The sequence below is a fragment of the Labilibaculum filiforme genome (assembly GCF_002843315.1).
GTDB lineage: Bacteria > Bacteroidota > Bacteroidia > Bacteroidales > Marinifilaceae > Labilibaculum > Labilibaculum filiforme.
Genome location: NZ_MVDD01000019.1, coordinates 1 through 57671 on the forward strand (window position 1 = coordinate 1; position 57671 = coordinate 57671).

43 protein-coding genes are annotated in these 57671 nt (G+C 35.2%); 33 read left to right on the plus strand and 10 right to left on the minus strand.

The window, feature by feature from the left end:
* Positions 1-1275 precede the first annotated feature (1275 nt).
* From BZG02_RS17385 to BZG02_RS17415, 7 genes are all read left to right on the plus strand, one after another.
* Entirely contained in the window at positions 1276-4344 is a 3069-nt protein-coding gene (locus tag BZG02_RS17385) for an ATP-binding cassette domain-containing protein (protein ID WP_101263027.1), read from the plus strand.
* 115 nt (positions 4345-4459) lie between these two features.
* Positions 4460-5410, plus strand: coding sequence for a glycyl-radical enzyme activating protein (locus BZG02_RS17390; protein ID WP_101263028.1), 951 nt, complete (start codon positions 4460-4462; stop codon positions 5408-5410).
* A gap of 12 nt (positions 5411-5422) precedes the next feature.
* Positions 5423-7579 carry a pyruvate formate lyase family protein gene (locus tag BZG02_RS17395; protein ID WP_101263029.1) on the plus strand — a complete coding sequence of 719 codons (2157 nt, stop codon included), beginning with the start codon at positions 5423-5425 and terminating at the stop codon, positions 7577-7579.
* Position 7580: 1 nt separating this feature from the next.
* Positions 7581-8033: a cupin domain-containing protein gene (locus BZG02_RS17400; protein ID WP_101263030.1), complete on the plus strand. Its 453-nt coding sequence runs from the start codon at positions 7581-7583 to the stop codon at positions 8031-8033.
* Between the two features lie 20 nt (positions 8034-8053).
* Positions 8054-9463, plus strand: a complete 1410-nt coding sequence (locus BZG02_RS17405) for a sugar porter family MFS transporter (protein WP_101263031.1) — start codon at positions 8054-8056, stop codon at positions 9461-9463.
* A gap of 120 nt (positions 9464-9583) precedes the next feature.
* The gene (locus BZG02_RS17410; protein WP_180335770.1) at positions 9584-11014 is read left to right on the plus strand and encodes a glycoside hydrolase family 47 protein; all 1431 of its coding nucleotides are present in this window, start codon (positions 9584-9586) and stop codon (positions 11012-11014) included.
* A 100-nt stretch (positions 11015-11114) separates the two neighbouring features.
* Positions 11115-11948, plus strand: a complete 834-nt coding sequence (locus BZG02_RS17415; protein ID WP_101263033.1) for a helix-turn-helix domain-containing protein — start codon at positions 11115-11117, stop codon at positions 11946-11948.
* 81 nt (positions 11949-12029) lie between these two features.
* Here BZG02_RS17415 and BZG02_RS17420 read toward each other — a convergent pair whose 3' ends face one another.
* Entirely contained in the window at positions 12030-12611 is a 582-nt protein-coding gene (locus BZG02_RS17420) for a peroxiredoxin-like family protein (RefSeq protein WP_101263034.1), read from the minus strand.
* Positions 12612-12774: 163 nt separating this feature from the next.
* Positions 12775-13188, minus strand: coding sequence for an OsmC family protein (locus BZG02_RS17425; protein ID WP_101263035.1), 414 nt, complete (start codon positions 13186-13188; stop codon positions 12775-12777).
* Positions 13189-13453: 265 nt separating this feature from the next.
* On the opposite strand from BZG02_RS17425, the gene clpB reads away from it, so the two are divergent.
* Both clpB and BZG02_RS17440 read left to right on the plus strand, forming a co-directional pair.
* Positions 13454-16045 (plus strand): ATP-dependent chaperone ClpB, encoded by a 2592-nt coding sequence (gene clpB, locus BZG02_RS17430; RefSeq protein ID WP_101263036.1) that lies wholly within the window; start codon positions 13454-13456, stop codon positions 16043-16045.
* A gap of 238 nt (positions 16046-16283) precedes the next feature.
* A complete protein-coding gene (locus BZG02_RS17440) occupies positions 16284-17717 on the plus strand; it encodes an ADP-dependent glucokinase/phosphofructokinase (RefSeq protein WP_101263038.1) in 1434 nt (477 codons plus the stop codon).
* A 203-nt stretch (positions 17718-17920) separates the two neighbouring features.
* Here the strand turns inward: BZG02_RS17440 and BZG02_RS17445 are convergent, their stop codons facing one another.
* Positions 17921-20197 (minus strand): GH92 family glycosyl hydrolase, encoded by a 2277-nt coding sequence (locus tag BZG02_RS17445; RefSeq protein ID WP_101263039.1) that lies wholly within the window; start codon positions 20195-20197, stop codon positions 17921-17923.
* 870 nt (positions 20198-21067) lie between these two features.
* On the opposite strand from BZG02_RS17445, the gene citD reads away from it, so the two are divergent.
* The 5 genes from citD to BZG02_RS17470 all read left to right on the plus strand — a co-directional run bounded on the left by citD (position 21068) and on the right by BZG02_RS17470 (position 26575).
* Positions 21068-21355 carry a citrate lyase acyl carrier protein gene (gene citD / locus BZG02_RS17450; protein WP_101263040.1) on the plus strand — a complete coding sequence of 96 codons (288 nt, stop codon included), beginning with the start codon at positions 21068-21070 and terminating at the stop codon, positions 21353-21355.
* Positions 21356-21378: 23 nt separating this feature from the next.
* A complete protein-coding gene (locus BZG02_RS17455) occupies positions 21379-22251 on the plus strand; it encodes an HpcH/HpaI aldolase/citrate lyase family protein (protein ID WP_218972291.1) in 873 nt (290 codons plus the stop codon).
* 30 nt (positions 22252-22281) lie between these two features.
* A complete protein-coding gene (gene citF, locus BZG02_RS17460) occupies positions 22282-23841 on the plus strand; it encodes a citrate lyase subunit alpha (protein ID WP_101263042.1) in 1560 nt (519 codons plus the stop codon).
* Between the two features lie 87 nt (positions 23842-23928).
* Positions 23929-25320, plus strand: a complete 1392-nt coding sequence (locus BZG02_RS17465) for a triphosphoribosyl-dephospho-CoA synthase (protein WP_101263043.1) — start codon at positions 23929-23931, stop codon at positions 25318-25320.
* 181 nt (positions 25321-25501) lie between these two features.
* The gene (locus BZG02_RS17470; protein ID WP_101263044.1) at positions 25502-26575 is read left to right on the plus strand and encodes a [citrate (pro-3S)-lyase] ligase; all 1074 of its coding nucleotides are present in this window, start codon (positions 25502-25504) and stop codon (positions 26573-26575) included.
* Positions 26576-26625: 50 nt separating this feature from the next.
* On the opposite strand, the gene BZG02_RS21375 is transcribed toward BZG02_RS17470, so the two are convergent.
* From BZG02_RS21375 to BZG02_RS17490, 4 genes are read right to left on the minus strand one after another with little or no spacing between them, the layout of a single operon-like run.
* Positions 26626-26943 (minus strand): PQ-loop repeat-containing protein, encoded by a 318-nt coding sequence (locus tag BZG02_RS21375; protein ID WP_101263045.1) that lies wholly within the window; start codon positions 26941-26943, stop codon positions 26626-26628.
* 56 nt (positions 26944-26999) lie between these two features.
* Positions 27000-28562 (minus strand): fused response regulator/phosphatase, encoded by a 1563-nt coding sequence (locus BZG02_RS17480; RefSeq protein WP_101263046.1) that lies wholly within the window; start codon positions 28560-28562, stop codon positions 27000-27002.
* A gap of 9 nt (positions 28563-28571) precedes the next feature.
* Positions 28572-28922 (minus strand): STAS domain-containing protein, encoded by a 351-nt coding sequence (locus BZG02_RS17485; RefSeq protein ID WP_180335771.1) that lies wholly within the window; start codon positions 28920-28922, stop codon positions 28572-28574.
* Between the two features lie 23 nt (positions 28923-28945).
* A complete protein-coding gene (locus BZG02_RS17490; protein ID WP_101263048.1) occupies positions 28946-29401 on the minus strand; it encodes an Hpt domain-containing protein in 456 nt (151 codons plus the stop codon).
* Between the two features lie 333 nt (positions 29402-29734).
* On the opposite strand from BZG02_RS17490, the gene BZG02_RS17495 reads away from it, so the two are divergent.
* From BZG02_RS17495 to BZG02_RS17585, 18 genes are all read left to right on the plus strand, one after another.
* Positions 29735-31492, plus strand: coding sequence for a PD40 domain-containing protein (locus tag BZG02_RS17495; protein WP_180335772.1), 1758 nt, complete (start codon positions 29735-29737; stop codon positions 31490-31492).
* A 152-nt stretch (positions 31493-31644) separates the two neighbouring features.
* The gene (gene gcvT / locus BZG02_RS17500) at positions 31645-32748 is read left to right on the plus strand and encodes a glycine cleavage system aminomethyltransferase GcvT (RefSeq protein WP_101263050.1); all 1104 of its coding nucleotides are present in this window, start codon (positions 31645-31647) and stop codon (positions 32746-32748) included.
* Between the two features lie 437 nt (positions 32749-33185).
* Positions 33186-34262, plus strand: coding sequence for a 3-phosphoserine/phosphohydroxythreonine transaminase (gene serC, locus BZG02_RS17505; RefSeq protein WP_101263051.1), 1077 nt, complete (start codon positions 33186-33188; stop codon positions 34260-34262).
* 148 nt (positions 34263-34410) lie between these two features.
* Positions 34411-35334 (plus strand): 3-phosphoglycerate dehydrogenase, encoded by a 924-nt coding sequence (locus BZG02_RS17510; RefSeq protein ID WP_101263052.1) that lies wholly within the window; start codon positions 34411-34413, stop codon positions 35332-35334.
* 492 nt (positions 35335-35826) lie between these two features.
* Positions 35827-37077 carry a DUF1015 domain-containing protein gene (locus tag BZG02_RS17520; protein WP_101263053.1) on the plus strand — a complete coding sequence of 417 codons (1251 nt, stop codon included), beginning with the start codon at positions 35827-35829 and terminating at the stop codon, positions 37075-37077.
* 204 nt (positions 37078-37281) lie between these two features.
* Positions 37282-37890, plus strand: a complete 609-nt coding sequence (locus BZG02_RS17525; RefSeq protein WP_101263054.1) for a TetR/AcrR family transcriptional regulator — start codon at positions 37282-37284, stop codon at positions 37888-37890.
* A gap of 9 nt (positions 37891-37899) precedes the next feature.
* Positions 37900-39189, plus strand: coding sequence for a TolC family protein (locus BZG02_RS17530; protein WP_101263055.1), 1290 nt, complete (start codon positions 37900-37902; stop codon positions 39187-39189).
* 12 nt (positions 39190-39201) lie between these two features.
* The gene (locus BZG02_RS17535; RefSeq protein WP_101263056.1) at positions 39202-40083 is read left to right on the plus strand and encodes an HlyD family secretion protein; all 882 of its coding nucleotides are present in this window, start codon (positions 39202-39204) and stop codon (positions 40081-40083) included.
* Between the two features lie 73 nt (positions 40084-40156).
* Entirely contained in the window at positions 40157-41098 is a 942-nt protein-coding gene (locus BZG02_RS17540; RefSeq protein WP_245868127.1) for an ABC transporter ATP-binding protein, read from the plus strand.
* Positions 41091-41837, plus strand: a complete 747-nt coding sequence (locus BZG02_RS17545) for an ABC transporter ATP-binding protein (protein ID WP_101263058.1) — start codon at positions 41091-41093, stop codon at positions 41835-41837. The genes BZG02_RS17540 and BZG02_RS17545 overlap by 8 nt, the downstream gene beginning before the upstream one ends.
* A 26-nt stretch (positions 41838-41863) precedes the next feature.
* Entirely contained in the window at positions 41864-42970 is a 1107-nt protein-coding gene (locus BZG02_RS17550; RefSeq protein WP_101263059.1) for an ABC transporter permease, read from the plus strand.
* Positions 42971-42987: 17 nt separating this feature from the next.
* Positions 42988-44106, plus strand: coding sequence for an ABC transporter permease (locus BZG02_RS17555; protein ID WP_101263060.1), 1119 nt, complete (start codon positions 42988-42990; stop codon positions 44104-44106).
* A gap of 135 nt (positions 44107-44241) precedes the next feature.
* The gene (locus BZG02_RS17560; RefSeq protein ID WP_101263061.1) at positions 44242-45528 is read left to right on the plus strand and encodes an adenylate/guanylate cyclase domain-containing protein; all 1287 of its coding nucleotides are present in this window, start codon (positions 44242-44244) and stop codon (positions 45526-45528) included.
* Positions 45529-45901: 373 nt separating this feature from the next.
* The gene (locus BZG02_RS17565) at positions 45902-47242 is read left to right on the plus strand and encodes a serine hydrolase domain-containing protein (RefSeq protein ID WP_101263062.1); all 1341 of its coding nucleotides are present in this window, start codon (positions 45902-45904) and stop codon (positions 47240-47242) included.
* 331 nt (positions 47243-47573) lie between these two features.
* The gene (gene buk, locus BZG02_RS17570; RefSeq protein WP_101263063.1) at positions 47574-48650 is read left to right on the plus strand and encodes a butyrate kinase; all 1077 of its coding nucleotides are present in this window, start codon (positions 47574-47576) and stop codon (positions 48648-48650) included.
* A 335-nt stretch (positions 48651-48985) separates the two neighbouring features.
* The gene (locus BZG02_RS17575; RefSeq protein WP_101263064.1) at positions 48986-49453 is read left to right on the plus strand and encodes an NADH-quinone oxidoreductase subunit NuoE family protein; all 468 of its coding nucleotides are present in this window, start codon (positions 48986-48988) and stop codon (positions 49451-49453) included.
* A gap of 47 nt (positions 49454-49500) precedes the next feature.
* On the plus strand, positions 49501-50694 hold the full coding sequence (locus tag BZG02_RS17580; RefSeq protein WP_101263065.1) for a complex I 51 kDa subunit family protein: 1194 nt from the start codon (positions 49501-49503) through the stop codon (positions 50692-50694).
* A gap of 48 nt (positions 50695-50742) precedes the next feature.
* Positions 50743-52533 carry an NADH-dependent [FeFe] hydrogenase, group A6 gene (locus BZG02_RS17585; RefSeq protein ID WP_101263066.1) on the plus strand — a complete coding sequence of 597 codons (1791 nt, stop codon included), beginning with the start codon at positions 50743-50745 and terminating at the stop codon, positions 52531-52533.
* A gap of 80 nt (positions 52534-52613) precedes the next feature.
* Here the strand turns inward: BZG02_RS17585 and kdsA are convergent, their stop codons facing one another.
* The 3 genes from kdsA to BZG02_RS17600 are packed head-to-tail and all read right to left on the minus strand — an operon-like array spanning position 52614 to position 56762.
* Positions 52614-53432 (minus strand): 3-deoxy-8-phosphooctulonate synthase, encoded by an 819-nt coding sequence (gene kdsA, locus BZG02_RS17590; protein WP_180335773.1) that lies wholly within the window; start codon positions 53430-53432, stop codon positions 52614-52616.
* 54 nt (positions 53433-53486) lie between these two features.
* A complete protein-coding gene (locus BZG02_RS17595) occupies positions 53487-54761 on the minus strand; it encodes a replication-associated recombination protein A (RefSeq protein ID WP_101263068.1) in 1275 nt (424 codons plus the stop codon).
* A 24-nt stretch (positions 54762-54785) separates the two neighbouring features.
* Positions 54786-56762 carry a tetratricopeptide repeat protein gene (locus BZG02_RS17600; protein WP_101263069.1) on the minus strand — a complete coding sequence of 659 codons (1977 nt, stop codon included), beginning with the start codon at positions 56760-56762 and terminating at the stop codon, positions 54786-54788.
* A gap of 152 nt (positions 56763-56914) precedes the next feature.
* Between BZG02_RS17600 and BZG02_RS17605 the strand changes: the two genes are divergently transcribed.
* Complete coding sequence (locus BZG02_RS17605; RefSeq protein WP_101263070.1) at positions 56915-57640, plus strand: cytidylate kinase-like family protein; 726 nt, start codon at positions 56915-56917, stop codon at positions 57638-57640.
* Positions 57641-57671 lie beyond the last annotated feature (31 nt).

Sequence of the window (57671 nt, forward strand, 5' to 3'; positions counted from 1 at the left end):
TTGATAGATATCATAACAGAGATCATCAAGGCATCGATAGGAAGAAGCCGTTTATAATCTATAATATGGCAGCTTAAATTCAACTTAGAAAACAGAAATCTTGGTCCAACAAAACGAGGGTACTATATACAGTACAAACATACTGCATTGTTTAGTTAAGTGCTTTTAATAGAAGTTAAAGAATGCTAAAAGGTACAGTTTTTAAATCATGAAAGATTTATAAACAGAAAAAGCTTGGATCCCCACCCAAGCTTTTCTACTAACCACTATTTACTAACCTAATCTCTATGAAAAAACGGTAACCAGCCGTCTACAGTACAAACATACTGCATTGTTTGGTTAAGTGCTTTTAACAGAAGTTAAAGAATGCTAAAAGGCACAGTTTTTAAATCTTGGAAGATTTATAAACAGAAAAAGCTTGGATCCCCACCCAAGCTTTTCTACTAACCACTATTTACTAACCTAATCTCTATGAAAAAACGGTTACCAGCCGTTTACTTTACAAACATACTGCATTGTTTAGTTAAGTGCTTTTAATAGAAGTTAAAGAATGCTAAAAGGCACAGTTTTTAAATCATGAAAGATTTATAAACAGAAAAAGCTTGGATCCCCACCCAAGCTTTTCTACTAACCACTATTTACTAACCTAATCTCTATGAAAAAACGGTTACCAGCCGTTTACTTTACAAACATACTGCAATGTTTAGTTAAGTGCTTGTAATAGAAGTTAAAGAATGCTAAAAGGCACAGTTTTTAAATCATGGAAGATTTATATACAGAAAAAAGCTTGGATCCCCACCCAAGCTTTTCTACTAACCACTATTTACTAATCTAATCTATTATCTATGAAAAATTTTTTATTCTTTGTTTGCTTTACGAATATACCGCATTGTTTGGTTAAGTACTTTTAACAGATGTTAAACGATTATAAATTGAAATGAATAAGTTTTTTTGTGGAAAAAAACCTAGGCTCTCACCCAGGTTTTTAATCTAATCAATAACCCTAATCTTAATCTATGAAAAACTTTCTTAACTGTCATGTTTTATAAATATACGAAAATCTTTGATAAACGTACATAAATAGATGTTAAAAATCCTTAATGTGATGTAATTTTTTTTTAACACAATTAGGAATTAGAATTTTTGATTGATTTATATTCAAATTAATTCATCTTTTAAGCAGAATTTGTCCATCATAAATAATAAGTTTTCCATAGCTCGGGGAATTTATCTAAATTAGGCCTTTAGCAAAAATCAAACTTCTATTATAACCCAATGAATGAGTCGGTATTAAATGCTTTAATGCAACTATTTGCGATTGTTGTTGATGAACAACAACATGGTTTTGAGGTGGCCGCCAGAGAGGTTGTCTCAAAATATTTAGAGAAGCGCTTTAGTAAGGAATGGCATGAAAGGTATTTATCCAATTTCGATCGCTATCTAAAAGAGTCCTATTACGATAAAGGTCAAAAGGATACAATTCAAGATAAACACAAGCAGGTTGCTCAGGTTTGTGCAAAATTAGTCGAGGAAGTAGAACAGGAACAGAAAGTCTGGATCATGTTGCAGCTTCTTGAATTTATTGATGATTCGGAGTTTACAGGGCCCGAGGAGTTGAGTTTTGTGAAAACTGTTTCGAAGGCATTCAAAATTCCTAAAGATGAATTTGAACACAGTCTTCAGTTTATTTTAGGAACCGAATATTCAATTCCTTATAATCCGTATTTATTAATTGTTGATGCTAATGAAACCTTTGAGCATGAGGTGGTAAAGCATATTTGCAGTCCCCGACTGCGAGGACGGCTATTTATTCTCCACTTAGAGAGTACCAATACTTTTTTGTTGAAATACTTTGGAGAGTATAACCTTTTTCTAAATGGGCATAACGTTAAACTAGATCGTACTTATCTGTTGTCTTATGGATCAGTGATTAGAAGTCATAGAATTGATCCGATTTATTATTCTCAGGTTGTATCGGTATTTATTGAGAGAAAAAATCATTCCGATATTCGTTTTGTTGCTAAAAACATCGAATTTAAGTTTCCAGGTTCTAATAATGGTGTTTTCCCGGTTAATTTTCATGTTGAATCGGGCCAACTGATTGGAATAATGGGAGGAAGTGGAACGGGGAAATCTACTCTTTTAAATGTATTAAATGGGAATTTGCCACTAAATCAGGGGGATATCTATATCAATGGTTATAACCTTCATAAAGATAGGGAAGAGCTTGAAGGGGTTATTGGTTACGTTCCTCAGGATGATTTGCTGGTGGAAGAACTAACGGTTTACCAGAATTTGTTTTTTAATGCTAAGCTTTGTTTCGACAATTTAGACGAGGAAACAATCGAAAATATTATTGATGATACCATCGAAAGTTTTGACTTGGTGGAAGCCAGAGATTTAAAGGTTGGGGATCCGATTAATAAGGTATTAAGTGGTGGACAAAGAAAGCGTTTAAATATTGCATTAGAATTGATGCGAGAACCTTCGGTTTTGTTTGTTGATGAGCCTACTTCGGGTTTGTCGAGCATGGATTCGGAAAAGGTGATGTTGCTACTGAAAAGACAGGTTTTAAAAGGAAAATTGGTGATGTGTAATATTCATCAACCATCATCAGATATTTTTAAATTGTTGGATAAGTTAATCATTATGGATCAAGGAGGTAAAGTGATCTATTTTGGAAATCCGATTGATGCAGTTGTTTATTTTAAAACGCAAAGTCAGTATGTTAAGGCGGATGAAAGTGAATGTTTGACTTGTGGTAATGTGAATTCGGAGCAAATCTTAAGAATTGTGGAAACCCGAATGATGAACGAGTATGGCAAGCAAATTAGAAAAAGAAAAAGAAGTTCCGACGAGTGGTACGAACTTTATAAAGAGAATATTGAGGCAAAGCATCCGGTAAAGGTTCCGAAGCGGAAAAGGTTAATTCCAATAAATTATTTTAGTATTCCTAAACGAACCGAGCAATTAAAGATTTATTTGGAACGTGATGTAAAAGCGAAAATCAGTAATAAGCAATATATTTTAATTACTCTTTTGGAGGCTCCTATTCTAGCGGTTATCTTGGGGTACTTTACGAAATATATTAGTGGTTCGGCCGACGATTCTACGGCTTATATATTTTCGAATAATGAAAATATTCCTTCCTTTATTTTTATGGCAGTGGTAGTTTCTCTTTTTCTAGGATTAATTATATCTGCAGAGGAAATTCTTCACGATCGAAGAATCATGAAAAGGGAATCTTTTTTGAATTTAAGTCGCTTTAGCTATCTGAATTCTAAAGTGATAATTATGCTTGTAATTTCGGCTATTCAAACCTTACTATTTGTTTTGGTTGCGAATACCATTCTGGAAATTAAGGGATTAACTTTTGAATATTGGTTAGTGCTATATACTGCATCGGCATGTGCTAATATGATTGGCTTAAACTTGTCGGCGGCCTTGAATACGGTGGTGGCTGTTTATGTATCCATCCCGTTTATTTTAGTGCCTCAACTCTTGTTTTCCGGAGTAATTGTGAATTTTACCAAATTACATCCAGCCATTACTTCACAAAAATATGTGCCCATTGTTGGCGATTTAATGACTTCGCGATGGGCTTACGAGGCTTTGATTGTTGAACAGTTTAGAAACAATGATTTTGAGGATCAGTTTTTTGATTACGAACAAAAAATGAGTGAGGCTTCGTTTCGATCCTCCTTTTATATACCGGAAATAAAACAGCGTTACCAAAATTGGTTGCAAACAAAGAATTTAAAGCAATTTCAGGTATTAAGGAATGAATTTGGAAAATTGGCTGATTTATATGAACTACCAAGTGGAGTAGAGCTAAGTGAAAACGGATTAGTGAGTTCTTCGGATGACTTAATGGATTGGTTGAAGAAAATTAAGCAAAACGGATGGACTGACTATAAAACAGAGTCGGATAAAAGAGATCAGGCTTACCTAAACTTATTGGAACAATACGGAGGTAAAAAAGAATTATTTGAATTTAAACAAAAACATTATAATGAAGCTATTGAGCAAATTGTTTTAAATCGAAGAGAGCTAAATAAAATTGTTGAATTTGAAAGTGAACTAATTCAATTAAAGGATCCGATTTTTCAAATTCCTTCGAATAAAGTGGGAAGGGCACAATTATTTTCTTCTCAGAAAAGACTTGGCGATTATTTGATTGATACTTTCTGGTTTAATGTGATTATTGTTTGGTGCACCAGCATGTTTTTTTACTTTACACTTTATTTTGATGTAGTAAGAAGATTCTTGCTTCTGGTTGAAATATTATGGGTTAAAATACTTCCCGAAGGTCATATTCGGATTACAAGAAAACGTCTGAAGTAAGAGATTTATATAGAGGTTGATTTTTAATCAGCCTCTTTTTTTATGAATTGTTTTTACTAATCGATTACTAAGACTCATTCTTAATATCGCCACAGTGTAATAAAAAGCGATTTCCATGTGTTATTTTAGTCGTATTTGGTCAGTGTTGTATCCTATTTTTGTAAATAGAATTATGGGTAGAATTACACAAATACAAAGTATGTCCCTTCACGATGGACCCGGAATAAGGACAACAGTCTTTACCAAAGGGTGCAATATGCGTTGTGCTTGGTGTCACAACCCTGAAACGTGGAGTTCAAAATTACAAATTCAATTTCTTAAAAATAAGTGCATTGATTGCAAAGCTTGTTACCCGTCTGCTACTACATCCGATTTTACGCCAAGTTTATTAGTGAGGCCAAATCAATATTCTATTTCGGAATCGATTACAATTGCAGAATCTTGCTATACAGGTGCTTTAGAAGTTGTTGGAAAAGACGTGTATGTTGATGAGTTACTAAAAACAATTGAAAAAGATCGCGAATTTTTCGATGAATCGGGTGGAGGAATTACAATTTCAGGCGGAGAGCCATTACTGCAAGCTGAATTCGTAATCGAAGTATTCAAAAAGTGCAAACAAAAAGGAATTCATACCGCTATTGAAAGCAACCTACATTCAAATTCCGAAATTGTTAAAAAAGTAGCTGAATATACCGATTTGTTTATGGTTGATATTAAATTGTGGGATTCGGAAAAGCATAAAAAATGGACTGGCTTAGGAAATGAATTGGTGCTTGAAAATATCAAGCTTTTAAATGTGCTTGGAAAGAAATTGATGATACGCACTCCTGTTGTTCCTGGCGTTAATGATAATGTGGAGGAGTTGAGCTCGATTGCAAAGTTTGTGAATGAATTAGATTGTTTGGAGACCTACGAATTGTTACCATACCATAGTCTTGGAAATGGCAAATACATAGCCTTAGGAATGGAGAATGAAATAACGAAGTTCGATCAAATCAGTAAAAGTCATTTTGATTATTTACAGGATGAAATGGCCTTGCTGTGCAAAAAATTTAAAAAGAATTAAGAAAGATATATCATGAAGACAAAGTACGACGATAGAATTGCTGTGTTGAGAAAAAAGAAACAGAATCAGACTGAGGATAAGATTCAAATTGAAGGTTTGTTGGATGAGGATGATTATGGAAGAATTGCTCCTCCGAAAGAAGGTGCTTGGGAGATTATTCCCAATCATGAAGATGGATCTTTTTATGGTGTACAAGGTTGGACTGATAATTTTTGTGATTTAATGGAGAAACATCCTACTTATGTTGATCCTAACGATGCTTTTGCCGGAAGATGGATGTACTTCATGTCTAAAATGAGACCTAATCTATTCAAACCAGAATTTTCATACGATCATCTAAAACCTGAAATTGAAAAATACAACATTATTGATGGTATTGGCTTTGATGCTCATTTTGCTCCTGATTACGAATTAGGGTTGAAATTAGGCTGGGGTGGTATCTTGGAAAAAATTAGAAAATACAGAGATGTAAATGCCAAAGATGAAGAAACTAAATTGTTCTACGATTCGCACGAAAGAGCGGTTTTGAGTATTCAAATTTGGATTAAAAATACAATTAAAGAAATTAAGCGTAAGATTGATAGTGAGATTGATGCTGAATTAAAAACTAATTTAGTAGAAATGCTTACGGTAAATGAGAACATTTTGAATGATGCTCCTCAATCTTTTCGAGAAGCTTGTCAGTGGATTATTTGGTATCACCTGGCATCAAGAACGTATAATCGTGATGGTGCTGGCGGACAGTTGGATACACTTTTATATCCATTCTATTTAAAAGATAAAGAAGCCGGAATTATAGATGATGAAGCCGTGGTTTATCAATTGGCTTGTTTCTTAATTAATGATCCAATTTATTGGCAAATGGGTGGTCCGGATGGTAAAGGGGGAGATATGACCAATCATTTATCTTATTTGATTCTTGAGGCAGGTGATAAGGTGAATACCTCTTTAAATTTAACCATTCGTGTTCACGATCAATTGGATCAAAAATTCTTGAAAAAATCAGTAGAATTACTCATAAAAAATAAGAATGCGTGGCCACGTTATTCGGGAGACAAAGCGCTTGTTGAGGGGTTTATGAGAAATGGTTACAATGAAGAATTAGCAAGGAAAAGAATAGCAGTAGGTTGTAATTGGATGTCGCTTCCTGGTTTGGAGTACACCATGAACGATTTGGTGAAAATTAACACGGGAAGGGTGTTTCAAGTCGCATATAATGAGGTGATTGATGGCGGTTTTAAAGAGGCATCCACCGATAAATTGTATGCTATTTTCCAAAAACATTTGGTAATTGGTGTAAAAGCAACTGCAGATTGTATTCGCTTTCAATTAGAGCAACAGCGATATAATGAGCCTGAATTACTATTAAACTTGTTGAGTTACGGTCCTTTAGAGAAAGGCTTGGATGCAAGTGCAGGAGGTGCAGCATATTATAATCTGGCAATTGATGGGGCAGGATTGGCAACAATAGCAGATTCATTTGCGGCACTTCAGCAGAGAATCGAGGAGGAAGGTAAAATTACTTGGGAAGAACTGGATTATCATTTAAAAGGCAATTGGGAAGGAACCGATGGGGAGAGGATTCGTCAATTAATGAATCGCAGTGATCGTTACGGACAAGTAGATTCACGTGGTGATATTTGGGCAAAAAAGATTTCGGAAGAATTTTCTCAATTAGTAAAAAATGAGTCGGATGAGGAAAAAGGTCATTGCTTTATTCCTGGCTGGTTTTCATGGGCAAATACGGTTGGTTTGGGAAAGGCTTTAGAAGCTACACCTAACGGACGATTTGCTAAGGCGCCAATTTCTCACGGTGCTAATCCACATCCAGGATTTTCAAAAGATGGTGCGGCCACTTCAATGGCTAAATCAATTGCGCAAATTCAGCCAGGATACGGAAATACAGCTCCAATGCAATTAGAATTGGATTTATCCATGGCAAAAGGCGATCAGGTTGATAATTTTATCGCTTTGATAAAGACTCACTTCAAGTTGGGAGGAACTTTAATCAATGTAAATATTGTTGACCAGAAGAAAATATTGGAGGCACACAGAGATCCATCCAAATATCCTGATTTGGTAGTGCGTATTACGGGATTTACCGCCTATTTTGCGATGCTAACTCCTGAGTTTCGGCAACTGGTTGTGGATCGAATTTTAGAAAACTAAGATGGGAGATTTAAAATTAATGCAGGAATATGCGCATAAAGGGGAAGGATTTTCTCCTTTGTATATTAGTGGAGAGTGGCAGGTGGCGCAAATAAATTATGCTCCTAATCAAGCTATTGGAAGCATTACAAGTATCGATATTCATTTTAAAACAGATGAATTATTTGTATTGTTGAAAGGGACTGCAATTTTAATAGCTGCAATAAGAAATGATGGTAAAGTTCTTTCTTTTGAAACCACTCTGATGAAACAAGGTGTTGTTTATAATATACCTAAAATGGTGTGGCACAATATCGCACTTGAGCCAACTGCCGAGGTGCTAATTTTCGAAGATAAAAACAGTCATTTGGGAGAATATGAAATTGTGGATCTTTCGCTTGAGGAACAAAAAAGCTTAACACAACAACTTAAAAAAACTATATTCGATAATACCCAAATCGGAGCAACTAAATAATACCCAACAATAACAAAACTATGACATCTAAAACTCAAAAAACAAACAAAAGCTATCTATTGTTTATAGCTCTGGCAGCTGCTTTTGGTGGCTTTCTATTTGGTTACGATACTGCCGTAATTTCTGGTACTATAGGATTCGTGAAGGATAAATTTGCATTGGATACCGTAATGGAAGGCTGGTTTGTAAGTTCAGCTTTGGTAGGTTGTATTGCAGGAGTTGCTTTTGCGGGAGAATTATCGGATCGTTTCGGAAGGAAAAAATCTTTAATCGTATCAGGATTACTATTTTCAATTTCAGCAATCGGTTGTGCCGTTTGTGGTAGCCATACAGAATTGATTATTTATCGATTAGTAGGAGGTTTAGGTGTTGGTGTAGCTTCTATGTTATCGCCTTTATATATTTCAGAAGTGTCTCCGGCCAACATTCGCGGACGTATGGTGGCACTTTATCAGTTCGCAATTACCTTAGGAATTCTTTGCGCTTATTTTGCTAATGCCTTGCTACTTGGTGATGGTGGTTCGGGTGCTTCTTTTACCGAAGGAAGTTTGTTGCATAAAGTTTTTGTAAGTGAGGTTTGGCGATCCATGTTTGGAAGCGAGGCTATTCCTGCACTTTTATTTTTTGGAGCAATGTTTTTGGTACCCGAAAGTCCAAGATGGTATGCATCAAAAAATAAAAATGATGAGGCTGGTGCAGTCTTAGTGAAAATTCATGGCGAAGATGTTGCTAAAAAAGAATTAGAAACTATTAAAAAGGCAATAGCGAAAGAAGGAGATAGCTCATGGGCATTACTATTGCAACCAGGAATTAAAGTTGCTGTTTTGGTAGGTGTTGCTTTGGCCTTATTATCACAGTTTACCGGAATTAATGCAATTATTTATTACGGTCCCAGAATTATGGAGGAAGCGGGCTTAAAGTTAAGTGATGCTCTTGGAGGACAGGTAGTTATTGGCACGGTGAATGTGGTAGCTACCATTTATGCGATCCTAAAAATTGATAAGTTTGGGCGTAAAAATTTAATGAAAGGCGGAATCACAGGAATGTTTCTTTCTTTAATTGCCGTTGGAGTATTATTCCTCTTAGATCTCACTCAGGGATATTTGTTGATTGTTTTCATATTAACCTTTATTACTTCATTTGCTGTCGGGTACGGACCGGTTATTTGGGTATTGTTATCTGAAATTTATCCAACTAAAGTTCGAGGTCGCGCAATGTCTGTTGCTACTCTTTCAGTTTGGGTTGGAACTGCTATTATTGGTCAGGTGGTACCATGGATGTTAGATACGCTTACACCAGCAGGAACATTTTTTATTTTTGCAGCATGCTGTATTCCTGTTCCATTTATATTGAAATTGATTCCTGAAACAAAAGGAGTATCCTTGGAAGATATTGAGAGTGCTTGGGTGAAAAACGAGAAAAAGTCATAATTCCGTAAGCTTTCTGCAATTAACGCATTTTTCGAAAGATTAATCTATAATTAAAATAAACTTAACCGATTGATCATTAAATTACTATTGAAATATTAAAGAATGCAAACCTATAATAAAATGAAAAAACAAAATTATTTATTTCTCCTGATTGTATTGCTTGCCGTAGCCTGTCAACCAAAAGTGGAAAAGAAAGAAGATGTGAAAATTAGTCCTGTTGCTCAGGAAGTAAAAGATGAATTTGTGAGAAGTTGGGATGCGTACAAAAAGTATGCATGGGGCCACGATGTGTTGTTGCCTTTATCTAAATCTCATCAGGATTGGTACGAAGAATCTTTGCATATTTCTCCAATTGATGCCTATAGTACTATGAAGGTCATGGGATTGGATGCACAGGCAAAAGAGGTGGAAAACTATTTGATAGATAGCATTAGCTGGGATAAGGATTTGTTTGTGAAGACTTTCGAAGTTAATATCCGTATTATGGGTGGTTTATTAGCTATGTATGAATACAATCCAGATGCTAGAATTCTTAAAAAAGCAGAAGATTTTGGACAAAGAATGTTGAAAGCTTTCGATTCGCCAACCGGAATTCCTTACTATTGGGTGAATTTAAAAACAGGTGCAACCAAAGGTGCTAAAATTAATTTGGCCGAGGCTGCTTCCTACATGTTCGAATTAGGAATCTTGAGTTACTATACGGGGAATCCCATTTATTATCAGACAGCGAAAAAAGCAAATCTGGCAATTTGGGAACGTCGATCGGATTTAAATTTGGTAGGTGATTTAATTAATGTGGAAACAGGGGAGTGGCTCAACGATCATTCTCATATTTGTGCTGGTGCTGATTCTTATTACGAATATTTGTATAAGAGTATGCTGTTGTTTGGAGACAAGGATTCGAAGAAAATGTGGGACGAAAGTATTGTTGCAATCAATAAATATGTTGCTGAGGAAACAGATTCTACTTTGTGGTATGGACGTGTTAACATGTATAGTGGTGCAAGAGATTGTATTGATCCTCACAGTGGAAGACAATTTGCTAGTATTGTAACTTTATACGATGCATTTTTTCAATCAATTCTGGCTTTGGATGGTGATGTAAGAAGAGCGGAAAAAACGCAGGATACTTGGAATGGACTTTGGAATAAGTATGGTTTAGAACCAATGATTTACGATTATAAGCAAGAAGAACCAACCTATCCGGTTTACGATCTGAATCCTGAAATTATTGAATCGGCTTACTACTTGTATCACATTACCGGAAAACAAAAGTATTACGATATGGTGACTCAGTATTGGTCTGATATTAAGAAACACTGTAGAACAGAAGTTGCTTTTTCTTCTGTTGAAGATGTAAGAACAATGGAAAAGAAAGATTATATGCCAACATTCTTTTTTGCAGAAACAATGAAATATTTGTACCTAACATTTACCGAGGAAACTGGTGAGTTTAATCTAGATGATTATGTGTTTAATACAGAGGCTCATCCATTTGCAAAAAAATCTTTCGATCCAATAAAAGTGAAGAAGAATTTAGGACTTGAATAATTCTATAAATTAAATTTTAGTTGGGCTGATTTTCAAAAATCAGCCCTTTTTTTCGAATAAAAAATTCTATTTTGCAAGGAATAAATCACCTAAAGCCAATATGAAATTTAATCTGGATGCTTTTCTTACCGATCCCAAAGAAGTTTTTCACCTAGCGCGCATTACATTGCGCTCCAAAAGTGATATTCAAATGCATACGCATGATTACGCGGAAATTTTCTGGATTGAGGATGGGGAAGGATTTCATTTAATAAATGGAGAGCGAGTGAAAATTTCTCCTGGTTATTTGTGCACGCTTCGTCCGACTGATAAGCATACATTTATAGCAAAATCAGCAACAAAAGGATTAACAATTACTAACCTGGCATTTAGAAGTAGCACATTAGATTATTTTCGCGAGAGATATTTTCCTGATACCAATCTTTATTTTTGGAGCAAAAGTCATTTGCCTTTTAGTTTTCGAGTTCCAAAAGAAGAGTTGTGTTTGCTTAGTGGCAAGGCCGATCAGGTTATTAATCAACGAAAGAACAATATTCATTTGGACAGATTGCTCTTGTTTATTTTCGAGATTATAGAACCTTCATATGCTAGTTTTAATCCAGAAATGCCTTACTGGCTTCGGTCAGCTCTCGAAAACTATAATTCGCCAGTTCAGTTTCAAAAAGGAGTTGATGGTTTTCTATCTCAAGCAAATAAGTCTCTCGATCATTGCAATCGAATTTTAAAAAAGCACACAGGAAAAACCTTAACGGATACCATTAACGAATCGAAAATAAAGTACGCAGCTCGTTTATTAGTGATGACAGATGCTTCGGTAAAAACAATTGCATCTGATTGCGGGTATGGAAATATAGGATACTTTTATCGGGTATTTAAAACACATTTTAAGATGTCTCCAAAAGATTACCGAATTTATAATAAAAGGATTATTTAAATCGAAAGATGTGTTCTTTTTAGGAGAAATAAAAAAAGGTCATTAAGTTCGCTTAATGACCTTTTTTTCTTCGGTAAAGTTTTACAAATGTTTCAAAATTTCCTCAGCATTCGATCTGTTTTTGTAATCGGGATCGTATTGAACGTATTTCACAATGCCATCTTTTCCAATTACATAAGTTGCAGGAACAGGAAGTGTTTGGGTATCATTTCCGTTGGCAACGGCTAGGTCAATACCATATCCTTTGTATTTTTCCTGTAATTGCTCGGGCAATACAAAATCGACACCATATTGCTTCATTATCTTGCTGTTTTCATCGTAAAGAATAGAATAGCTAGCCTTTGTTTTATTTATTGTCTTTTCTACATTCACAGTAATTTCGGGGCTTATTGCAACCAATCGCGCACCAGCTTGTTTAAAATCGTTAATATGATCTTGTAGGTGAGAAAGGTGCTTGTTGCACAGCGGACACCATTGTCCTCGGTAGAAGACCACAATTAACTGTTCGTTCTCTAATATTTCATCACTTATAATTGTTTTTCCATTTTGATCTATAGCCTTAAACATAGGCGCTTTTTGTCCAGCCACTATGCTACTTTGTTCTTTTTGTCCAAAACTTATAAAGCTAATCAGCAATAGTATTGCTGTGAATAATTTTTTCATGTTGCTTGTGTTATCATTAATAATAAAATACAAATTACTCTTTTATTTTTCACTATTCAAACAACTGTATGGTTTTAGAGGCGTTAATGATTTGTTAATGCGATAATTGCAAAAAAAAATCCCTTGCGCAAACAAGGGATTAGACTACTGATTTAGTAGCAACTTATGCTTTTTGTAATTTTTTAATTTTATAAGTGGTGTTTACGCCAGCTTGGTGAAATAAAATACCTACCGGACATGTTTTTAAAGTTTGTTCCAAGCACTTGTTAATTTTTTCTTCGCTTGCTTCCGTTTCAATTCTTAATTCAATTTCTACGTCAGTAAAGGTGGGCGCATCATCTTTTTGAGATCCGATAGTATCTACTTCAAGAGCAGTAAAGTCAATTCTCATTTTTTTTGCAACGATATTGAAAATTGTATTCACACATCCCGAGTAACTCATTAAAAGTAATTCTAATGCGCTTGCTCCGGTATCTGTTCCTTCTTTTTCTTTCGGAATATCCGATATCACTTCGTGTCCTCGATTATTGGTGATTTTAGAGGCTAAGCCTTCTGTCCAAGTTGTAGTCGCTTTCATCTTGTATTTTTATTTGTTATATATTTTACCTTGTAAATATATATAATTATGTAGATGTAACTAATGTTTTTATTTATTTAACAGCATATCAGAAATGTTTTCAGTTAAGTAATTGATAATATGTCAAATTGACAGGTATTTTTTAATTATTCAGACATTTTTTCTATCTGTTGATCAAATGATAGGTTTGGCAAATATTTTGAACGACTAGCTTCGAATTGCAATTAGTCATATTGCAAAAAATAAAGTAGTAAAAACAAAAGGTATGAACTACAATAATTTTACAATCAAATCGCAACAAGCAATTGAAAAAGCATTTCAAATTGCTGCAGGAAAACAACAACAGGCTATTGAAACAGGGCATCTATTAAAAGGTGTTTTGGTGGAAGGGGAGAATATTACCAATTTTCTTTTAAAGAAGATGGGAGTTAATGTGGAGCACTTTTCCGTAGTGGTCGATCAGATTTTGGAAAGTTATCCAAAGGTAAGTGGTGGTGAAGCTTATTTATCCAGAGATGCTTCCAATGTTTTGCAGGCAGCAACTGATATTTCCAAAAAAATGGGAGATCAGTTCGTTTCGCTTGAGCATATTTTATTAGGCCTTTTAAAAGGGAAGGATCAAATTTCAAGCCTATTAAAGGATAATCAAATTAATGAGAAGGATCTTACGGTGGCTATCACTGAACTACGAAAAGGAGCAAAGGTCGATTCTCAAACGGCTGAAGATACTTTTAACTCTTTGCGACGATTCGCTGTTGATTTAAATGATAGGGCTAGAAATGGGAAATTAGATCCGGTTATTGGTCGTGATGAGGAAATTCGGAGAATACTGCAGATTTTATCGAGGAGAACGAAAAATAATCCAATTTTAATTGGAGAGCCAGGTGTTGGAAAAACTGCCATCGCCGAAGGTTTAGCGCATCGAATTGTGAAAGGCGATGTGCCGGATAATTTGAAAAACAAACAGGTTTTTTCTTTGGATATGGGAGCACTGATTGCAGGTGCAAAATACAAAGGAGAATTCGAGGAGCGTCTTAAATCTGTGGTGAAAGAGGTGGTAGAATCGGATGGAGACATTGTGCTGTTTATTGATGAAATTCACACCTTGATTGGTGCCGGAAAAGGCGAAGGTGCGATGGATGCAGCCAATATTTTAAAACCGGCTTTGGCAAGAGGAGATTTGAGAGCAATTGGTGCTACTACTTTAGATGAATATCAGAAATACTTCGAAAAAGACAAAGCTTTGGAGAGGCGTTTTCAGAAGGTAATGGTGAACGAGCCCGATACTTTAAGCGCAATTTCCATTCTTCGTGGATTAAAGGAAAGGTATGAGAATCATCATAAGGTTCAAATTAAAGATGAGGCAATTATAGCAGCTGTGGAGCTTTCTCAGCGATACATCTCAGATCGGTTTTTGCCCGATAAGGCAATTGATTTGATTGATGAAGCTGCTGCAAAATTACGTATTGAAATGAATTCCTTGCCTGAAGAGCTGGACGAAATTGAAAGACGTATCAAGCAATTGGAAATTGAGCGAATGGCAATTCAGCGGGAAGGTGATATCAAGAAATTGGAAGATTTATCACGCGAGATCGCTGAACTAAATGATGAGCGCAATAAGTACCGTGCAAAATGGGAAGCCGAGCGAGAGGTGATTGATGGTATTCAGAAGAATAAAGAGGAATTAGAAAATCTGAAGTTCGAATCAGAAAAAGCGGAGCGGGAAGGCGACTATGCCAAAGTGGCTGAAATTCGTTATGGCAGAGTTAAAGAAGTAGAGGCGGAAATCGAGCGTTTGAACGAACAACTGAAAATTAATCAGAATTCCGATGCTATGATTAAAGAAGAGGTTGGAAGTGAAGATATTGCTTATGTCGTATCTCGCTGGACGGGAATACCGGTGAATCGAATGCTGAAAAGCGAAAGACAAAAATTGCTCGGTTTAGAAACTGAACTTCATAAACGTGTGGTTGGACAAGAGGAGGCAATTGCAGCTGTTGCCGATGCTGTTCGTAGAAGTAGAGCCGGATTGCAGGACGCGAAACGACCAATTGGTTCGTTCATTTTTTTAGGCACAACGGGAGTAGGTAAAACAGAGTTGGCGAAAGCATTGGCCGAATTTCTGTTCGATAATGAGAACTACATGACTCGAATCGATATGTCGGAATATCAGGAACGTCATTCGGTATCACGATTAATTGGAGCGCCTCCGGGATATGTTGGTTACGATGAAGGTGGACAATTAACCGAAGCGGTTCGCAGAAAACCTTATTCGGTGGTTCTTCTCGACGAAATCGAAAAAGCGCATCCCGATGTTTTCAATATTTTATTGCAGGTTTTGGATGATGGACGATTAACGGATAATAAAGGTAGAGTGGTTGATTTTAAAAATACCATTATCATCATGACTTCGAATGTTGGTTCTCACCTAATTCAGGAAAAAATTGCGAAGATGAATGCGAATAATAGAGGAGAATTAATTTGGGAAGCCCGAAATGAAGTCCTCGAATTGCTTAAGAAAAGCATTCGTCCTGAGTTTTTAAATCGTATTGATGAAACTATTGTGTTTACTCCTTTAGACAGAGAAGAGGTAAAACAGATTGTTCGCTTACAATTTGAGATGGTAAAGGTGATGCTATTAAAAAACGAAATTAGTATTGAATTGAGCGAAAAGGCTGTTGCTTATCTTGGTAATGTTGGGTTCGATCCGCAATTTGGTGCTCGTCCAATTAAAAGAGTATTGCAAAGAGAGGTGCTTAACGAATTGTCAAAGCAACTTTTGTCGGAAAGCATACTGCCAAATCAACGTATTTTAATCGATGCGGAGGAGGAAGGTTTGGTTTTTCGAAATCAGTAACTATCAAATTGATTTAAAATAGTATGCCTGCTTACATTGTGAGCAGGTTTTTTTTATCGAAAAGTATGGGAACTGGAAAATTTAGTGGTGATTTTTACTATTTCTTTATTATTTCAAACCATTGCGTAGATTTTTTGCTGTTTTTCAGAAGCAATTTTTATAAATTGAAATTTAATTCAATTTCTTTGTTAATTGATAAGTTTTGAAAACTAGTATTGTAACTCTTAAATAGGAACAAATGTCTTCGATAGAATTAAAAAGCAAGTGGCTTGAAAATTATAAAACAGCACCAGCTCAGTTGCAAAAAATGGGCAAAATTAATGGATTAATTAGCGCTTTTAATGCCAATGTTGATGCTGTAATTAAAGTAAACGGTGCAGGCATTCAAAAGCTAATCGCCGAAAACAAGCTGGATATAGATTTGATTCTTGCTGATGGTGAAAATAGTATTCGTTCTAAGGAGGATGCAATAAGGGGGTTTCTGAATTGTTTTAAAAATGGAATTGCCGAAGAGTGGTTGATTGAGGATGTAGAGGTTTTTGAATGGCTTAACAAGCATGTTGGCTACGATAAAATGCAAATGGGAGGCCAAGGAGGTATTGTGGCCAATGTAATGGCTGTATGTGGTGTAAACTCAGTTTACGTGCATTGTGCTTCTGCTCCTAAAGATCAATCTAAATTGTTTTTAGATTTGCCAAATTTGTTAACTAATGATGAAAAGGGTGAAATTAAGCAGGCATCTAAAGTGGATCGCTCTTCCGATTTAGCCTTAATTCATTGGATTATTGAATTTGATAAGGGAGATTCGATCAGCTTGAATGGTGAAACTTTTGTATGTCCGAAAGCAAACCGTTTTATTGCTACTTACGATCCATTAAATTTTAAATTGCATATCGACGAGAATTTTGCAAACAGAATGTCGCAAAAAGATATCAATCCAGAATACATCATTTTATCAGGTTATCAAATGCTTCACGAAACTCTTCATGATGGAACAAAAGGAGTTGAAAGAATCGACTTTTCGAAAGCAATGATTGCCAAATGGAGAGAATCTTGTCCTGAAAGTCTATTGCATCTCGAAGTTGCATCAACTCAGGATAAAGTTATTCGTAAGTATTTAATTAATAGTTTGGTGGAAAGTGTTGATAGTTTGGGTTTTAACGAACGCGAATTAATTGATATTTTAGAAGTAATAGGTGAGGATGAATTGGCACAGAAATGTGAGGAAAATACAAATAGTTCGAACTTGTTTGAGGGAATGTTGAAAATATATGAATATACGAAATGCTCAAGAATGCAATTGCATATGTTTGGTTTGTATCTAACTCTTCAGAAAAAAGAATTTAAAGTGACTCCTATTCAGAATAGAGATGGAATGCAGTTAGCGGCTACTGTTGCAGCAGCTAAAGCAGGTACAGGAGCTATCGATAAAAAAGAGGTTTTACTTTGGGCTAAAGATCATAAAGTGTCCGATGTTGGTTTAAAAGAGTTATCTAGTCTTTCGGAAACTGTATCTAAGTTATTTGGAGCAAATGAATTAATGGAAACGGGGATTTTTAGTAATGAGAAACTGGAAATTATTGCAGTTCCAACTATATTAATTGAAAAGCCTGTTACGCTGGTAGGTATGGGAGATACGATATCTTCGGTATCACTGGTTGGCGCTCGTTAGATCAAAAAGAAATATACTACTTATGACTAAAGGAAGATTCGAAATTAGATGGTTTTGGAACTTCCTTTTTTTGCAGAATAGGGAAAAAAATAGCCCCGGTGGTACTTCGGGGCTAAATTTTGAACTACTTGTGTGGAATAGTTCTTACTAATCTAAATCACTAACTAACTAACTAATCTTTATCCTATTTAAATATCAAAATGCTAATTGGTATTACTCATCGAATAGGGAAGAAACTTTGGATTGGTTCCCCATGTTTTATTTGGTCTTGGACCCATTTCTAAAATTAATTTTGCTCCCTCAATAATAGTGGAGTGTTCAAAATAAGGACCATCTAATGCTGTGCCATTCAATAGTGCCGATTGAATGTATTTATTCTTTGCAGAACAGTTTTTAGCTTGAATTTCTAGCTTTTTGCCATTCCCTAAATCCATTGTAATTTCTTCAAATACCGGACTACCAATATTGTATTCTGGTACGCCTGGTGTTACCGGATAAAATCCCATAGCCGAAAAAACATAGAATGCCGATAAACCACCGCCATCTTCATCTCCGCATATCCCAAAAGGGGAATTGGTGTACCATACTTCCATAAGGGAGCGAATTCTTTTTTGTGTTTTCCATGGAGCTCCCGAATAGTTATACAAATAGGGAATATGCAAACTAGGCTCATTTCCCATTATAAATTGTCCGGTTAAGCCGGTTGCATCTGGAAAAATATCCCAATAATCCCATTTAGGAATCCCGAATGGTTCTACAAATAGCTGATCCAGCTTGGTGTTAAATTTTTCATTTCCACCCATTAAATCTATTAATCCGGCAATATCGTGCTGAATGTCCCAAGTGTAGGTCCAGGCATTATTTTCGGCAAAGTAATCTCTTCCTCCCAATCCGCCCGATAATTTAGGGTCAAATGGTTGAATCCATTCTCCATCTGCCGATTTAGGAGCCATAAATCCTATTTCGGGATTAAAATGGTTTTTATAATTATTTGCTTTGTTTGAGAAAAGTTGTAGGTCTTCTTTTTTATTCAAATCCTTTGCTAGTTGAGCAATGCACCAATCGTCGTAACTATGACCTAATGTTAGAGCTACAGCTTGGCGTTTTTCCCATTTATGTACTTCTTTTACCCATTCTTTTTCGCCAGGTTTAAGGGCTGGGAAAAAGCCATTTTTGTGATAAAAAGTATCCAATTCTGTGGCAGGACCGTTTTTCCATGGCAACATGGTAGCTTCTAGTTCATTCTTTTTTAGGCCTTCAAATGCTTTATCGACATTAAATTCTCGTATATTTTTAAAGTAAGCATCTGTAATAATCGAAGCGGCATGATTTCCATTCATACAGGTATGATCGCCTGTAAATAAAGGGAAGGATGGCATCCAACCACCTTGCTCATACATTTTAATGTAGGAAGTTATTTTTTTGCTTTGGTTTTCCGGATCAAGAAGAAGCATTAATGGATGCGTGGCTCTGTAAGTATCCCAAACCCAGTCGTCAACAAAAAAATCAACACCATTATCGGAATGTATTTTCTGATCGTAATTGCTAAAGTATTTGCCGTTTTCAGAAATATTCACCATTCTTTCATAACAGCGGTACAATGCTGTGTAGAAAACTGTTTTCTGGTCTTCACTTCCCCCTTTTACAAGTATTTTACTTAAAGCCTTGTTCCATATCTGCTTATGCAATTCTTTATATTTTTCGAAATTCCAATCTGGTGTTTCAGATTCTAGATGATTTTCAGCTTCACTAGTCGAAATATACGAAACCGCTATTTTTAGTTGTAGTGGTTTCGAAGTATCGTCAAATCTAAAAAAAGTTCCAATTTGATTTCCTGAGATTTTTTTACTTTTTGAGTTTAATTTATTTGAGTCTAAAGTACCATATTCCGATAGGTTTTGGTCAAATTTTATGGCAAAATATACTTTTACAGGATGTTCAAGATCAACACCATCAACAGCAGTAATCATATCAAATCCCGTAATCGTTTTCTCTTTTGGGGAAATATGAAATTCTCCATTATTTCTACTCTGTAAGTATAAATTGGCAGGCATATCCTTTGTAAAAGTAAATCGAGAGAAGGAAACATGCTCACTTGCAGTTAGTTCCATTTGCATGTCAGATTCTTCTAAAAGAACCGAATAGTAATAGGGACTTACTGTTTCCTGATCATGGTCGTAATAGGACTCCCAATCTTCAGCTCTAGGCGAAGTAGGATTCTGTGAAATCATGAATTTTCCGATTGTTCCTTTTCTATGAGAAACAATAGAGAATGGAAAATGGGTAATTTTTTCGCTTTGATATCCTTTCGGTTCTTTGGATATTCGCATCATACTGTTGGGAAGATGCACCAACGGAATTGTTGGTTCTAGCATATGACCGATGCCTCCGATATTTGGATTGACATAGTCGACAACGCTCTTTTGACCAAATAGAGTCAAAGAGAAAAGTAGAGAGAGTAGTAGTGTTACTTTTTTCATGAAAAACGTATTCTGTGTAATAAATTCGGTTCAAAAATATACGAAAGCAATTAATTTTAATTTAATTGTAGATTAACTTGATAAACTAAATTATTAATCAATAGTAATTGTATCGTTTAGCATTCCTATAATCAGGTAATTGACTTGTGTTCGATAAACGAAATAATTTTTGCGCTAAATTTAAGTTTGTAAAACTATTTAAATATTTCTCTTCAGAGAAATATAGGTTTCAATATGGATATTGGTTTTAGTAAAGAGGTGAATTTTTATAATATTTAGCCTTAAATATGGTATTCGGATTGTTTTTATTCGGAATAAAAGAAAAATGGGTAGTATTGAGTGAGAAAAAGATGAAAACGTTTGCGTAAACCAAATATTTACACTTATATTGTGAATTCTTTGTGAGAAAAACGAAAAATACCATTTGTAATCACATGGAATCACACTTTTTTTTGCTCATCATTTATTTGATGAGTTCTTACTAACCACTAACTAATCACTAACAAGTAGATCCTGTTTATTCTAAATAAGCAGGATCTTTTTTTTTATCTTTTTATTCAAATTACCTTTACTCCCAATTTTAAAACTTTTAAAAGGAAAAAAATTCTGATGAGGAGTTTCTGTTGTAAATGTTTCTTTGATAAAAATAAAGCTTTAGGAAATCAAATTGTAAGATATATAAATACTTACGAAATTAAGTTGGATTAATAACAGGTTGATTTGCAATCGTTTCCAATAGGTGTTTTATAACACTAAAGATTTCAGGTAAAAATACCCGAAAGTGCTTTGAATTGTATCGAAAGACACCAAAATTTGCAGTAGCAAATAATACATATCACACAAAAACTAATTAACAAATATCTACTAACAATGACACCCAAGTTTAAAGCGCAAGCCGGAACTTTTGAATCAAGCGATATTATGATTCTAATAGAACCTCTTGAAAAAGATTCTGGTCGCAAAGTTGATATCTCTTCTACTGTAATGTTACAGTTCGAAGCTGATATTAAAGCTACAATAAACAAAGTACTTGATACGCTTCAAGTTAAGGATCTTCACCTTATTGCTAAGGATAAAGGAGCATTAACTCAGACAATTGAAGCACGAGTTGAAACAGCAGTTAAACGATCTTTAGGTATTCAGGAGGGGACAATGTAATGGTAAAGAAAAAAAGACGTTCAATGTTGTATATTCCTGGTAATAACCCGGCAATGATTCAACAAGCAGGAGTTTATGGTTGCGATGCAGTACTTCTCGATTTAGAAGACGCAGTGGCCTTAAATCAGAAGGATGCTGCGAGAATATTGGTTCGCAACATGCTTAAAACAGTTAATTTTTACGATACCGAAGTATGTGTACGTGTAAATAATTTTCATACTCCGTTTGGATTGACAGATTTGGAGGAAATCGTGCCTTTGCAACCAGATAATATCCGTTTTCCAAAAACGGAAACGGTTGCCGATGTTAAGGAATTTATGAAAGAAGTTCGACGCATCGAAAAAGAACATGGCATTAAGAATCCAAGCATGACTATTCATGTGATGATTGAAACGGCTAAAGGAGTTGCAAATGTATACGATATTGCAACTGCCGATCCTAGAATCGATGCTATTACTATTGGAGGACAGGATTTAACTGCTGATATGGGAATCATTAAAACACCAGATGGTGTTGGAATCGATTATGCACGTAAACGAATTGTGATGGCTGGAAAAGCCAACGATTTAGACGTTTTAGATACTATTTTTGCTGATGTGAACGATGATGAAGGTTTGCGTGAGGAAACTGAATATATTAAAAAAATAGGTTTTGCAGGAAAAGCACTTATTAATCCACGTCAGGTGGATGTTGTTCATGAGGTGTTTAACCCTACCGAAAACGAGGTGCGTAAAGCGTATCGTGTTTACTCTGAGTATATTAAAAATAAAAAAGCTGGCATTGGAGTTTTTGCAATTGATGGCAAAATGGTAGATGCTCCGGTTGTTCAAAGAGCAATTACGGTTTTGGAATTTGCCAAAATAGATTTGAAAGAAATTGAAAAGAATGCTGGTTAGTTTTTAAGCTTAGATTTAAAACGTAGACAAATGAAAAATGCAATAGGAGTTGAAATTCCTGAATATATAGAAGGCCTTGGGAAACTTGAACCTTTCCAGGGAGTTTGGAAAAGTATTATTGAAGATGAAGTTCCATCAACAAATATTTCGAGAACCCTTAAGGCTAAAAAACCGCATGCATCCAAACTTTGTAAAACTTTGGAAGAAGCGATTAAAAAATGCAAGCCTTTTGATGGAATGACAGTTACTTGTCATCACCATTTAAGAGGTGGAGATGGTGTGTTGATGAAAGCCATTCAAATATTAGATGAGATGGGGATCAAGGATATTACCTTAGCATCTTCTTCTCTTACCTCGGCTCACGATGGCTTAGTTCCTTACGTCGAAAAAGGAATGATTACTCGAATATTTACTTCGGGTATTCGTGGTGCTTTAGGCGATACAATATCAGTTGGAAAGTTAAAATATCCTGCAATTATTCATTCGCATGGTGGTCGCGTGCGCGATTTCTTAACTGGAAGAATTAAACCCGATTTGTCGGTATTAGCAGCTTCTGCAGCCGATGAAGAAGGAAATGCAACTGGTGCTCATGGACCATCCGCTTTTGGATCTATGGGATATGCTGATATTGATGCCCGATACTCTAGAAACGTAATTGTTGTTACCGATAATTTGGTAGAGTATCCATGTATTCCTTCTACAGTGCGTCAACATTTTATCGATTATGTGGTAAAAGTGGATAGTATTGGTGATGCAACAAAAATTGCTTCGGGAACTACTCGTATTACCAATTCGCCAATGGATTTACGTATTGCACGTATAGCAGCAACTGTAATCGAACATTCAGGTTTGTTCAAAAACGGCATGTCGTTTCAGGTTGGTGCTGGTGGTGCTTCATTGGCAGTTGCCAAATTTCTTCGCGAAGATATGAAGCGAAAAAGCATAATCGGTAGTTTCATGATAGGTGGAGTAACTTCCTATGGTGTTGATATGTTGAACGAGGGTTTATTCCATTCTATTTTTGATGTGCAGTCTTTTGATGCCGCAGTAAGTTCATCGGTATTAAATAATCCAAATCATATCGAGATTTCCTGCGATCAATATGCAAATCCAAATAACTGTGGATCCATGACTAATAAGTTGGATGTAGTTGTTTTAGGAGCATTGGAGGTAGATGTAGATTTCAATGTAAATGTAATTACTGGTTCATCGGGAGAAATTAGAGGTGCTTCGGGAGGACATTCTGATACCGCATCGGGAGCAAACCTAACAGTTGTTGTTTGTCCTTCGTTTCGTGGTCGTTTACCAATTGTAAAAGATCGCGTTCACACCGTTGTTACACCAGGCGAAAGTGTTGATGTTATTGTAACTGAAAGAGGCGTATGTGTTAATCCAGCGAAACCAAATTTGGCCGCGAAGCTTAAGGAAGCTGGGGTAAAGGTAGTCGATATCCGCGACCTGAAGGAGGAAGTGGAAAAAATGACGGGAATACCAGCCGAAAAGCAATTAGGAGATCAGATTGTAGCTTTGGTTGAATATCGCGATGGAACAATTATTGATGTTATATATAATGTGAAGAATCTCTCTTAAGCTAAGCTTGGTTCATGCATATGAAATAGTTTACACCCTATTTGTTAAGAACATTTAGGGTGTATCTGTAAACAGGAAGCACATAAAATGGAGAAAGTAGTAAGAGAAATTTTAGAGGCTAAAGATAACAGGTCGAAAGAGAGGCAGAAGTTAGCCGAAAAGGGTGATGTTTCGCTAAGTCTAACTATTAATATTCCTGGTATTCCAAAATCGAACGATCAGATTAATATGTTTTTTTTAGATTGTTTATCTGATTTAAAGCGCTTTTTACTTTCTTATCGAATTATTATTGATGAAAAAAGAGAAATTACCCTTTGCGACGCAGCGGGGGATTTTTATTTAGTTCCTATTCTGAGTAAAGAAATTTCTGCAATTAAAATAAAAGAGATTGCAGAAGTTTACGAATCAGAACATTCTTTAGGCAGACTTATAGATGTTGATATTACAGATGAAAAAGGCAATCCTATTTCATCTGAAAAAGCCAAGATCTGCTATTTTTGTAAGCTACATCCTGCCGTGTTTTGCATGAGAATGCAAACGCACAAATATGAAGAAATGAGAAAGGTTATTGCGAATGATATTTCTTACTTTTTGCAGGAAAAAAGGAAAAATAGAGTGTGTAAAGATTTGTCGGCATTTGCATTAAAAGCAATTCTTCATGAGGTTTCTCTTTCACCTAAGCCTGGATTGGTGGATCGTTTTTCCAATGGATCTCATTCGGATATGGATTTTTCAACATTTTTAAACTCAAGTGCTGTATTGTCTGTCTATTTTAAAGAAATTGCTGAATTCGGTTATGCCTATTCATCAGAGAATTGTAAAAATGCTCTGCCAAAGTTAAGACAGATTGGTTTGCAAATGGAAGAGGATATGTTCATGGAAACTTGTGGCGTTAATACGCATAAGGGAGCGATCTTTTTGTTGGGTTTTTCGCTGTTTGTAAGTGCTAATTTAATCAGCAATCAAAACTTTTCTTACCATTCGTTTGTTAATCAGATAAAGGAGCTAAATGGTAATTTGGTGGAGAAGGAGTTGGGAAAGAAACTATACAGCAATAAAAAAACACATGGAGAAGAGTGTTTTGAGAAATTTGGAAATAAAGGGAAAGGAATTCGAGGCGAAATTCAGGCTGGATTGCCTTGTGTTTTTAATTATGCAATTCCTGTTTTAAGTTCTCATTTCGATAATATGACTATAGCAAGCAATGAGCTTATTAAGAATGGATTGCTGCAAGCTTTGTTACTATTAATTGTACACAACAACGATAGTAATATTTTGTATCGTAAAGGAGAAAAAGTACTTAAAGAGTTAAAGGATATTGCTCAGCAGGCATTTAATCTCTATGAGACTGAATATTTTAGTGCAAAATATCAGGATTTAGTTTATTATTGCGAAGAGAATAAAATATCTCCAGGTGGTTCTGCCGATTTACTAGCGGTTACTTTTTTTATCTATATGGTGAATAAAAAATACAATTAGAATTGGTTCAATACAAATAGCAGTCGAATAATAAAACAACATTTGTCATACTTTATGCACCTGTAAATACCTTTCATAACATATAAATAGAAGAGAGGAATTGTTCTGAAATTCATATTATTGAATATTGAAACAAATGAAGTTAATCACACAAATAAACTACTAAAACTAACAAATAAGGATGGGAGTCGAGAATACAGATTATAGGGAAGAGTCTTTGGACTTACAAAATCCTTTTGATATAAAACTGGTCTCAGAATTTATGGAGCCATTGGGTTTTGAATTCGATCCTGAAGACGTTGATTACACCATGATTCTTTATAATTTGAATCAGGAGGTAATAGGAACCGGGTCGTATAAAGGGAGAGTGCTGAAATACGTTGCAGTCTCTCCAAAATTTAGAGAAGGAGCAGCCTTTGCTCAAATCGTAACTCATTTAATCGAATTGGTTATTAACGAGCATAAACATATTTTTGTTTATACAAAACCACGCAATTTAGAGGTTTTTAAGGGCTTAGGATTTACCGAAATTGCGACGGCAGAACCTCTTTTTTCTGTTTTGGAATTTGGGTATGAGAATATTAAAACTTATCAAGATTATTTACGATCGATAAAAAGAGATGTGAGCGTAGGGGGCATTGCATCTATCGTAGTAAATTGTAATCCATTTACAAAGGGGCATAAATTCTTAATAGAAAAGGCTTGCGCGGAAAATCGAGTTGTATATTTATTTGTGGTCGAAGAGGATCGATCAGCATTTACTTTTGATATTCGATGGAGGTTGATTGAGGAGGAGCTGGGACATATTAAAAATCTAGTGATGGTAAAAGGGGGAAATTATGTGGTTTCAGGAACCATTTTCCCGTGTTATTTTTTAAAAGAAGAGAAAGAGTGTGATATTGCAGCGAAGCAGGCTGAATTGGATGTAATTACTTTTCTAAATTATATCGTCCCAATTTTAAATATCAACAGAAGATATGTTGGTACTGAAATGTATTCTCCGGTTACTGCAGCTTATAACGAGGCTATGATTAAGTATTTGCCGACTAATGGGGTGGAGATATTAGAGATTCCTAGAATCACTCAAGGTAGTGCTGATAATTACATTTCGGCATCGAAAGTAAGACTGGCGATTCGGGAGGATAGATTGAGTGATATTCTGGATTTCTTGCCCGATTCAACAAGGAAGTTTTTGTTGTCGGAGGAGTCTGCAACAATTTTAGAGAATATAAGAAATACAGTTTCCAGGCATTAAACAAAAAGGTCGGATGATTATCATCCGACCTTTTTTTATCTTTCGTAATATTAAAAGCCTATTCTTTTTCTGATTATGGAAAGTGTAGTAGGTTTTGAATTGTAACTATACTTTGCAAATATCAAATAAAAAAGCAATAGCAGGTTAAATATATAGTTGAAATACAGTGGAATGTGATAGTTTTTACTGGCTAAATCATCAATGAAAATATAGCATAGAGTAAACACTTCTCCCCAGAACCAAAGCCATAAAAATAGTTCGTTCAGGTCATCTGTTTTTTTTGTTCTAAATGTGTGGATTACTTGTGGTAGAGCACAAATTGCAAAAAGTATGCTTCCAAGCCATCCAATAAGTTCATTTGCTTGCATGTTGTTGTATTTTCATGCAAAAATGAACAAAAAAAGCAGAAATATAAGAAAATTGCCTAATTTCTTTGAATCAACAATAAGGTGCGGTCATCATCAAACTTCGATACATTGTAGATTTTGGTTAGTTCCAATTCTACATCTTTAGGTTCTATAACTTCTTTTTCTTTGTTGTTGTCAAGAATGTAGAACATCGCTTCATCGCCAATCATTTCACCGGTTTTGTCATTAACAGCTTCGGTGTATCCATCGGTATAAAAGAATAGTTTATCTCCTTTATTAAATTCGTGAACCAGACTTCGATATTTACCTTCCTTTACAACGCCCAATAGGGTTCCTACAATATTTAATTGGGAGATAGTTTTTTCTACTCCATCGTAAAGAAAAGGGCGAAGAGCTCCTGCCGAAGCAATACTAACTTTGTTGGATGAAGTACAGAGTGAAATTATACTTAGAGTTGTGAATACTTCGGTAAGTTGAATGTCTCTAAAAAGATATTCATTAATCACATCGAGAAATTTACCCGGCGATTCAACGAAATCAAGCTCCTGCCGGTTTACGAAAAAATTGATAGTGCTTCGAATATAAGCGATATAGGCGGGAACAAAGAACCATGCATCCCATTTTTTTCCCATAACATCGCCCATAATTAAAATTTTTCTATTCTGATCTACATCAATAATTTCGTAATAATCCCCTCCAGGTAATTTATCGTATGGTTGATGAAGAATTTGAATGTTGTAATCTCGTATGGTATCTTGAAATTCATTTTCGAAGCGAATAGGAGATCGTTTTGCTGCAGAGTTAAGTGCGTTTAAATATTTGGTTTTTAAATCGTGCTCGCGTTGAACATTCGAATTAATTTGGTGGATAATAAGTTTAGGATTTAGATTTTTGAAAAGGAAACCACTTATTTTAGATCGTAATAGTTTTTCTAGCTTTTCCATATCATTGGCATCCGAAACCAAGATATTTATCGGAATATGATTCGATACAATTTCTGTTATCTTATCTAGAATAGCTATAGCCCAGTCAGCCTTGTCATCAATTATAATACCCCAAGTATTGGTATCCTGCAGTGCCATGAAAAAGTCCGAGTCGGTATAAACGGCAGTAATTTTGGTTTTGAGATGTTTTCTTGGAAGTGGAAATGGTTTTATTCTGTTGGCACAATAAATCAAATTTCCTTTTTCGAAGCTGATATCATCTTTTCTTGCACCATCAAGGATATCTTTTCTTAAATAAGCTTTCTTTAAATGAGATTTGATCTTCGAAATGAAGATTTTTTGTTTGATTGGTTTGGTGATAAAATCATCAGCACCATCATTTATGTTTTTAATCCAGGTATCTTCCTCGTTGTTTCCTGAAAGAAAAATAAAAGGCGTGTGTTGGTATTCAGGTGTTTGTCTTAATCTCTTAATTAGTTCGTTACCATCCATTAATGGCATGTATAAATCCGAAATAATAAGATCGAAATGCTGCGTTTTAGACTTATCCAAAGCTTCTATGCCATTTTTTGCAAGAACGGTTTGGTAACCTAATCCTTTTAGAGTAAACTCAATAAATTTCAGGACAACGATATCATCATCAACGACTAGTATATTTGGCGAAACTTTTGCCATCTCAGTAAGCTATTCTACTGATGAAAAGCTGTTGACACAAGAGGTTTGGTCGTGCGAAATATCAAAAATAGAATCTAATTGCATTAGTTCAATTAATTCCATCACATCCTTATTGATATTGCAAAGTTTTATAAAACTTTTATGCTCTTTCGATGTTTTAAGGGCCGATAAAAGTGCTCCAAAACCAGAGCTGTCGATAAAGCTAATTCCGTCAAAATCAACAATTAATTTGGATTTAGGTTGAGATAAAAATTCATTCATTTTTTCCTTTGCAATATTTGCATTAAGGGCATATAAACGATTGGTTTCTCCTAATTTCATTATTGTAATAGAGTTCACCAGTTTGGTTTCAATATTCATAGCGGTAAAATATGGTTTCAGTACTATAGTTGTTCTAAGGTTTCTTTTAATTCGTTTATTGCTAAAGGGCATTGTGTTAAAAACTCCTCCACTAATAAGGGAATGTGTTTTAACTCAATGTCATTCATGGTTTCGCTTTTTACATTATTCCAGTTTTTTTCATCTTCAGGATTAAATTCAATGCCTTTTTCTTTTTTTTGTTGTAATTCAAATTTTAAATTTCCTTTTGAAAAATGTTCCAACTGTTCCAAACAATCTCCCGAATTTTCCATTCCCATGGTTCGCATCGATGATTTTGCCTTGTGTGCAATGGCACCTAAATCTTGCCAATCCTGAACTTTTAAACTTCTAGCAATTTCTTCTTCAAACTCTGGTATCTGTTCCAGAAATATATCAATCATTTCACCAATGATGCTTTTATCATTTCCCGACATTTCCCTTAAATAGGACAGATCAGTAATTTTTTCACCTTTAGTCATTCAGCAGGAATAAGCTTATTCGATTTAACTTTTGTTTATCTGTAATGGTAAATTCAATTTTTATTTCCTAAGAAATAATAGGCTAAATAAAGAGTAAAACCTTGATTGTCGCATATGCAATAATACTAATTTATTTTTAATTTACCTATTGCGTTACTTATTCTGTTAGTGCTTTAAATCCTCGTATTTACTGAATATTTGTTGATTATAATTCTATAAGTTTACTATTGTTTGCTTCATTAATAATTTCAATTAAGCTCAACAAAAGATTATTTTTCTCGTAACATTGTTTTTTAAGGAATTTATCTGAACACAACTTAGAGCCAAATGTCTATGATCTGGAAGTCTACTACTGCTATTTTTTTATTTGTTTTTTTAGTATCAGGGAATATAATTGGGCAAGAATTATTGTCCGTTAAAAAATCTGAATTCATTGATAATGTGCCTGATAGGAGGTCTGAATTTGCTCAGGTGAAAGAGGCGGGAGATCTTTATCAAAAAGGGATAGGATATGTAGCGCAGAGTTTAAATCTGTTTTTGAACGCTCACAAATTAAACAATTATAACCCTGAGTTAAATTATAATATTGGTGTTTGTTACTTAATTGCAGGTCCCAAAGAAGAGGCGCTGTCTTATTTGCTTGCTGCCCAGACCGAAGATGCCGAAATTAGTGCTGATATTCATTTTTTAATAGGTCTTGCTTATAAGTATCAGAATAATTTTTCGGATGCAATTATTCATTTTAAAATGAATAAGGAAGTCATTCAACAGAAGAAATATAAAGAGCATCAAGAGCTTTTGCCTATTAGTGATAAACACATACAAGAATGCCGAAATGGTCGAGATTTGTTAGAAAATAGCATAGATATAAACTTAAAACTTGTTGAAGGGAATGTGAATTCAGAATTTGATGAATTTAATCCTCAAATTATAGATAGTAGTTTGTTTTTTAGTTCGCGCAGAGGAGTGGAAAAAGATAGTAGATCGCCAGAAGATCAAAAGTTCTTTGAGAAACTATTTAAATCTTCAACAAATAATCTATCGATAAAAGAGGTTAATAAAGAAATAAATAATTGGAGCGAAAATGTAAATTCTACATTATTAGCAAAGTTTGACAAGGAGCACTTCGTATTTTATAGTAGCGATTCTGGCTTAGGGGATTTATTTTTTGCTGAAAAAGTGAAGGGTAAATGGCAACTAGGGAAGGCAATAAAATTTATTAATGAAAAAGATTCTCGCGAAAGTTCGGCAAGTTTGCCACTATCGGGCGATGAAATTTATTTTGTGAGTAATCGTAAAGGAGGATTTGGTGATTGCGATATTTATTATTGCAAGAAAGACTTGCATTCAAAATGGTCCAAGCCAATAAACATAGGTGGGGATATCAATACAGAGTTCGATGAAGGAGATGTATTTGTAAGTGCGGATGGTTCTAAGTTGTTTTTTAGCTCGAAAGGACACAATAGTATGGGTGGTTACGATATCTTCCAATCTGATCGTTTGCAGGATGGATCCTGGGGTAGCCCACAAAATATGGGATTTCCAATTAATAGCGCTACTAATGATATTACTTATTCTGAAGATGAAAATGGTAATTTCTATTTTGCATCCGAGCGTAGCGGAGGCAAAGGAGGATTTGATATTTATTGCAATAAGCAACCCGAACCTGTAGTGAAAGAGGAAGTGGTAGCTGAAGTAGAGGAACCGGAAATTCCTGCTGAACTTATTCCTGAAGTAAAAATTGATGTTCCGCTTTCTCTTCCGCTTGCAAATTTAAATAGCGAGACGGTTGTATTGCCAGAAACACCTGTTAAACAAGAGTTGGTCGAGGAGGATTTTGTTTACAGAGTTCAAATAGCAGCTTCAAGAAAGGAAATGAATCCTAACGATCTTTTTAGTAGATATAAAGGAGGTGATGTTATTGATCACTTATTTGTAGAAAATTGGCATAAATATACTATTGGCGGGTTTTTAACTTTTAAGGAGGCGGCCCAATATCGAGATGCCTGTGGTGTAAAGGATGCTTTTGTTGTTTTGTTTAAAGGTGGTTATCGATTGGGAATTGCAAGAAGACCTTTTGAGGCAAACTAATGTGCTAATGCAATCGATATCTGAGAAAATTTTTTACATTTGCAGAAGCTAACGCAAACATAATTTAATAACTTTTTTCTCAGGTAAATCTTCAATAAAAAGGAAGTGCTTTTTATGATTACTTGAAGATTTTGCCCAAAATACGTAAACAAATGAAAAGAACTGCATTCACAAACTTTCATGAAGAATTAGGTGCGAAAATGGCACCATTTGCTGGGTACAATATGCCTATTGAATATACCGGAATTAACGATGAGCACAAATGTGTTCGCGAAAAATTAGGGGTTTTTGATGTTTCTCATATGGGAGAATTTTGGGTGAAAGGTCCAAAAGCTTTTAGTTTTGTACAAAAACTAACCACTAATGATGTATCCGTACTTGCTGATGGTAAAGTGCAGTACACTTGTTTTCCGAATGGAAAAGGTGGTATTGTTGATGATTTGTTAGTATATCGCATGGATGCAGAGACTTACTTGCTAGTTGTGAATGCTGCAAACATTGAAAAGGACTGGAATTGGTGTGTGAAGAATGCCAGCGAAATGGGGTTAACCGTTGGAACCGAACTTTATAATGCTTCGGATGAAATATGTCAGTTGGCAGTGCAAGGTCCTTTGGCTTTGAAAGCGATGCAGAAAATTGTTGATCGTCCTATTGAAGATATGGAGTATTATACATTCCAGAAAGTGACAATAGCAGGTATCGAAAATGCTATTTTTTCTACTACTGGTTATACTGGCTCAGGAGGATGCGAAATATACGTATCCAACAAAGATGGAGTAAAACTTTGGAATGCCGTAATGGAAGCAGGTAAAGAATTTGGATTGCAACCAATTGGTTTGGCAGCTCGTGATACCTTGCGTTTAGAGGTTGGTTTCTGTTTGTACGGAAATGATATTGATGACGATCATTCGCCAATTGAAGCAGGTTTGGGTTGGATTACCAAATTTGTAGAGGGAAATGACTTTATCGATCGTGAGTTTTTTGAAAAACAACAAGAAGAGAAACCTAAGCGCCGATTGAAAGGTTTTGAATTAATTGACAGAGGAATTGCTCGTCATGGATATAAAATTGAAGATGCTGAAGGTAATGAAATTGGCGAAGTTACTTCAGGAACAATGGCTCCAATGATTGGGAAATCAATTGGTTTGGGGTATGTTAAAGAAGGGTTTTATAAAGTTGATACCGAAATCTTTATTCGGGTTCGTAATAAAGCCGTGAAAGCTAAAATCACAAAAATTCCTTTTTACAAAGCGTAAATAGAATTTTATTGAACTAACAAAAGGCAGTTACCGTTGATGTAGCTGCCTTTTTTTTGTTTTTCATTTAAGGCTTGGGTCTTTTCAAACATAAATCCTTATATTTGAAAAGGTTTTTTAAAGGAGATTAATTTCAAAAATTGAATTTGATTTTTCTTTTTGCCATTTAAATTCACAAAGATTACTCCGAACAATCCAAATATTTGGATTTTCTGGAAAAAACACCATCGCGTGAATGAATAATAAGTAAAAAATTCTGCAGGTTAAGTTTCTGTTTTTCAGAACGTAAATATTAATCTATATGAAGGGGGATAAGAGGGTTAATTATTTGTTTTAAAACATACATTTAAACGGATAAAATCATCTTAAAATAAATTTTTATTTGCAATTTTGCCTCAGGATATGGAATAATACAAAAATTTAAAACGTTTGAAAAAATGAAAGTACACAACTTTTCTGCAGGTCCTTCAATTCTTCCTGATTTTACAGTTGAAAAAACAGCTGAAGCAATTAAAAATTTTGCCGGAACAAGTCTTTCTTTGATGGAAGTGTCTCACCGTAGCAAAGAATTTGTTGCAGTAATGGATGAGGCTATCGCTTTGTTTAAGGAATTATTGAGTATTCCTGAAGGTTACTCGGTTTTGTTTCTTGGTGGTGGCGCCTCCACTCAGTTTTGCATGATTCCTTACAATTTGTTAGGAAAAAAAGCAGCGTATCTTAATACAGGTGCCTGGGCAAACAAAGCTTTAAAAGAAGCAAAACTATTTGGTGAAGTAGTAGAAGTAGCATCTTCTAAAGATACAGTTTACAACTACATCCCTAAAGGATATAAAATTCCTTCTGATGCGGATTATTTTCACATTACAACTAACAACACTATTTACGGTACAGAGATTAAAGAAGATTTAGACGTTAACGTTCCTTTGGTAGCTGATATGTCATCTGATATTTTCTCTCGTCCAGTTGATGTTTCAAAGTATGCATTAATTTATGGTGGTGCTCAAAAGAACCTTGCTCCAGCAGGTGTTACTTTTGTAATTGTAAAAGATGAAATTCTTGGAAAAGTAGATCGTCAGATTCCTACTATGTTGAACTACCAAACACACATCGATGGAGAGTCAATGTTTAATACTCCTCCAGTTGTTCCTGTTTTTGCAGCTCTTCAAACTTTGAAGTGGATCAAAGAACAAGGTGGTGTGTCGGCAATGCAAAAGCTAAACGAAGATAAAGCAGCAGTGCTTTACAACGAGATTGACAGTAATCCAATGTTTAAAGGAACCGTTATTAACAAAGAAGATCGTTCATTAATGAATATCTGTTTTGTGATGAATGACGAGTATAAAGAATTGGAAAAAGACTTCTACGAATTTGCTACCGCAAAAGGGATGTCAGGAATTAAAGGACACCGTTCAGTTGGTGGTTTCCGTGCTTCTACCTACAATGCCTTGCCAAAATCAAGCGTACAGGCATTAGTTGATTGCATGAAAGAATTCAAAAGCATTCACGTAAAATAATTATAATAGGAAATGAGCAGGAATGGCGAAATCCATCTCCTGCTTATTTGTCATTCGGTGCACGAGGAACGACTAAAGTAATGTATTCATTACTTCGATTTGGCTGGCAATGACATTTTATTTTTTCATAATTCAAATATCAAATAAAATGACAAAAGTATTAATTGCAACCGATAAACCTTTTGCTCCTGCAGCTGTTGATAGTATCAGAACTGTTGTGGAAGGTGCTGGTTACGAATTGGTTTTGTTGGAATCTTATACTGATAAAGCAGACCTGTTAGCGGCAGTTGCCGATGTTGACGCAATGATTATTCGTAGCGATAAAGCTACAAGGGAAGTAATTGAAGCGGCTAAAAAACTTAAAGTAATTGTTCGTGCAGGTGCAGGATACGATAATATCGATTTGGAGGCATGTACTGAAAATGGCGTTGTAGCAATGAACACTCCAGGGCAGAATTCAAATGCTGTTGCTGAGTTGGTTTTTGGTATGATGGTATTTTTGGCAAGAAAAGGTTTCAACGGTAGCGCTGGTGTAGAATTGCGCGGAAAGAAAATCGGTATTCATGCTTATGGAAATGTAGGTCGTTACGTTGGCGAAATAGCCAAAGGTTTTGGAATGGAAGTATATGCTTTCGATCCATTTGTGGCTAAGAAAACCATTGAAGCTGATGGAGTGAAAGTATTAGATTCTGTGGAGGAATTATACAGCACTTGTAACTATGTTTCTCTTCATATTCCTGCAAATGATAAAACAAAAAATTCAATCAATTTCGATTTGTTGAACAAGATGCCTAAAGGTGGGGTACTTGTAAATACAGCTCGTAAAGAAGTGATTGACGAGGCCGGTTTGATTCAATTAATGGATGCTCGTAAGGATTTTGCTTACATTTCGGATATTGCTCCAGATTGCAAAGAGGAAATTGAAGCTAAATTCCAAGGTCGATTCTTCTTTACTCCAAAGAAAATGGGTGCACAAACTGCTGAGGCAAATATCAATGCTGGTATTGCTGGTGCAAATCAAATTGTGAACTGCATTAAAAATGGAGACGAAACATACCGGGTAAATAAGTAGTATGATAGATTGAGTAAATGAGATGTGAGTTAATGAGTTAACTGAAATTACTAATCGCGACATTCGATTTTGAAGATGTAAAGGGGTATCAAAAATCATTAGTATTTATTGATTTGGTATATGTACTCACTTTAAGATTTTCGAAGGATGAATTTTTGGTTTAACCAATCAATTTCGAAGAGCAGCCAATTCAATTGCCTTAAATTTAGAGGGAGGGTTTGGTGAAAGTATTGCTTTGAGTTTGAGATATCTTTGTATTGTCAGGGACTTTATAGTGGATTGTGTTGTATGTTCTACAATTGCTAAATAAAGAAATTTCATTGATGAGAAGGAGGAATTAAAGACTCGCGAATTATAGAGGAATTATCAAAGATGTCCATGGGATATAGAAAATATCTTGAAAGAAAAATTAATGAGGTGAAAACTCATTAACACATTCACTCATTTATTATTGCACTAAACAAACAAACACAACAAAAAACAAATAACGCAATGGCTATTTTAAAACCATTTAAGGGCTTACGCCCACCAAAAGAAATATCAAAAGATTTGGCTTGCTTGCCATACGATGTAATGAATTCAGAGGAAGCTGCTCAAATGGCTGAAGGTAAAGAAGTGTCTTTGCTTCACATCACTCGTGCCGAAATTGACTGTCCTGCTGGAACAGATGTTCACTCAGAAGAGGTGTATAAAAAATCTGTATCCAATTTAAAAATGTTCCAGGATAAGGGATGGTTGGTTCAGGACGAGGAAGCTAAGTTTTATATCTATGCTCAAACCATGGATGGTAGAACTCAGTATGGTATTGTTGCAAATGCTGCTTGTGAAGACTACAAGAATGGTGTGATTAAAAAACACGAGTTGACTCGCCCGGATAAAGAGGAAGATCGAATGATTTTGACTCGTTATACCGAAGCTAATTTAGAGCCAGTATTCTTTTCTTATAAAGCGGTTCCAGAGATTGATGCTATTGTTGCTAATATTGTAAAGAACGAAGAAGCAGAGTACGATTTTGTTGCTGAAGACGGATTTGGTCATCATTTTTGGCCTGTAAATAATCCAGCAACTAATAAGGAGTTGGAAGAGTTGTTCGCAACTAAAGTTCCTGCTACCTATGTTGCCGATGGTCATCATCGTACTGCAGCCGCGGCTCGCATTGGAGATGAATTTGCAGCAAAAAATCCTAATCACACAGGTGATGAGGAGTATAATTACTTTATGGCTGTTCATTTTCCAGATAATCAGTTAGCAATTATCGATTACAATCGTGTTGTTAAGGATTTAAACGGAATGACTGAAGTGGAGTTTTTAGCTAAGTTGGAGCAAACATTTGAAGTGGAGTGTATGGGAGCAGATACTTACAAACCTGCTAAATTGCACGAATTCTCTATGTATCTGGATAATAAATGGTACAAACTAAATGCTAAAAAGGGAACTTACGATGATAAAGATCCTATTGGAGTTTTAGACGTAACTATTTTATCGAATCATGTTTTGGATAATTTATTAGGCGTTGAGGATCTTCGTACTACTACTCGTGTTGAGTTTGTAGGTGGTATTCGTGGATTAGGGGAGCTGAAAAAACGTGTTGATAGTGGCAATATGAAAGTTGCTTTTGCTTTGTACGCTGTTTCTATGCAACAATTAATCGATATTGCTGATACTGGTAATATTATGCCTCCAAAAACAACTTGGTTCGAGCCTAAGCTTCGTTCGGGTTTATTGATACATAAATTGGACTAAGAAGTTAATTTTTTATAAGGATTAAAGGATGCCATTTGGTATCCTTTTTTTTTTTCGAAATTTTATCATTAACCATTTGGTTAAAAAAGTTTATTTTTTTTGTTGGAAAATAAAAAAAAGCGATACATTTGCATTAACCAAACGGTTAAACCGGGTGGTTAATTTTTTGAGAGTCAGTTAACCAAATGGTTAAAAAGAATAAAAATGGATAAAAAGTCACTTGAAACCCAAGAGAGTATTCTAATTGCAGCACGAATTATTTTTGCACAAAAGGGGCTGGCTGGAGCTAGAATGCAAGAAATTGCCGATACTGCTGGAATTAATAAAGCATTATTGCATTACTACTATAAAAGTAAAGAGAAACTATTCGAACAAATATTTGAAGAAGCCTTAGTGAAAATCATGCGACCACTTTCAACCTTTTTGGCGGATGATTCGGAGTTGTTTCAGAAGATTCGAAATATCTGTAATATCTATCACAAAGTGTTATTTGAATATCCATTTTTGCCCAATTTTATACTGAATGAGGTAACGACTGATCCTTCGCGCATTTTTAATATCATGACTAAGGAAGATGTTTTGGAAGCAAAAGGTAAAACATTGCAGCAGATTAATAAGGCGGTTCAATCAGGAAAAATTAGAGCGATTGATCCTCAGGAATTGATATTAAATATCATCAGTTTGTCTGTGTTTCCCTTTGCTGCTCGTCCTATGGCCGAGGAATTGCTATTTAAAGATGTTGATATGGACGAAATGCTTCAAACAAGAGCTGAGCGAGTTGCTGATTTTGTTATTCAATCGATAAAAATTTAATTTTTTGATATGAGCACAATTTTTAGAAAAAGTAAATACATTTTTTTACTGATAATCTTTTTTAAGCTTCAGATAAGCTATGGACAGGATACTGTTTTGAGCTTGGAGCAAATCCAAAACGAGGTACAAAAGAATTATCCTTTAATAAAAGGAAAGGCACTTTTAAGTGAGTCTTCCGGTTTAAATGTTGAAAATTTAAAGGTTTCCTATTTGCCTCGATTTTATGCCAACGGACAAGTAAGTTACCAATCGGAGGTAACTGGAATTAGTTTGCCTGGGGTAGATGCGCCAAAAGCTCCGAAAGATCGATATGCTTTGAATCTTGATATTGAGCAATTGATTTACGATGGAGGGAAAACCAAAAGTAGAATTAAGGTAGAAGAGCAAAATTCACAGGTTGAAATCAATGATCTTGAAATTCAGATGTATCAATTGCGAGCACGAGTAAATGCTGCGTATTATGGAATACAGTTGGTTCGAAAAAGTAAATTGGTGCTTTTCGATAAGCAAAAAACGATTTCGAATCGCTTGCAACAAATTAAGTCGGCAGTAGATAATGGTGTTGTTTTGCCAGCCAATTTAAAAGTGCTACAATCGGAATTGCTTTTAATCGATCAGCAAGTTCAGGAGTTAAACGCCATGGAAGAAGCTTCTTTTTCGGTACTTTCCGAATTAATGGGACGAAGTCTTAGTGCAGATGTGAAGTTGAAGGAAACTAGTTATGAGAATGAATTATTGCTTAGTGCCAATTTGGATCTTACACAACGACCAGAATATGTGCTATTTTCTAGTCAGAAATCCTTACTCGAAGCACAAAAAGAGCTTATAAAAAAGGATAGATCTCCGGTTATTACAGGATTCGGACAAGCAGGTTATGGAAATCCGACTTACAATCAATTAAAGGACGAGTTTGATACTTATTACATGCTAGGAGCAAAAATATCATGGAATATTTTCGATTGGAAGTCTAATCGGCGCAAGCAAAAAGAGATCGGAATACGAAGAGATATAGTGGAAACTAAAGAGTTAAGCTTTACACAGAATCAGTTAATCGAAATCGGGAACGAAACTAGTAAAATTAAAAAATTCAATATTTTACTGGAAAAAGATGATGCAATAATTGAGTTGCAGACAGCTGTGAGTAAAAGTGCGGCTTCGCAATTAGATAATGGTGTAATTACTTCCAGTGATTATTTGGAAGATCTGAATAAAGAAATTCAAGCAAAATTAAATAAGGAATATCATACCATTCAATTGCAACAATCAATAGCTGAATACAACAGAATTAAAGGAATTTAAAGAATTATAAAAATGAAATTTACTACAATATTAGCAGTAGCCGTTGTATTCTTGACTTCGGCATGTAAACAAACTGGGAACGAGTCGGATGCTTACGGTAATTTCGAAGCAACAGAATATATGATAGCCGCAGAGAATAATGGTAAAATAGTATCTCTGGATATAGAAGAAGGGGATGTGTTTTCTGAAGCAAAACAGGTTGGACTTATTGATACAATTCAGCTGTTTCTTCAAAAAGAACAGTTGAAAGCTCAACGAGTTTCTATTGCTTCCGGAGTGCAAAATATTCTGTCGCGAATTGCTGTTTATCAGGAACAACTGTCCATTCTTAAAAAAGATAAGATACGTTTCGATAAGATGTTTGCCGATGGTGCGGCAACTAGTAAAGCTGTGGATGATATTAATGGAAATATTCTTGTGGTGCAACAACAAATACAGACTGTTAAAACAGAGAATGCCAGAGTGCTTGGTGATTTGGAAAATGTGACTCGGAAAATGGATGCTTTGAACGACTTAATTGCGAAAAGTAAAATTTATGTACCAGAGGCTGCAACTGTTTTAGAAAAATATCATGAGGCATACGAAATGGTAAATACGGGAACTCCTTTATTTAAATTAGCCGATTTAAGATCTTTGGATTTACGTGTGTATATCAGTGGAGATCAACTATCCTCCGTTAAAATTGGTCAGGAAGTGAATGTGTTAATTGATAAAAATGAGAAAGAGAACCATACCTTAAAGGGGAAAGTTATTTGGATTTCATCTCAATCGGAGTTTACTCCTAAAATTATTCAAACCAAAAAGGAAAGGGTGAAATTGGTATATGCTGTAAAAATAAAAGTTGCTAACGATGGTCTTCTGAAAATAGGAATGCCTGGTGAAGTTAGATTTTAATATCAAGTAGTATTTAAAAGGATGTTTAGTCGTATTTCATTAGTTTATTGACCTTTAGATATCTTAGAAATAGATGATATATAAAAATATGGATGCAAGTATACACATAGATAATTTATCTAAAAGTTATGGAACAATACAAGCACTTAAAAATATTAATTTAGATATTCATTCGGGAGAATTATTTGGACTAATTGGTCCCGATGGTGCCGGGAAAACAACGCTTTTTCGATTGTTGGCAACTTTATTACTGCCAAGTGAAGGTGTTGCCAAACTTTGCGGAATTGATAGTGTTGCCGAATACAAAAAGATTAGGAGTTTTCTTGGGTATATGCCGGGTAAATTCTCTCTTTATCAGGATTTAAGTGTGATTGAAAATTTGGAGTTCTTTGCAACGGTTTTTAATACAAGAATAGAGGATAATATGGATATGATCCATGATATTTGGGTGCAGATTGAGCCTTTTAAAAATCGTTTGGCAGGAAAACTATCTGGTGGAATGAAACAAAAGTTGGCGCTTTGTTGTGCATTAATTCATCAGCCGAAAATTCTTTTGCTCGACGAACCTACTACTGGTGTTGATTCTGTATCGCGAAGTGAGTTTTGGCAAATGTTAAAAGGACTAAAAAAGAAGGGAATTACAATTGTTGTAGCAACACCTTATATGGATGAGGCTAATTTGTGCGAGCGGGTTGCTTTGATTCAGGATGGTGAAATTTTGCAAGTAAATAGTCCGGCCGAGATTGTAGAGCAATTCGAGAAAGACTTGTATTCAGTAAAAAGTGACGATAATTACCAAACGCTACTCGACTTAAGAGAATTTGAACATACCAACTCCGTTTTTCTTTTTGGACAAAACTTGCATTTTACGGATACCAGAAAGCAGTTTGCCGAAGATGAATTAAAGCAATATTTGAAAAATAAAGGACGATCGAATATTGTAATTGAAAAGATACAAGCAAGTATTGAAGATTGTTTTATGGCATTAAGCACAAAACCCGAAGCAAATGAATGAGAAGGAGAAAGTGATACGTGTTAAAAACATGTACAAGAAATTCGGAGATTTTACTGCGAATAACGATTTGTCATTTGAAGTATCGAAAGGGGAGATTTTTGGTTTTTTAGGTGCGAATGGAGCGGGTAAAACAACGGCAATAAAAATACTTTGTGGCTTGTCTTTTCCAACTTCCGGCGAAATAAAGGTGGCAGGATTTGATGTTTATACCGAACGGGAATCTGTTAAAAGAAACATCGGTTATATGAGTCAGAAATTCTCTCTCTACGAGGATTTAACGGTATTTGAGAACATTCGTTTCTATGGTGGTATTTATGGTTTATCGAAAGCCGAAATAAATTCGAAAGCCGATGAATTATTGGATAAACTCGATTTGCAACATGCAAGAAATAAAATGATTAGCGCTTTGCCTTTGGGATGGAAGCAAAAGTTAGCCTTTTCGGTGGCTATTTTTCACAATCCGGAAATTGTTTTTCTCGACGAGCCAACCGGAGGAGTTGATCCTGTTACCAGAAGGCAATTTTGGGATTTAATTTACGATGCTTCGCGTGCCGGAATTACTGTGTTTGTAACCACTCATTATATGGATGAAGCAGAATATTGCGATCGGGTTTCGATAATGGTCGACGGGAAAATAGAAGCGCTGGATACCCCTGAAAAGTTGAAAAAGCAGTTTAATGTTGATGATATGGATCAGGTGTTTTTGAGTTTGGCGAGACATGCAACCAACATCGAGTAACGTTTATAAGTAAAATTGAAATACAGATGAATCGATTTATCGGATTTTTAAAAAAAGAGTTCTACCATATCTTTCGAGACAAAAGATCAATGCTTATTCTATTTGGAATGCCCATTGTTCAGATTTTACTTTTCGGATATGTAATTAATACCGACCTTAAAGATGTTCAGATGGCTGTTTTAGATCATTCAAAGGATGAATATTCTGCAGAAATCATTAATAAAATTACTTCTTCGGGCTATTTTAAACTTACCGAAAATTTAGAGTCTTTGGAAGAAGCCGATGCGGTTTTTAGAAAAGGGAATGTGAAAGTAATATTAGTTATTGAACCTGATTTGGGTAAGAATCTAATCAAAAACACAGCTGGTAATATTCAAATTTTAACCGATGCATCGGATCCAAATACTGCAAATTTAGAGGTTAATTATCTACAAGGAATTCTTCAGAATTATAATTTGGAAATTAATCGGGGGAAGCAAACTCCACTTTCTATTCAGGCCAAGTCACGAATGTATTTTAATGCGAATTTAGAGAGTGTATTTATGTTTATACCAGGAATTATGGCAACAATATTAATGCTGGTTTCAGCCATGATGACCTCTATTTCTATCGCCAGAGAAAAGGAACTGGGAACCATGGAAATCTTATTGGTATCGCCTTTAAATCCTTTACAAATTATCTTGGGAAAGGTTGCACCTTACCTGGTTTTGTCATTTATCAATGCATTGGTAATTATAGGGATGGGTTATTTTATATTTGGAGTGCCCGTATTAGGTAGTTTTGCTTTACTAATGGCCGAGAGTGTTTTGTTTATATTTTTAGCATTATCAATAGGTATTTTTATTTCTACTGTGTCGAAAAACCAACAGGTAGCTATGATGCTTTCCATGTTTGCTTTAATGTTACCTACAATTATCCTTTCCGGTTTTATTTTTCCAATAAGAAATATGCCAATTCCTTTGCAAGTGTTTAGTAATATAATTCCACCTAAATGGTTCATTATAATATTGAAAAATATTATGCTGAAAGGGGTAGGTATTGAATATATATGGAAGGAAACATTGATTTTAATAGCTATGACATTTGGTTTTATTGGTCTTAGCTTAAAAAAGTTTAAAACAAGGTTGGAGTAATTTAGAAAGAAACAGTTATGCAAGTATTAAAATATTTATTACAGAAAGAGTTTTTACAAATTTTTCGCAACAAAAGTATGTTGCCAATTATTTTTGTAATGCCAATTCTACAACTTTGTATCCTATCTTTTGCAGCAACTTACGATATGAAAAATACAAATTTGTATGTTGTTGATAAAGATCTTTCAAGTCATTCCAGAGAGTTAATATCTAAATTTAACGGGTCCCCATTTTTTACCGTTAAAGAAATTGGATTCTCGGAGGAAGAGGCCGAGGATGAGTTATTTAAAGATAATATTGATGCGATTCTTGTTTTTAACAATGATTTTGGGAAATCTGTCGATTTAAGAACACAGGCATCGGTTCAAGTTTTGGTTAATGCTATCAATGCTAGTTCGGCCGGTTTATACAACGCTTACATCAACTCGGTTATATTGGATTATAATTCAGGTATAAAACCGAATTTTGTAGGAGTTGCACAAGGTGTTCCGTACAATATTGTTCAAACCACTTATTCGCATCAGTTTAATCCTGAGATGAAGTATATTCCTTACATGTTGCCTGGATTGCTTGTGCTATTGGTTACTGTGGTTGCCTTGTTTTTATCTGCAATGAATGTAGTGCGCGAAAAAGAGATCGGAACCATTGAACAGATAAATGTTACTCCAATAAGAAAGTCTCAATTTCTGATGGCGAAATTAATTCCTTTTCTGATAATTGGTTTTTTTGAATTGGGACTTGGTTTGTTAATTGCAGCATTTGGATTTCAAATACCAATTTTAGGTTCTATCTGGTTAATTTATTTGGTTGCATTTGTGTATTTAATAGCAATTTTGGGTTTTGGATTATTAATTTCGACACAAACCGACACACAGCAGCAAGCGATGTTTATTGCTTGGTTCTTTATGGTAATCTTTCTCTTAATGAGTGGTTTATTCACGCCAATTGAAAGCATGCCAGAATGGGGACAAAAGTTAAATACGCTCAATCCAATTGCTTATTTTATCAAAATTATTAGAATGATTTTATTAAAAGGTTCGGGATTTTTTGATATTCTAAGAGAGATAGTCATTTTGAGTGTGTTTGCATTGGTTTCGATTACATTTGCTGTTCGTATGCACAGAAAGGTTTCCTAGGGGCAATGGTTTCGAACTAATTGCAACTTACCGACTGATAGATTGCTTTTATCTATTTTTATCGGATTAATTAATCAGAACAGTGTTACTTTGAATAAAATTTATACTCAATAATTCCAGTTTAACACGCAAAATATGTTAGGAGCACAGCATAAATTACACGAATCGTTACACCTCGAGTTTCTTAAAATTGAAAGAAAACGGGTTGGTGTTATTTTAATTCTTTTTCTGATTAGCTCATGGCTTATTCCAGTTTTGCATTACATCATTCCAAATTTATTAAGAGATTCCCTGAATAATAAAGAGTTTGTTTATACCATGCTGGTTTGGTGGCTAATTTTTTTCCTGTTCGAAGTTCTTGTTTTTATAAGGATGCATTGGCACATTAAAAACAATCGCCCCCTTTCAAAAAAAGTATTGATTCCTAATTTACTAATGGAGTTTGCATTACCTGCAATTATTTTATTTAATGCAGTAAAATACGATAACTCACTTTTGGTACTGGAATACGATGGACTAACTTTTTATTTTTTGCTTTTGATGCTATCAGCTATGCACCTTGATTTTAAAATTTCTTTGGCCGCTGGGATATTGGCTTGTTTAGGATATTTTGGAGTTTCATATTGGGGAATACAGTTTTTGAAACCAGTGGGAGATATCGAGCAAATGATTGAAATTTATTCGATGCGGAGTATGGGATTACTCGCGGCAGGGATAATTGCTGGTGTTGTAGCTGTGGAAATTCGAAAGAGAGTGAATAATCTATTGAAAGCGAAAGATACTCAGATTGAAATGGAATCCCTTTTAGGCCAACAGTTATCTATTGATGTTGCCAGAGAACTAATTTTACACCCTAACGATAAGGTGGGACAAAAAATTATTGGCTCTATCATGTTTATGGATATTAGAAATTTTACAAGCATGGCCGATTTTCAGAGCCCCGAAGAAACCATCGCATTTCAAAATGCAATTTTCGATCCATTAATTCGTATTATCGAGAAAAACAATGGGATTATTCACCAAATATTAGGGGATGGATTTATGGCTTCTTTCGGAGTTACTACAGAAAACCCAGATCATGTTCGCGATGCATATCTTGCAGGTATTCAAATAGTAGAGGTGATTAGTCATTGTAGAAATGTAATCGATGGGAAGCAGACTCGAGTAGGAATTGGTCTTCACTGTGGTGAAGTAATTACAGGTAATATTGGAAATGAGATTCGTAAACAATTTTCTATTGCAGGTAAAAATGTAATTATAGCTTCGCGAATAGAACAATTAAATAAGCAGTTCGATTCACAATTCTTAGTGAGTAAAGCAGTAGCTACTCAATTAAATGGGAATCAAAATAATTTGCTTGATCTTGGAATGGTGAAAGTAAAAGGCATTGATGAAAAAATAGGAATTTTACAGGTGCTGTAATCATTCGTAAGTTTGGTCTTTTGGTAGAAAATTACTGGTACGTTTTTCGCTCAAAATCTGAAACTTATAATTATTTTTTAATTTTTCAGCCCATCTGTCCTAAATAATGCTTTCCTAAAGGCTCTAAAGTCAATTGGAATGCAATTTATTTTTTATTTTATATCGGCCCAACAAACTTGTTTTGATGATTAAATGAGTTATATTTGTGATTAACGTCACTATTTTTACTATTTATAAATAGAGGCTAATTTAGAATGATATTTCGGAAAAATATAAACATTTTTGTATTCGTAATAGTACAAAGTATGTGTTGGCTTGTTGCCGGGATGATTTGTGTAGTTGAAATATAGCAAGTGGAATCAAATTACGTTTAATGATTGCAAGAAGATTAGTATCAGTATTTATAGTTATAGCTCTGGTTATCATCGACCAGACATTTAGTTTCTCTTCTCAAGAAGCTCCCTCTGTACCGATAGATAACAGCATTGAAGCTGTGTCTCATCGAATTTCAAATGAATTATCGGAAACCGAAGAAACGGAAAGAGCAGATTATTTGTTGAATCGCTTTTTAAATAAGTGGGAGGTGGCAGGAGCGACTGTTGCTGTTGTTAAAGATGGCAAACTAGTTTTCGCGAAAGGTTATGGTTATTCCGATATTGATAAGGAGAAAATTGTTGAACCTTCTAATTTATTTAGAATTGCTAGTGTTTCTAAACTGATTACCGCAACAGCAATTATGAAATTGCAGGAGGAGGGAAAGTTACATTTAGATGATTTTGTTTTTGGAGAACATGGTATTTTGAATGATTCCATATATTCCGATATAAAAGATAGTAGAAGTAAAAGAATAACAGTAGAGCATTTGCTTCGTCATTCTGCAGGTTATACAAGTAAATACGGGGATCCAATGTTTTTGCCTTTGGCAATTGCACAAAAAATGAATGTGGAGCCACCAATCGATGCCCAAACAACCATACAGTTTGCTTTGTCAAGAAGATTGAATTTTACACCAGGTACAAGAGGTAGTTATTCCAATTTAGGATATGTAATTCTAGAAAAAGTAATTGAAAAAATTGCAGACGCACCTTACGAAATGTATGTAAAAACTCATGTTTTAAATCCGGCAGGAATATATGATATGCATTTAGGACATAGTTTACAAGAGGATCATTTTCCCAATGAGGTGAACTATTACGAGCAATCAAATGCAGTGAAAATTGAGGCTTTCGATGGATCTGGTAAAACTGTTTTTAAAAGTAATGGTGGAAATAATTTGGAAGTTTTAGGTGGTGCAGGAGGTTGGGTAGCATCGGCCGCCGAGCTTATTAAATTTATGATGGCCATTGATGGTGATGATACGCTTCCAGATATTCTTTCGAAAAAGAGTGTTGAGTATATGACTACACCAAATAAACTTGGCCATAGTCCAATTGGCTGGAAAGGCACTCGAGGTGATGGAACTTGGTGGAGAACCGGAAGCTTAGCCGGAAGTTCAGCTTTATTAAAGCATGAACAAAACGGCTTAAGTTATGTAATAATTACCAATAGCTCTACTTGGCGAGGTTCTGATTTCACAAAGGATCTTAGCGCTTTAATGAGTCAATTTTTAAAATCAGTGAAGCAGTGGCCCGAACATGATCTTTTTAATCATTTCGAAGCACGGCAAGAGGTAATAGCTCTTGATAAATTACCGGCCTATGATGACTGGAGCTAAGTAATTCATCCATTCTAATTTCTAAATCAAACAAAATTTTCTGAAACTACTTTCTAATTGATTAGGGAGAAGTTTCTTTGTTTTATCTGAACTTTCTTTTAGTAAGTTTAGCATTTTGTTCTTAGTGCGAGTTAACTCAGTGCTTAAGAGTCATTAAGAAAGCACCTTCGTATTTTCTCCCATTTGTCGTGTTTTGTGATGATTTATTACTAAAAACCAAACTAAATAGATAAATTGAAGTAAAATGTCAGTAAATGATATTGAATTCTAATCAAGTTTGGTATTTTTGCATTCAAATTGAATATTACACAAACACAAACATACTTAACAAATGGAAACTCGTAGAATCTTAGCTATTAATCCTGGCTCCACGTCTACCAAAATCGCTGTATTTCAGGGAGATAAATCTGTTTTTTTGAAGAATATTAAGCATTCGAACGAAGAATTGGCTCAATTCGGTAAAATTTCGGAACAATTCGAATTTCGTAAGAATATTATTATGAAAGAGCTGATTGATGCTGAAATTCAAATCGATTTGATCGAAGCCGTTGTAGGACGAGGTGGTTTGGTAAAGCCAATTGAATCTGGAATTTATTCGGTAAATGAACGTTTAAAAGAGGATTTAAGGATTGGTGTACTTGGTGAACATGCGAGTAATTTAGGTGGTTTGATAGCCGATAACATTGCCCAAGCATTACCAAAAGCGAAAGCTTATATTGCTGATCCTGTTGTTGTCGATGAAATGATTGATGTTGCTAGAGTATCCGGACATCCAGAATTTGAAAGAGTATCTATTTTTCACGCTCTAAACCAGAAAGCAATTGGTCGTGCATATGCACAATCGGTGGATAAAAAATATGAGGATGTAAATGTGATTGTTGCTCATTTAGGTGGTGGTATTTCTGTTGGTGCTCATCGTAAAGGTCGAGTAATTGATGTAAATAATGCATTAGATGGGGAAGGACCATTTTCTCCTGAAAGATCGGGAACTCTTCCTGCAGGAGCATTAGCTAAGCTTTGTTTTAGCGGAAACTATACGCTCGAGCAGGTGAAAAAAATGATTAAAGGAGAAGGTGGATTGGTTGCACATATAGGAACAAATGATGCTTACGATGTAGAGCTGAAAGCTAAGGCTGGTGATGAAAAAGCAAAATTAATTCAAGATGCCATGTCCTATCAAGTTGGAAAAGCTATTGGAGAAATGGCTAGCGTTCTTAAAGGTGAAGTGGATGGAATTCTTCTAACAGGAGGAATTGCTCACAATCCTGACTTGGTTAACTATATTAAAGAAATGGTTTCTTTTATCGCGCCGGTAGTTGTTTACCCCGGAGAGGATGAAATGAAGGCTTTAGCAATGAATGGATACATGGTTTTGCGTGGAGAAATTCAGCCTCGAGAATATTGTTAATACGATAACAGACTAATGGATAAAGCCTTCGGTACTACCGAAGGCTTTTTTTGTGCTCAACAATCACTGTTTAAAAGAAGTCTAAATTCAAATAAAGCATGTTTTAGAACAGAGTCTGTTGAATATAAAGCTAAAATAGTTGAAAGTATTATTTTCTAAAGCATTATATTTTGCAGGCTATCTATAAAATTAAAAATATTATGTGATGTTTAATTTTCGGCACCTGTTGTAAATGATTGATGGTTAGATATTTTAATTTAATAGAGAAAAATTTCTTTAATTTAACTATCTTCAAGTAGAAACTCTATTATTATTAACTCTTAAACCATTACTTTATGGATTTTCAAGAAAAATTAGTGCAGAATTTGGTTTCGAAATATGGTAGGGATCGTGAAAATTTGCTTCCAATTTTACAAGGAGTGATTGATCAGGAACGATATCTTTCAGAAGAAGTAATTCTTAAAATTGCAAAAGAAATGAGTATTCCTGCAGCCCATGTTTACGGTACTGCAAGTTTTTATTCGTTTCTGGATATAGAACCACGAGGGAAATATGTTATTCGTGTGTGTAAAACAATTACATGCGCCATGAAAGGGAAGAATCAAATAATTCTTGCGATTGAGGATTTTTTGAAAATTAAAGTGGGTGAAACTACAATCGATAAAAAGTTTACTATTCTTCAAACCAATTGTTTGGGATGGTGTCATAAAGCTCCTGCCATGTTAATTAACGATGAGGTGTATACAGAACTAACCACGGAATCAGTTGTGGATATTCTTCGGGAGTATAAAGCAAAAGAGTAAATAATATAATCGAAGCAAGCAAGACTAACATTTAAATACCCGATGGTATGACAACAACAGCAGCTAAAAAACAACTTCATAGAATCGATTTGATTTTTAAACACGAGGATGATTGCAAAGAGATTCTTCGGAACGCATTTTCAAGATCTGATCAGGAAATTGTTAATGAAATGGTGAATTCTGGTCTTAAAGGCAGAGGTGGAGCTGGATTTCCAACAGGTTTAAAATGGAAATTGGCAGCCGAATCTGATGAAAAAGAAAAATATGTAATCTGTAACGCCGACGAGGGGGAACCAGGCACATTTAAAGATAGGGAGATACTCTCGAGAGTACCACATAAAGTTCTTTCGGGAATGGCAGTGTGTGCTAAAATTATTGGTGCACAAAAAGGATATATTTATTTAAGGGGAGAATATAAATTCTTGGTTCCTGATTTGAATAAAGAGCTAGGAAAATTTCATGATATATTGGATGACCTAGGATTAGATTTTCGGGTGGAAATATTTTTGGGAAGTGGAGCATATATTTGTGGGGAAGAGAGTGCTCTAATTGAATCGATGGAAGGAAAAAGAGGAGAGCCGAGAAATAAACCACCTTTCCCGAGTGTTAGAGGCTTTAAAGGGAAGCCAACCGTAGTTAATAATGTAGAAACACTTGCGCACTCTTATACCATTCTAAAATTTGGTGCGAAAAAGTTTCGGGATCTTGGTGTGAAAGACTCACGAGGGTCAAAAGTGTTTTCTGTTTCGGGAGATACTCCAATACCAGGTATTTATGAGTTGGAATTGGGAATGACTGTTCAAGATTTTGTCGACGATTTTAGCGATGGTGATTGCAAAGCTGTGCAAGTTGGAGGAGCATCAGGTTTTCTGGTTCCGCGAAAGCGTTTTGGTAAAACAACGATTGGTTACGAAGGGAAATTAACGGGTATATCCTTACCTACCGGTGGATCAATGATGATTTTTAATAGTTCGCGATCCATGTATAATGTCCTAAATAATTATTTGGAATTTTTTGAGGAAGAATCTTGCGGACAGTGTACTCCATGCAGGGTTGGTTGCCAACAACTTTTAAAAGGAATTCGAGCTGTAAAACGTGGTGAAAAACCAGCGTCTTACCTCGACCAACTACTCAAATTAACTGAAACAATGAAGTTAACAGCTAAATGTGGATTGGGACAGTCTGTGGCGAATTCGTTTTCGTCTATTGTAGAAAATTTTCGTGAGGAGATGATTTATTAGAAAGAAAATAACCAATCTGAAATTTGAACCATTTAAATCGAAATTGATATGGCAAACATGGTGAATTTAACAATTAATGGAATAGCTGTTAGTGTTGAGGAAGATAAAACCATTCTCGAGGCAGCAAAACATCTTCATATAAAAATTCCAACTCTTTGTTACCACAAAGACCTTTGTGTGGCAGGAAACTGTCGGGTTTGCGTTGTCGAACAAGTGGGAAATCATAAATTAGTGGCTTCTTGTGCAACTCCGGTTGCAGAGGGAATGGAAATCAATACAAACACTTTAAAAGTTAGGAATTGCAGAAAGCATATTATTGAACTTTTACTTACCGAGCATCGAGAAGAATGTACTAAATGCTATCGGAACGGACATTGCGAACTTCAAGCATTAGCAGCTGAATATCAAATTACTAATCAGGATTTTATTGATCTGGTACCAGATAAGAATTATACAATTGATATGTTGTCGCCAGCAATTGTAAAGGATGATAGTAAGTGTATTCGTTGTCAGCGATGTGTTCGTACATGTGCCGAAATTCAGAGTGTTGGAGCTATTGCGGTTGCTCATAAAGGCTCTGAGATGAAAATTTCCACATTTTTCGATAGATCGTTGGATGAGGTTGTTTGCACGAATTGTGGTCAGTGCATTGTTCATTGTCCCACGGGCGCACTAACCGAAAAGTCGTACGTTGAAAATGTGTGGGATGCTATTGCTGATCCAGATACGCATGTAATTGTACAAACAGCTCCTGCTGTGCGAATTGGATTGGGAGAAGAGCTTGGTTTAGGGATAGGAACTCGTGTAACAGGGAAAATGGTTTCAGCTTTAAAAAGGTTAGGTTTCGATTCTGTTTTGGATACCGACTTTACTGCTGATTTAACCATTATGGAGGAAGGAACAGAATTGCTAACCCGATTAAAACGGGCATTGGTGGATGATGATCCCGAGGTTGCTTTACCAATGGCTACATCTTGTTCGCCAGGTTGGGTAAAATACATCGAGCATAAGTATCCTGAATATTTACCAAATCTTTCTAGCTGTAAATCTCCGCAACAAATGTTTGGTGCTTTGGCGAAGACTTATTATGCTAAAAATATAGAAGTAGATCCAGAAAATATTGTTTCGGTTTCTATCATGCCTTGTACCGCCAAGAAATTTGAAGCAAATCGTCCTGAAATGAAAGATAGTGGTTATAAGGATGTTGATTTTGTTTTAACCACCAGAGAGTTGGCGGTGATGATAAGGCAGGCAGGTATCGAATTCGAAAAATTAAATGACGAAAGTTTTGATTCCATAATGGGTATTGGCTCTGGTGCAGGTGTTATCTTTGGTGCTAGTGGTGGAGTAATGGAGGCAGCCTTAAGAACGGCTTACGAGATTGTTACAGGTCGCGAAGTTCCGTTCGATAATTTGGAGATTACTCCGGTTCGAGGTTTAGAAGGAGTAAAAGAGGCAACCGTTAAAATTGAGGGAACTATTGAAGCATGGAGTTTCTTAGAAGGTGTCGAATTAAAATGTGCAATTACAAATGGTCTCGAAAATGCGCATCAATTATTAGATGCAATTAGGAAAGGAGATAAGTTTTATCATTTTATTGAGGTAATGGCTTGTCCTGGTGGATGTTTAGGTGGAGGAGGTCAACCATTTCCTGTCGATAATGAAATTCGGTTAAAAAGGATGAATGCTTTGTACGAGGAGGATAGAAATCTTCCAATTCGAAAAGCTCATGAAAATCCCGAAATTATACAGGTTTACAAAGAGTTTTTAGAGGAGCCTTTAAGTCATAAATCGCACAAATTACTTCACACTTCTTACGTGAAGCGAGAACAGTATTAGTTTTTTAAATGAAGACTAATGAGTGGTAATTAGTAGGTGTAAAAAGATCCGGTATTGTTAGCCGGATCTTTTGTTTGTATTTAAAATTGATTGATCACTTTTCGAATAGCAACCAGTTTGGTCAATAAATCTTCTAAATAATCCAAATGAAGCATATTGGCTCCATCCGATTTTGCGTTTGCCGGATCGGGATGTGTTTCAATAAAAATACCATCTACTCCAACAGCAATACCTGCTTTAGCAACTGTTTCGATTAACTCGGGACGACCACCAGTAACTCCACTTGTTTGGTTTGGTTGTTGCAGTGAGTGAGTAATATCTAAAACTACTGGACAATTATTCTCCTGCATTACTGGTATTCCTCTGTAATCAATAATCATATCCTGATAACCGAACATATTTCCTCGATCGGTTAAAATTACTTGATTATTACCCGATTCACGAACTTTATTTACAGCAAATTTCATCGATTCAGCAGAAAGAAATTGGCCTTTTTTAATGTTCACCACTTTTCCTGTTGCCGCAGCTGCAACTAATAAATCAGTTTGGCGACAAAGAAAAGCAGGAATTTGTAATACATCCACATAAGCAGCCGCAATGGCAGCTTCTTCGGCGGTATGAATATCTGTAACTGTTGGAACCCCAAAAGTATCACTTACTTTTTTTAATATTTTTAAGGCTTTTTCGTCACCAATACCAGCAAAAGAATCTAATCTAGATCGGTTTGCTTTTCGGTAAGATCCTTTAAAAATAAAAGGAATCTCAAGTTTATCTGTAATTTGAACAATTCGTTCTGCAATTTTCATGGCAATTTCTTCGCCTTCAATGGCACAAGGTCCGGCTAAAAGAAAAAAGTTACCACTATCTGTATGTTTTATATTTGGAATGTTTTTTATCATGATATTCTAATTTATTTAGGGCAAAAGTAACATTTTTGCTTGTTTAAGTAGCAATTAAAACCTGTTCTTCCACCAACTTTTTAATCTTTCCCAAATTTTTAATTCTTGAGCATTTTGTTGTGGCTGGTATAATCTCTGATTTTTTATTTGATCTGGAAGGTATTGCTGATCGACAAAATTTCCCGGATAATCGTGAGCGTATAAATAATCCTTTTTGTAACCCAAATCTTTCATTAGCTTGGTAGGTGCATTCCGTAAATGCAGTGGTACAGGTAAATTTCCTGTTTCACGAACCAATGCCTGAGCTTTACCAATTGCCAGATAAGAGGCATTACTTTTGGGCGAAGTAGCCAAGTAAATGGTAGTTTCCGATAAAATAATTCGCGATTCGGGCATTCCTACCAAATTAACCGACTGAAAACAGGCATTTGCCAGTAAAAGTGCATTTGGATTGGCTAATCCAATATCTTCACTTGCCGAAATCACCAATCTTCGAGCTATAAACTTTGGTTGCTCTCCACCTTCAATCATTCGCGCCAACCAATATACTGCAGCATCAGGGTCTCCACCACGAATCGATTTTATTAGCGCAGAAGCAATGTCAAAATGCTGTTCTCCATCTTTATCATACATCGATGGGTTTTCCTGAAGCTCTCTCGTCACCATTTCGTTGGTGATGTTTATCGATTCGGTATTCTGAGAATTCACTACCAACTCCAGAATATTCAAAAGTTTTCGAGCATCGCCACCCGAAAATTTTAGCAAAGCATCCTTTTCCGAAGGAACAATGTTTTTTTCTTTTAGATAGTTGTCGTTGGTAATTGCATAATCGATAAGCGCTTCCAGATCTGCTTTTTCCTGAGCTTTTAAAACATATACCTGACATCTGGAAAGTAAGGGAGATATCACTTCAAAGGAAGGATTTTCAGTAGTGGCTCCAATCAAAGTTACGGTTCCATTTTCTACTGCTCCTAATAGCGAATCCTGTTGAGATTTACTGAATCGGTGAATTTCATCGATAAATAAAATAGGGTTTGGAGTATTAAAAAACTTCTGTTTTTCTGCTTTGGCAATTACTTCTCGAACATCTTTTACGCCTGAATTTACAGCCGAAAGTGTATAAAATGGTCGGTTAAGTTGTTTTGCAATGATTTTGGCTAGCGTTGTTTTACCAACACCCGGAGGTCCCCATAAAATGAAAGAGGACACATTGCCTGATTCAATCATTTTTCGTAAAACTGCATTTTCGCCAACTAAATGCTTCTGACCTAGATAATTTTTAAGATCCGTTGGGCGTAATCGTTCTGCTAAAGGTTGATTGGGTGTCATTTATATTCTATTTATAGCTTTTGTCTAGTCTTTATTACAGTATCTTTTTATTACGTTGTAGGCATCGATTAATCCCAATTCACCAGCTTTACTTAAATCTTCGTAAGCTAAATCTTTCTGATCCAGGAATAAATAAATTAAACCTCGGTTGTAGTAGGCCTCCGTAAAATTTGCATCCAATTGAATCACCCAATCGTAATCGGCAATCGCTTTTTTAAATTGTTTCGATTTTGCATAGGCGTTTCCACGATTATAAATGGAAAACAGAAAGGATGGGTCAAGTTGAATAGCTTTTGTGTAATCGGCAATAGCACTACTGTAATCAACTATTATTTCGTTTTTCTTTTTCTGTTGTTCTGGTTGAAGGTTCACAAACGATCCTCCCGTTTCACCAATAGATTGAATATAATCTGTCATTGCTGCAGATGCGTTTGCTCTATTAAAATATGCAAAACAAAAGTTGTTTTTATTTTCTATTGCGATACTAAAATCCTCGATTGCATTATTAAATTTCTTGTCTAGCAAATAGTAAATTCCTCGGTGAAAGTAGCCATCTGTATTTTTTGCCTCAATTTGAGCATTGGCATTTGCAATTTGCTCATCAACTACCTTTTTCGGATATTTATAATGTCGGTTATCAATTGTAATTGCTGGATTGTAATTCTGTTGCTGATTGTATTTCATTATTGCCTGATCGTAATATTGAACTTTTCCAGCACGTAATGTATCAAGATCAAGGTGGGTGATGTGAAAATTATTTTCCAACTGAATGGTTACATATTTATCTTGAACTCGACCTTTAATAATTTCTTCGGTAAATGATTCTCTGGAATTTAAATCGATTAGTTTTTGGAAATTTTCGGTAGTGTCAACAAATGCCGACATAGCACCTTCATTTTTCATTTTTTTATAGCGCTCGATAATTAGTAAAGCCTGATTCCTATCTTGAATAGAGCCAACAAGATTATTAAGTTGACGTTTTGCCGAAGCTCTTGCTAAATATGCTTTTGCAAAATCGGGATAAATTTTAATTGCTGTTGTGTAGTCGGCAATAGCTCCATTAAAATCACCAATATCCATTTTAACAAATCCGCGATTAAAATAAATGAGCATATTATCGGGATTCATTTCCAAAACATTATTAAAATCTTCAATGGCCGAATTATAATCACCAATTTCTGATTTTAGTAAAGCTCTGTTGTAATAGCAATGTGCGTTGTTAGGGTCTAATTCCAATACTTTATTATAATCTTTAAGCGCATTTCTTGGGTCTTTATTCGCATAGTTAGCAATCCCTCTACTCATAATTATCCGAGTGTTTTCCGGATCTATTTTTAGAGCGCGGTCGTAATCTTTTATAGCTTCTTCGTATTCTTTTTTCTTATATTTTAAATAACCTCTGTTTCCAAATGCATCGGTCGAAAATTCGTTTAGCTGTACCGCTTTGTTGCAATCCAAAATAGCTGCATCAATATCTCCCATATTATCGCGAATAATTGCTCGATTAAGATAGGCACCCATTAATTCAGGATCTATTTGAATAGCTTTGGAGTAATTAGCATCTGCTTCTTTGAATTTTTTAAGTGCAGCCAAACTATTTGCTTTGCTAAAATAGATATCAGCATTGTTTGGTTTAAATTCCAAGGCTTTTTCAAAATCTTTTAAAGCAGCTTCGTAGTTTTTTAGCTGAAATTGCGCGATACCTCGATATAAATAAGCAAAGGTATAGTTAGGGTTAAGTTCCAGTGCTTTTGTATAATCCACAAGTGCACCATTAAAATCTTCAAGATGAGATTTTGCCAGTCCTCTGAAGAAGAAAGGTTCGGGTAAATAGGGTTTTACCCTAATAATATCATTAAATTTTGTGATTGCTTCCGTATAGTCATCAAAATAAATAGCACTTCTACCTTTGTCAAATATATTTTCGGTGTTTAATTGTGCGCTTATTTGAGAAGAGCTTAAACCAAACAGGAAGAGTATCAAAAGAGTTATTCGGAACATGAAATAGTTTTTAAGGGTAAAAATTGTTTGGATTACAAATTTAAGAAATAATACATTCCTTCTTAATAAATATTTACCCTATATTAAATAACACGCCAAATGATTTTCATTATTTCTTAAAAAGCCTTAAATTAAGTAAAGAGCTTAATTAAATGGAGGAGGTAGAAATGGACAATATTTTGTTAAAGTACATGGGGAATCGGTTTCAACCCAAAATTGTTGATCCTAGAAAAGGCATGTTTCGGGGCGGACCGGTAGTTACTATCTCTCGTGAATGTGGTTGTACCGCTATTAATATTGCAAATAGGATGGCGGAAAAACTTACGTTAAAAACTGGAAATAGGTGGACTTGTTTAACCAAGGAGATTCTTGAGCATTCAGCAAAAGAATTGAATTTAGCACCTGAAAAAATTGAGTATGTTTTTAATTCTCCTGAAAAGACGGCTTGGGATGATATTTTTGCCGCTTTATCGAGTAAATACTATCAAAGCGATCGGAAAATTAAAAAGACTATTTCGGATGTTATTCGTGGATTTGCATCTAGGGGTAATTGCATAATAATTGGTAGAGGGGGAGTGGTTCTTAGTCAGAATATTCAACGATCATTTCATATGAAATTGCATGCTCCAATTGCATGGAGAGCGGCTCAATTACAGGAAATTTACAAGCTAAGTACCAAAGAAATGGTAGATTATGCAATGGAAATTGATAAGAAAAGAGAAATTTTGCGAAACTATTTTAATAAAGAACCTCTTTCGAATACTGTTTTTGATGTGATTTATAATGCTAAGAATTTATCAGAAGAGATGATTGCGGATGCCAGTATTCATTTGATGGAATTGAAAGGAGTGTTGGGTAAACAAATGGTAATGCGATAAGTTGGAATAGATTTGTGTTGAGAGAAATTGA

Bases quoted from the DNA above. Each gene is read 5' to 3' on its own strand.
- BZG02_RS17385 (WP_101263027.1), top strand. From the start codon at position 1,276: ATGAATGAGTCGGTATTAAATGCTTTAATGCAACTATTTGCGATTGTT.
- BZG02_RS17390 (WP_101263028.1), top strand. From the start codon at position 4,460: ATGTGTTATTTTAGTCGTATTTGGTCAGTGTTGTATCCTATTTTTGTA.
- BZG02_RS17395 (WP_101263029.1), top strand. From the start codon at position 5,423: ATGAAGACAAAGTACGACGATAGAATTGCTGTGTTGAGAAAAAAGAAA.
- BZG02_RS17400 (WP_101263030.1), top strand. From the start codon at position 7,581: ATGGGAGATTTAAAATTAATGCAGGAATATGCGCATAAAGGGGAAGGA.
- BZG02_RS17405 (WP_101263031.1), top strand. From the start codon at position 8,054: ATGACATCTAAAACTCAAAAAACAAACAAAAGCTATCTATTGTTTATA.
- BZG02_RS17410 (WP_180335770.1), top strand. From the start codon at position 9,584: ATGAAAAAACAAAATTATTTATTTCTCCTGATTGTATTGCTTGCCGTA.
- BZG02_RS17415 (WP_101263033.1), top strand. From the start codon at position 11,115: ATGAAATTTAATCTGGATGCTTTTCTTACCGATCCCAAAGAAGTTTTT.
- BZG02_RS17420 (WP_101263034.1), bottom strand. From the start codon at position 12,611: ATGAAAAAATTATTCACAGCAATACTATTGCTGATTAGCTTTATAAGT.
- BZG02_RS17425 (WP_101263035.1), bottom strand. From the start codon at position 13,188: ATGAAAGCGACTACAACTTGGACAGAAGGCTTAGCCTCTAAAATCACC.
- clpB (WP_101263036.1), top strand. From the start codon at position 13,454: ATGAACTACAATAATTTTACAATCAAATCGCAACAAGCAATTGAAAAA.
- BZG02_RS17440 (WP_101263038.1), top strand. From the start codon at position 16,284: ATGTCTTCGATAGAATTAAAAAGCAAGTGGCTTGAAAATTATAAAACA.
- BZG02_RS17445 (WP_101263039.1), bottom strand. From the start codon at position 20,197: ATGAAAAAAGTAACACTACTACTCTCTCTACTTTTCTCTTTGACTCTA.
- citD (WP_101263040.1), top strand. From the start codon at position 21,068: ATGACACCCAAGTTTAAAGCGCAAGCCGGAACTTTTGAATCAAGCGAT.
- BZG02_RS17455 (WP_218972291.1), top strand. From the start codon at position 21,379: ATGTTGTATATTCCTGGTAATAACCCGGCAATGATTCAACAAGCAGGA.
- citF (WP_101263042.1), top strand. From the start codon at position 22,282: ATGAAAAATGCAATAGGAGTTGAAATTCCTGAATATATAGAAGGCCTT.
- BZG02_RS17465 (WP_101263043.1), top strand. From the start codon at position 23,929: ATGGAGAAAGTAGTAAGAGAAATTTTAGAGGCTAAAGATAACAGGTCG.
- BZG02_RS17470 (WP_101263044.1), top strand. From the start codon at position 25,502: ATGGGAGTCGAGAATACAGATTATAGGGAAGAGTCTTTGGACTTACAA.
- BZG02_RS21375 (WP_101263045.1), bottom strand. From the start codon at position 26,943: ATGCAAGCAAATGAACTTATTGGATGGCTTGGAAGCATACTTTTTGCA.
- BZG02_RS17480 (WP_101263046.1), bottom strand. From the start codon at position 28,562: ATGGCAAAAGTTTCGCCAAATATACTAGTCGTTGATGATGATATCGTT.
- BZG02_RS17485 (WP_180335771.1), bottom strand. From the start codon at position 28,922: ATGAATATTGAAACCAAACTGGTGAACTCTATTACAATAATGAAATTA.
- BZG02_RS17490 (WP_101263048.1), bottom strand. From the start codon at position 29,401: ATGACTAAAGGTGAAAAAATTACTGATCTGTCCTATTTAAGGGAAATG.
- BZG02_RS17495 (WP_180335772.1), top strand. From the start codon at position 29,735: ATGATCTGGAAGTCTACTACTGCTATTTTTTTATTTGTTTTTTTAGTA.
- gcvT (WP_101263050.1), top strand. From the start codon at position 31,645: ATGAAAAGAACTGCATTCACAAACTTTCATGAAGAATTAGGTGCGAAA.
- serC (WP_101263051.1), top strand. From the start codon at position 33,186: ATGAAAGTACACAACTTTTCTGCAGGTCCTTCAATTCTTCCTGATTTT.
- BZG02_RS17510 (WP_101263052.1), top strand. From the start codon at position 34,411: ATGACAAAAGTATTAATTGCAACCGATAAACCTTTTGCTCCTGCAGCT.
- BZG02_RS17520 (WP_101263053.1), top strand. From the start codon at position 35,827: ATGGCTATTTTAAAACCATTTAAGGGCTTACGCCCACCAAAAGAAATA.
- BZG02_RS17525 (WP_101263054.1), top strand. From the start codon at position 37,282: ATGGATAAAAAGTCACTTGAAACCCAAGAGAGTATTCTAATTGCAGCA.
- BZG02_RS17530 (WP_101263055.1), top strand. From the start codon at position 37,900: ATGAGCACAATTTTTAGAAAAAGTAAATACATTTTTTTACTGATAATC.
- BZG02_RS17535 (WP_101263056.1), top strand. From the start codon at position 39,202: ATGAAATTTACTACAATATTAGCAGTAGCCGTTGTATTCTTGACTTCG.
- BZG02_RS17540 (WP_245868127.1), top strand. From the start codon at position 40,157: ATGATATATAAAAATATGGATGCAAGTATACACATAGATAATTTATCT.
- BZG02_RS17545 (WP_101263058.1), top strand. From the start codon at position 41,091: ATGAATGAGAAGGAGAAAGTGATACGTGTTAAAAACATGTACAAGAAA.
- BZG02_RS17550 (WP_101263059.1), top strand. From the start codon at position 41,864: ATGAATCGATTTATCGGATTTTTAAAAAAAGAGTTCTACCATATCTTT.
- BZG02_RS17555 (WP_101263060.1), top strand. From the start codon at position 42,988: ATGCAAGTATTAAAATATTTATTACAGAAAGAGTTTTTACAAATTTTT.
- BZG02_RS17560 (WP_101263061.1), top strand. From the start codon at position 44,242: ATGTTAGGAGCACAGCATAAATTACACGAATCGTTACACCTCGAGTTT.
- BZG02_RS17565 (WP_101263062.1), top strand. From the start codon at position 45,902: ATGATTGCAAGAAGATTAGTATCAGTATTTATAGTTATAGCTCTGGTT.
- buk (WP_101263063.1), top strand. From the start codon at position 47,574: ATGGAAACTCGTAGAATCTTAGCTATTAATCCTGGCTCCACGTCTACC.
- BZG02_RS17575 (WP_101263064.1), top strand. From the start codon at position 48,986: ATGGATTTTCAAGAAAAATTAGTGCAGAATTTGGTTTCGAAATATGGT.
- BZG02_RS17580 (WP_101263065.1), top strand. From the start codon at position 49,501: ATGACAACAACAGCAGCTAAAAAACAACTTCATAGAATCGATTTGATT.
- BZG02_RS17585 (WP_101263066.1), top strand. From the start codon at position 50,743: ATGGCAAACATGGTGAATTTAACAATTAATGGAATAGCTGTTAGTGTT.
- kdsA (WP_180335773.1), bottom strand. From the start codon at position 53,432: ATGATAAAAAACATTCCAAATATAAAACATACAGATAGTGGTAACTTT.
- BZG02_RS17595 (WP_101263068.1), bottom strand. From the start codon at position 54,761: ATGACACCCAATCAACCTTTAGCAGAACGATTACGCCCAACGGATCTT.
- BZG02_RS17600 (WP_101263069.1), bottom strand. From the start codon at position 56,762: ATGTTCCGAATAACTCTTTTGATACTCTTCCTGTTTGGTTTAAGCTCT.
- BZG02_RS17605 (WP_101263070.1), top strand. From the start codon at position 56,915: ATGGAGGAGGTAGAAATGGACAATATTTTGTTAAAGTACATGGGGAAT.